We start from the raw sequence: 55,668 nt of genomic DNA, 5'->3' as shown, positions 1-55,668 counted from the left end.
CGCAGTGTGTCGAGCACCTGCCGTACCTCGCCGAGCGCCTCCTTGCTGGCCTCCTTGATGGTGGTGAGCGCCGTGCGCGCCTGTTCCGGGTCGGAGTCGAGGAGCGCGAGGCCGACGCCCGCCTGAACGTTGATCACCGAGATGCTGTGGGCGAGCACGTCGTGCAGTTCGCGGGCGATCCGCAGCCGTTCCTCGGCGGCGCGGCGGGCGGCGGCCCGTTCACGCTCGGCACGGTCACGGGCCCACTGCTCACGGCGCACCCGGGCCAGTTCCGAGACCACCACGATCACCACGGCCCAGGTGACGATGCCGAGCTCCTGGTTCCAGGAGGCGGGCGAGTCCCCCTTCGGTGGCAGCCAGCGGTAGAGCCAGTGGGCCACCAGCAGATGGCCGGCCCACAGCATGCCGACGGCCGTCCAGGCGGCCCTGCGGTGCCCGGCGACGACCGCGCCGAAGCAGCCGACGGCGACGGTCACGAAGACGGGCCCGTACGGATATCCGGCGCCCAGATAGACCAACGCGGCCGCGGCCGTGCCGAAGGCGACGAGCACCGGGTACCGCTGCCGCCACAGCAGCAGGCCCGTGCCGACGATCAGCAGCGCCCTCGCGAAGAAGTCCAGGGGCGCGCGTTCGCCGTCCTGGGCGTGCGCCGCGAGCTGGGAGCCGACGAGCACGAAGACGGTCAGCAGCAGGGTGGACCGCCACGGCCACCGCTCACCGCGCCCGCCGTACTCCGCATCGCCCCAGCCGTGCCACCCCGGCGGCCCGTGCCGCCACCACAGCGGCACACCGTCCCACGCCGGGGGCCTGGGGGTTCGCTGCTCTTCCATGACGGCCACGCTAGACGGCCCGAACCGCCGAGGGCGTCAGCCGGGCGAGGTGATCACACGTACTCCCCACGGAGTATCACAGAGGACCGGGCCCGCGGGGCGTGCGGCGGAGTCGGTCCAGCCGCGGGTGGCCGGCTCCGTCAGGACGTGGTCGAGGCCCGGCCCATGTGCTCACCGCGCCGCTTCGACAGCCGGGCGAGGGCGCGCTGCTTGTGCGCGCGGCGCAGGGCGACGACCGCTGTCTCGATGGCCGCCGCGTCTTCGTCCGGGTCGCCCTGCACGCCCACTCCGTTTCGTACGGGGCTACGGCGCCCGCACCGCCGTCACACAGTCACTCGGTCACGTCACTCCGTCACGTCACTCCGTCGCAAAATCCCTTCCCTACCCGACCGTCCCGTTCGACTGGGTAAACACCAGGCCCACGCCGTGCGCGAGTTGGTCCACCGCGTGCCGGAAGAACGGTTCGCGGTCTTCCACCACCCGGTTGAACTGCCCGAAGAGTTCGAAGCCGATCAGTCCGTAGAGCTGGGCCCAGGCGGCCACGAGCGCCGCGATCACCTCGGGGGGAAGGTCGGGGGCGAGATCGGCGGCCATCCGCTGCGCCTCGGCCTTCAGCTCGGCCGGCAACGGGGTGCGGGCCACCCCCTTGCCCCGGTGCGCGTCACGCACGATGCCGACCAGGAGCAACCCCACGCGGGAGGCGGCCGGGATGGTCGTGTCCGGCGCGGTGTAGCCAGGCACGGGCGAGCCGTAGATGAGCGCGTACTCGTGCGGGTGTTCAAGCGCCCAGCGGCGCGCCGCCAAGCACACCGAAATCCAGCGCTCGCGCGGCCCGGCGCCCGCGCCCGCGACTTCGGCGTGCGCCGACTCCGCACTCTCACCAAGGGAGTCATAGGCGTCGATGATGAGCGCGGTCAGCAGGTCGTCACGGCTGGGAAAGTAGCGGTAGAGCGCGGAGGAGACCATGCCCAGCTCGCGGGCGACGGCCCGTAGCGAAAGCTTGGCGGCGCCCTCCGCGGCGAGCTGTCTGCGCGCCTCGTCCTTGATCGCCGCGGTGACCTCGATCCTGGCTCGGGCACGTGCCCCTCGTGCGGTACTCATGCGGGGAAGTGTGCCACGCATTCAGAGCACTGCACACAAACAAGATCGGTGCACAAAAACGAGAGCAGTGCTCTTGCTTTGGATCACCGATCTCATGCAGACTGCTCTCAAGCGAGAGCAGCGCTCACAAAACGGAGCAACGCTCTCTTCAGAGAGCAACGCTCTCTGAAGCGAATCGATGGGGGTCACCATGTCCACACACGTTCAGAAGCCCGGCTGGTTCACGGTCAACGTCTTCAACCGCTCCGTGGCCTGGATGACCCGCCGCGGCATCAGCATCTGGGGCTCCCGGGTGCTGGCCGTCCGCGGTCGCAAGAGCGGCGAGTGGCGTACCACCCCGGTCAATCTGCTCACCGTGGACGGGCAGCAGTACCTGGTCGCCCCCCGCGGCCACGTCCAGTGGACGCACAACATGCGGGTCGCGGGAGGCGGCGAGCTGCGCCTCGGCAAGAAGGTGGACGTGTTCACCGCGACCGAGATCGTCGACGACGACAAGGTCCCGCTGCTGCGCGCCTACCTCAAGCGCTGGAAGGCCGAGGTCGGTGTGTTCTTCGGTGGCGTCGGCCCCGACTCGTCCCCCGAGGAACTGCGTCGCATCGCCCCCGACCACCCGGTCTTCCGGATCACGGTCAAGAGCTGACCGACGCGTCCTCGCAGAGCGATCGAGCACAGACCCGTCGAGTACAGACCGGTCGAACGCGGGGCATCCCTGGACCCTGGATCACCCCACGACCCCTGGATCACCCCAACACCCCGGGGGTCACCCCTCGACCGCGGATTCCTCGCTCACGGCAGGTCGCTTGTCGAGCGCGCTCAGGGCCCGCCCGGCCATCGGGTGCGAGCGCACGAGCTCGCCCAGCGTGGTCGCACCGCGCGTGATGTCGGCGAACGCCTTCCAGGCGGGCCGGAAGCTGGTGATCACCGCATGGAGCACGCCCGGCCGGCGCTCGAAGGCAGTCAGCATGCGCTTGCCGACGCTCATCTCGACGCCGAGCCCGGCCTTGATGGCGAAGGCGTAGTTGAGCGCCTGACGCCGGGCGTCCACCGCGTCGTGCGCCTCGGCGATCCGTACCGCCCACTCCCCCGCGAGCCGGCCGGAGCGCAGCGCGAAGGAGATGCCCTCGCGGGTCCAGGGTTCGAGCAGACCCGCCGCGTCGCCGCACACCAGCACCCGGCCCCGCGAGAGCGGGGAGTCGTCGGCGCGGCAGCGCGTCAGGTGCCCGGAGGAGATGCTCGGCTCGAACCCGGCGAGCCCCAGCCGGGCGATGAAGTCCTCCAAGTACCGCTTGGTGGCGGCGCCTTCGCCGCGTGCGGAGATCACGCCGACGGTGAGCGTGTCCCCCTTGGGGAACACCCAGCCGTAACTGCCCGGCATGGGACCCCAGTCGATCAGGACCCGCCCCTGCCAGTCCTCGGCGACGGTCTCCGGTACCGGGATCTCCGCCTCCAGGCCGAGGTCGACCTGGTCGAGCTTGACCCCGACGTGCGCCCCTATCCGGCTGGCGCTGCCGTCCGCGCCGACGACCGCCCGCGCCAGCACAGTCTCGCCGCCCTGCAGGACGACGGCGACGGTGCGCCGGTCGGGCACGGCGGACCCGTGCTGTTCGACCCTGGAGACCGTGACGCCCGTACGCAGCTCGGCGCCCGCCTTCTGCGCGTGTTCGACGAGCTGCTGGTCGAATTCGGGCCGGTTGATCAGCCCGAACAACATCTGCCTGGAGCGTCGGGTGCGGGTGAACTTGCCGTCGAGCGAGAACGTGACCGCGTTCACCCGGTCCCGGAGCGGCAGCTCGAAGCCGGGCGGCAGCGCATCGCGCGAGGGACCGATGATGCCGCCGCCGCACGTCTTGTAGCGGGGCAGCTCCGCCTTCTCCAGCAGCAGGACACTGCGTCCCGCGACCGCTGCCGCATAGGCGGCCGACGCGCCTGCCGGCCCCGCGCCGACCACGACGACGTCCCACACCCGCTGTTCGTCGTCCGCCGAAGAGTTCTCGCTGCTCACGATGGTCTACTGCTCCCAGTCCAGCCGTCTGCCGCACCTGTCCCGAGCATCCTACGGCGGGCATCGCCACAGGCCGCTGTGGGAGGATCGGGCGCGTATGCGCCCTGAACGCCAGTACGCGTGTACGCCCACCCGATCACCTGTACACAGAAGTACAACGTCGCACCTACAAGGAGCGTGCCCATGTCGTCGAATCCGGTCGCCGAGACCGTCGCCTCGCTCATGCCCAGGGCGCAGGCGGAGCTCACCGAACTGGTGGCCTTCAAGTCGGTGGCGGACTTCGACCAGTTCCCCAGGAGCGAGAGCGAGGGCGCCGCGAACTGGGTCGCCGACGCGCTGCGCGCCGAGGGTTTCCAGGACGTGGCGCTGCTCGACACCCCGGACGGCACGCAGTCGGTGTACGGCTTCCTGCCCGGGCCCAAGGGCGCCAAGACCGTGCTGCTGTACGCGCACTACGACGTGCAGCCGCCGCTGGACGAAGCGGCCTGGACCACCCCGCCGTTCGAGCTGACGGAGCGCGACGGCCGCTGGTACGGGCGCGGCGCCGCCGACTGCAAGGGCGGCTTCATCATGCACCTGCTCGCGCTGCGCGCGCTGAAGGCGAACGGTGGCGTTCCGGTGAGCGTCAAGGTGATCGTCGAGGGTTCGGAGGAGCAGGGTACGGGCGGTCTGGAGCGGTACGCCGAGGAGCACCCGGAGCTGCTGACCGCCGACACCATCGTCATCGGCGACGTCGGCAACTTCCGGCTGGGCCTGCCCACGGTCACCTCGACCCTGCGCGGGATGACCCTTGTGCGCGTCCGGATCGACACGATGGAAGGCAACCTGCACTCGGGCCAGTTCGGCGGGGCGGCGCCCGACGCGCTGGGCGCGCTGATCCGCGTACTGGACTCGCTGCGCGCCAAGGACGGTTCGACGACGGTCGACGGGCTGACCGGGGATGCGCGGTGGGAGGGGCTGCAGTACGAGGAGGCGGCGTTCCGCAAGGACGCCAAGGTGCTCGACGGGGTCGAACTGATCGGCTCCGGTACGGTCGCCGACCGTATCTGGGCGCGTCCGGCCGTCACCGTGCTCGGCATCGACTGCCCGCCGGTCGTCGGCGCCACCCCGTCCGTGCAGGCGGGCGCACGCGCGCTGGTCAGCCTGCGGGTGCCGCCGGGCGTGGACGCGGCCGAGGCGACCAAGCTCCTTCAGGCCCACCTGGAGGCACACACGCCGTGGGGCGCTCGGGTGAGCACCGAGCAGATCGGCCAGGGCCAGCCGTTCCGCGCCGACACCTCCAGCCCGGCGTACACGGCGATGGCCGAGGCGATGTCGGTCGCCTACCCGGGCCAGGAGATGCAGTCCGCGGGCCAGGGCGGCTCCATCCCGCTGTGCAACACCCTCGCCTCGCTCTACCCGCAGGCGGAGATCCTCCTCATCGGCCTGAGCGAGCCGGAGGCGCAGATCCACGCGGTGAACGAGAGCGTGGCCCCTGAGGAGCTGGAGCGCCTTTCGGTCACGGAGGCGCTGTTCCTCCAGAAGTACGCGGCGAGCTGACCACCCGGCCGGGAGCACGGACCGAGAGGGTCCTCGCCACACGGCGTGGGCCCTCTCCGCGCGCCGGGGCGGTAGCTCGGCCCGGTGAACAGCCCTGAAGCGACAAGCGCGTTACGTGCCGGGACGTACGGCGACGTCTCCACCGCACTCGCCCTGTACGGCGATCACGAGCTGGCGGAGCTCCTCGCCGGCGCGACACCCCTCGGCCGGGGCATCGGGGGGAGATCGGCGCTGCTGGACGTCGACGGGACGCCCGTCTTCGTGAAGCGGGTGCCGCTCACCGAGCGGGAGACGCTGCCGGAGAACCTCCGATCCACGGCGAACCTGTTCGGTCTGCCGATGTTCTGCCACTACGGCATCGGCGGGCCGGGATTCGGCGCCTGGCGCGAGGTGGCCGTGCACACCATGACGACGAACGGGGTGCCGGCCGACCGGTTCGAAGGCTTGCCGCTGATGTACCACTGGCGGATGCTGCCCGACGAGGTACAGCCGCTGCCCGAGAAACTGGCCGATGTGGAGGGAACCGTGGCCTACTGGGACGGCTTCACCATCGATGTCAGCCGAGGGGTGCCCCGGCATCGACGTCAGCCGAGCGGTATCCCTGCCTCCAGATAGAGCGCCGCCCCGCGCTCGCGCGCCCGCAGCGCCCACCGCAGCCGTTCGTAGCGCACGGGCGGCAGCAGGTCCGCCGCCTCCTGCTCGGTGACGAAGCGCCAGGCGCGCAGTTCGGGGCCGGGCAGCAGCAGTCGGCGGGCCTCGGCGGAGTCGAGGCGGCCGCCGTCGAAGAGGAGGCGCAGACCGCCGTAACCGGGGGGTGCGGGCGGCTCCCAGTCCACGACCAGCAGACCGGGTACGTCGTCGAGCCGTATGCCGGTCTCCTCCGCGACCTCACGCATGCCCGCGCGCGCGGGAGCCTCCCCGGCTTCGACGACACCGCCGGGAAACTCCCAGCCCGCCTTGTACGTGGGGTCCACGAGCAGCACCCGGTCCTGCTCGTCGAAGAGGAGCACGCCGGCGGCGACGGTCTCGGAGGTGGGTTCGGGGGTCTGCACGATGTCGCACGCGGACGCGTCACCCGTGCGCACGGCCTCGGCGATCCGCAGCGCGGCGTCGTACGGGGTGAGGGCGCTGGTGTCGACGGGGTGGGCGTCGGCGGTGAGCCAGGCGGCGAGCGCGGCGCGGTAGGGCTCGATGTGGTCGTAGGACCACTGGCGCACCCGTATCTCGCCGTCGGGCAGACCCTCGGGTATCTCCCGGCCGGCTATGCGCTCGCGCAGGATCGTTTCCGCCGGAGCGAGGAGAACATGGCGCACCTCGATCCGGCGCGAGGCGAGGCCGCCGAAGATCTCGTCGCGGTACTCCTGGCGCAGCAGGGTCATGGGAACCACGAGCACACCGCCCAGCTCCGCGAGCATGGCGGCCGCGGTGTCCACCACCAGGCGCCGCCAGATCGGCAGGTCCTGGAAGTCGCCGACCTCGGCGAGGCGTTTGGCGGGCAGCAGGTGCGCGAGTTCGCCGCCGATGACCTCGGGGTCGAAGAGCGTGCTGTTCGGGATCAGGTCGATCAGTTCCCGTGCGGTGGTGGTCTTCCCCGCACCGAACGCACCGTTGATCCAGACGATCACGTTTCCCCCTCTTCCGTTGGCCCCCTGTGGCTTGCCCGCTCCACCCTGCCACGGAAACCAGCCGCTGATGAAGGAGCCGACGACGCGGTGCCGGTGCCCCCGTCCCCTGGGCACCGGCACCGCGCTGTCGAACCTTCCCGCTCAGCCGTTCTGGCCCAGCGCGGCGTCGTCCACCGCCAGGCTGTCGCTGCCGATCGTGTGGTCGACGGTGCTGAGCGTGTCGTTGACGTTCAGGTCATGGAGGGCGTCGCCGTCGAGGGCGTGGGACGGGGTGATCGCCGCGACGACGAACCCGGTGGCGAGGGAGGCGATGGCGAGCATGCTGCGTTTCTTCATGCCCGGTTCAACTCCGAATCGGACAAGGAGTCACGGGTGGATCACGCGACTCCCGGACACGGTATCGGCGCGACTCCCGGCTACGGCATCGGCGGCGGGTGACGTGCTGCACGGCCCCGACCGATCAGCCCTTGGTGGAACCCAGCGTCAGGCCCGCGACGAAGTGCCGTTGCAGGAGGAGGAAGACCAGGATCGTGGGGAGGGCGACCAGGACCGAGCCGGCGGCCAGCAGATTGTAGTCCGTGAAGAACTGGCCGCGGAGGTTGTTGAGGGACGACGTGATGGGCAGCTTGTCGGGGTTGGAGATGAAGATCAGGGCCCAGAGGAAGTCGTTGTAGATCCAGGTGAACTCGAGGGTGCCGAGAGCCGCGAGGGCGGGGCGGCACAGCGGGAGGGTGATGCGCCAGAACTGGGTCCACACGCCCGCGCCGTCGACGATGGCGGCCTCCAGGATCTCCTGCGGCAGCGTCCGCATGAAATTGGCCAGCACGAAGACGCAGAAGCCCAGCTGGAAGCCGATGTTGACGATGATGACGGCCCAGTAGGAGTCGTACATCGTGAGCGAGTCGGACATCCACCAGGGCAGCGGGATCTTGTTGAACAGGACGTACAACGGGGTGACGATGACCTGCTGGGGCAGCAGGTTGCCCGCGGTGAAGAACATCAGCAGGACGAGGCCGCCGCGCAGCTTCAGCCGGGACACGGCGAAGGCGACGAAGGAGGCGAGGAAGAGGGTGACGAGTACGGCGGGCACGGCGATGAGCAGGGTGTTGGTGAAGTACTTGCCCATGCCGGATTCGCTGTAGGCGCGGCGGTAGTACTCGAAGGACAGATGCTTCGGTAAGGAGAAGTAGCCGTTCTGCGCCGTCTCCTCGTACGGGCGCAGCGAGGCGTAGACGGCGAGCAGGAGCGGTGCGAGGAAGGCGAGCGAGACGCCCATCAGGAAGATGTGGACGCCGAAGCGGCCGGGGCGCGGCCGACGGCGGGGAGCGGGCGTCTCTTCCGGAGCGGGAGCCGGGCGCACGGGGGCGCCGGTGCGGATGTCGGCGGTCATCGCTCGCGCGCACCTCGCAGCTCTTGGACCAGGAACGTCACGATGAACCCCAGGGAGACGGTGAGCAGGACGACCGCGATGGCGGAGCCGAATCCGATCCGGCTGGCTTCCCCGATGATGTTGTCGGTGATCAGGACGGAGAGCAGCTCCAGCCCGTTGCGGCCCTTGTTGACCGCGTAGACGATGTCGAACGCGCGCAGCGCCTCGATGACGGTGATGACGCCGACGATGACGTTGACGGGGCGCAGGGTGGGGAAGACGACACGGAAGAAGGTCTGGCGGGCGTTCGCGCCGTCGATCGCGGCGGCTTCCTTCAGCTGCGGGTCGACGGACTTGAGTCCGGCGAGGTAGAGGATCATGACGTAGCCCGTGTGCCGCCAGCTCGCCGCGATCATCATCATCCAGATGTTGAGGTGCGCGTCGCCGAGCCAGTCGACAGGGTTGTCGTGGTTGTTGAGGATCGTGTTGACCACGCCCTGGTCGGTGCCGAGGATCAGCTGGGCGATGAAGCCGACGATGGCGAGCGAGAGCACGACCGGCATGTAGATCACGGACTGGTAGAAGCGGCTGAAGCGCACTCCGCGGTCGATGAGCACCGCGAGGAACAGTCCGAACGGGGTGGCGATCAGGCCGAGGAAGAGCAGCCACATGACGTTGTGGCGGACGGCGGGCCAGAACGCCGGGTAGTTCTCGAAGAGGTTCTTGTAGTTGTCGTCGCCGACCCAGCGGACGTCACCGACGCCGTCCCAGGACGTGAAGGAGAGTCCGATGGAGGCGAGCGTCGGGCCCCAGACGATGACGATGTCGAGCAGGACGGGTATGCCGAGGAGCACGCCGAGGACGACGGCGTCACGGCGGGTGAACCGCCGCAGCCGCCGTCGTCCGGCGCGCCGTGGGATGTTGAGCGCCACGGAACGTCTTCCCCCAGTGATCAGCCGACGGGCGACGAGAAGAGGGTCTTCTTCTGTCGTTCGATGCTGTTGCAGAGACCGTCGACGTCCTTCGGACTGCCGATGAAGTCCTGGATCGCCTTGATCATCACGGTCGAGGCGAAGTCCGGACGGGTGTCGCGGTCCATGAACTGCGAGATCTGCTTGGCACCCGAGACGAGCTGGGCCGATTTCTTCTGCAGGGCGCTGTACTTGGAGGTGTCGGCGCCGTCGTTGACCGCCACGTTGTTGGGGTCGAGGGCGAGATAGGTGTCCTCGGCGGCGGGTGTGCCCAGCCATGTCAGCAGGGCCTTGGCGCCGTCGAGGTTCTTCGACTTCCTGGCGACGAGGAATCCGTCGATGGGCGCTTCCACGGCGTCCTGCGCGTACTGCGGGTCGATCTCGGGGAAGGCGAAGAAGTCGATGTCGTCGCGTTCGTTCTCCGGGAACTGGGTGCCCGGGTGCGGCATTCCGAAGACGGCCATGCCCGTCTTGCGCTGTTGCAGGCTCTGCCCGGCCTCCTCCCAGGTCCGGCCGAGGGCGCCCTTCTGGTAGTACGGCATGACTTCGCGCCAGGTGTCGAAGACCTTCTTGACCTTGGTGTCGGTCCACGACTCCGTGCCGGCCATCAGGGACTTGTGGAAGTCGTATCCGTTCAAGCGCATGTTGATGTAGTCGAAGGTGCCCATCGCGGGCCAGCCGTCCTTGTCGCAGAAGGCGACGGGCGTGCCGTCCTTGGACATCTGCTTGGCGAGCGCGATGAACTCGTCCCAGGTCTTGGGCTGTTGGTACCCCTTGGACTGGAAGAGGCTCTTCCGGTGGAACACGGCCCAGGGGTAGTAGTAGTACGGCACGAAGTACTGCTTGCCGGAGTGGGTGGACTGCTCCTTCAGAGCGTCCGAGAAGCCGGTGAAGCCGCTCCACACCTCACTGATCTCGTGCAGGAGCCCCTTCTCCGCGAAGTACTGCATGCGATATCCCGCGAACCACATGAAGACGTCGTCGGGTGTGCCCTGGAGATAGCGGTTGATGTTCTCCTGGAAGTCGTTGTGGTCCTTGGTGTTGACCTTGACCTTCTTGCCCGACTTCTTCTCGTACGCCGAGAAGGCCGCCGCGTACGCCTTCTTGGGGACCGGGTCCGAGGCGTTGGACCCCACGGTGACTTCGTTCTTGTTTCCGCCGGGTCCCTTACCGCAGGCGGACAGCAGGGCGGGGAGCGTGAGCGCACCGGTCCCGACGGCCGCACCATGCAAGAGATTTCGCCGGGATACACGCTGGGACATCCGATGACCTGCCGCACCTTCGGGCACGACGATCCCCTTCAACGATGACTGTGCCATGTCCCCCTCCTCGGGGTGCCACCCAACACAACCGAACGCGAGGCTTGGATCTCACTCCCATGTCGGAGACCCGTCAAGGGTTCTGACGGGATATCGAACAACCGTTACCACTTCTCCTCCAACAGAGTTGGACAGGTCCTACCGCAAACGCGCACCCTTGTCGCGGACATGCAGTCATCCCATCTTTCGCGAGTTCAGAGGAACGTAACGATGCGTCACCTTCGCACCCGCACAACCCGCCGAAGAATGGTCGGAGCGCTCGCCGCAGGACTGTTGTGTACGGTCGGCCTCGCCGCCCCACCCGGCCCGTACGCTCAGGCCATCGACCCGCGGCTGCGCCTACCGCGCCTACAAACCCCGGCCCGATGGGCCGACCGCCGGCTCGGGCGGCGCTCAGCCCCCGACCCGGGCCGCTGTCGCGCCCGGCTTCCTGCTGAGGGCGGCCGCCGCCGCGCCGACCAGGCCGGCATCCGTGCCCATGAGCGCGGGTGCCACGGTCAGCCGCTGTACGAAGGAGAGGGTGGCGTAGTCGGCCAGCGCCTTGCGCAGTGGCTCGAAAAGCACGTCCCCGGCCTTGCCCACGCCCCCGCCGATGACGGCGATGTCGATCTCGACGAGAGTCGCGGTCGCCGCGATGCCCGCCGCCAGCGCCTTCGCCGCGCGTTCGAACGAGGCCACGGCCACCGGGTCGCCCTCACGGGCGGCGGCGGCCACCGCGGCCGCCGAGGTGTCACCGTCGGGGCCCGGCCGCCAGCCGCCCTCCAGCGCCCGCCGCGCGATGTTCGGACCGCTCGCGATACGCTCGACGCAGCCACGCGAACCGCAGGGGCAGGAGTCGCCGTCCAGGTCCACGCTGATGTGTCCGATGTGGCCCGCGTTGCCCGTGGGGCCAGGGTGGAGCTGCCCGTTCAGGACCAGCCCGCCACCGACACCCGTCGAGACCACCATGCACAGCGCGTTGTCGTGGCCGCGGGCAGCGCCCTGCCAGTGCTCGGCGGCCGTGATGGCCACCCCGTCGCCGATCAGTTCGACGGGCAGGTCCCCGGTCACGGCACGGACCCGCTCGACGAGGGGGTAGTCGCGCCAGCCCGGTACGTTCACCGGGCTCACCGTGCCCGCGGAGGCGTCCACCGGACCCGCGCTGCCGATCCCGACGGCCCCCGCACGGCCCCACAGCGGCGACCCGGTCAGCTCGCCGAGCACCTCCTCGACGGCCCCCATCACGGTGTCACCGTCCTCCTGCGCGGGCGTCGCGTGCTGCGCGCGCAGCACGATGCGGCCGTTGCCGTCCACCAGTGCTCCGGCGATCTTGGTGCCGCCGATGTCGAGCGCGGCCACGAGGTCGGTGTGCATCAGTGTCAGTTCTCCCGGTGAACCTGGCGAAAAGGGCAGACCGGTCTCGCGGTGGGGACGCAGGCCGGAGAATGCGGTGGACAGTGTCTCCCGCATCTGACAACGTTGTCCAGGCTCTATGCTCGACGCCACATCCTCATACAACCCCGTGGACCGACGCATCCCCGTGGACAACAGGACATGCAGACGACGGGAACCGTGGACGACAGGACAGGACAGCGCATCGTGGCAGAGACCGCCCGCCGACCCGAGAACCGCTACGGCAACCGTCCGACCATGAAGGACGTGGCCGCACGAGCCGGGGTAGGTCTCAAGACGGTCTCGCGGGTCGTCAACAGTGAGCCCGGAGTCACCCCGGACACCGAGCGCCGCGTCCAGGAGGCCATCGAAGCGCTGGGCTTCCGCCGCAACGACAGCGCCCGGGTGCTGCGCAAGGGCCGCACCGCGAGCATCGGCCTCGTCCTGGAGGACCTCGCCGACCCCTTCTACGGCCCGCTCAGCCGCGCCGTCGAAGAGGTGGCCCGCGCCCACGGTGCCCTGCTCATCAACGGCTCCAGCGCCGAGGACCCGGACCGCGAGCAGGAGCTGGTCCTCGCCCTGTGCGCGCGCCGGGTGGACGGGCTGGTCATCATCCCGGCCGGTGACGACCATCGCTACCTCGAACCCGAGATCAAGGCGGGCGTCGCCACGGTGTTCGTGGACCGCCCGGCGGGACAGATCGACGCCGACGTCGTCCTGTCCGACAGCTTCGGCGGGGCCCGCGACGGCGTCGCCCACCTGATCGCCCACGGCCACCGCCGGATCGGCTTCATCGGCGACATGCCCCGCATCCACACCGCCGCCGAACGCCTGCGCGGCTACCGGGCGGCCATGGAGGACGTGGGCATACCGGTCGAGGACGCCTGGATGTCCCTGGGCGTCACCGACCCGCAGCGGGTGCGCAAGGCGGCCGAGGACATGCTCTCCGGCCCCTCCCCCGTCACCGCGATCTTCGCCGGCAACAACCGCGTCACCGTCACGGTCGTCCGCGTCATCGCCGAGCGTGGCCGTCCCGTCGCCCTCGTCGGCTTCGACGACATCGAGCTCGCCGACCTCCTGCAGCCCGGCGTCACCGTCGTCGCCCAGGACGCCGCCGCCCTCGGCCGCACCGCCGCCGAGCGCCTCTTCCGCCAGCTGGACGGCACCCTCATCACCCCGGAGCGCATCGAACTCCCCACCCGCCTGATCACCCGCGGCTCGGGGGAACTGCCGCCCGCGGACTGAGCCGTGGCCGACCACCCGAACCCGCGCAACCTCGAAGCCCTCGGCCTCGCCGAGGCACCCCGCGAGCATCCGCTGAGCTACCCGGGCGCCCGGCCCGAGGAGTCCGTACTGCTCGACGGGGACCGGCTGTTGCCGCTCACACGTGGGGTGTACGAGGACCGCGTCCCGGTCCTCGCGGTCGGCTCCAACGCCTGCCCGGCCCAACTCCGGCACAAGATGGCGCGGTCCGGGGTGTCCGGCACGATCCCGATGGTGAAGGCGCGGGTCTTCGGCCTCGGCGGCGGCGTCTCGGCCCATGTGAGTCCGATGGGGTACGTGTCCGCGTCGCCGTTCCACGCACCGGGCGCCGTCGGCGCGTTGTTCCTTACGTGGCTGGACACGGCGCAGCTCGCGGTGGTGGACGCGAGTGAGTGCGTTCCGGTGGCTGAGGAGGCGTAGCTCGATCGTGTGATGGTCGGCTTCCGGGCTTGCGGTGCCCTGGGCCGTCCGGGTTGGCGTGGCTGTGCGATCTGGGACGCCGGGTGCGGTGCCGGCGTGCGGGGCCCCTGCTCCACCAGAGTGATGGGTCAGGGCCTCCCCGTCGCCTCTGGCCGTATCCACATGGCCGGGTCGCGTAGGGAACTGGCCTCCCGGGATCGGACCACGCACAGGATGCGTGTCGCCGCCCCGGGGTCGAGTACGCCGGGGACCTGGGGGTACCTCCCACGCCCTTAAGGCAGTGGGGGAGCGCCCAAGACCGTTCGGGGCGTGCGGCTGATCAGGCTCACACCTGCTCAGTCCATAGGAACGGTTGACCACTGCCCCCGGTCTGGAGAGGTACGCGAAGGCGGGGCACTCCGTCGTCGGAGTGCGGGCCGCAAGTGGCTGGTCGCGCCCACGCGGCGGAGCCGCACAGTGTCACGGCCCCGCGCCTCTTTCGGGGCGCTCTACATCGCGGAGATGGTCAGGTCCCCGCGCCTCGGCGCCGCGAAACCCTCCAGGTCCGCCCGCGTCAGACCCGTCGCCCTCGCCACCTCCGCGATGTCCAGGGCGCCGCAGTCCAGGCCCCGTAGCAGGTAGCCGCTGAGGGCCTTGGCGGTGGCGGGCTCGTCCATGACGTCGCCGGTGGCATGGTTGGCGTAGCGGGCGAGGCGGGTCGCGGCCTGTTCGAAGCCCTCGCGGTAGAAGGCGAAGACGGCGGCGTAACGGGTCGGGATGTGGCCGGGGTGCATGTCCCAGCCCTGGTAGTAGGCGCGGGCCAGGGCGCGGCGGGTGAGGCCGTAGTGGAGGCGCCAGGCGTCGTGCACCTTCTCGGTGGGGCCGACCGGCAGGACGTTGGTGGAGCCGTCCGAGACGCGTACGCCGGTGCCCGCGGCCGCGACCTGCATGATCGCCTTGGCGTGGTCGGCGGCCGGGTGGTCGCCGGCCTGGTAGGCGGCGCTGACGCCGAGGCAGGCGCTGTAGTCGAAGGTGCCGTAGTGCAGACCCGTGGCGCGGCCCTCGGCGGCCTGGATCATCCGGGCGACGGTCGCGGTGCCGTCGGTCGCGAGGATCGACTGGCTGGTCTCGATCTGGATCTCGAAGCCGATCCGGCCGGGCTCCAGTCCGCGCGCCTTCTCGAACTCCGCCAGGAGCCGGACCATCGCCGTGACCTGCTCGGCGTACGTCACCTTCGGCAGCGTCAGCACGAGCCCGTCAGGCAGGCCTCCCGCCTCCGTCAGACCGGTGAGGAAGATGTCGAGCGTACGGATGCCACGGTCGCGTACCGGGGCTTCCATGCACTTCATGCGGATGCCCATGTACGGGGCGGCCGTGCCGTTCTCGTACGCCTCCGCGATCAGCCGGGCCGCGCGCGCCGCCGCCTCGTCCTCCTCGGCGTCCGGGCGCGGGCCGTAGCCGTCCTCGAAGTCGACGCGCAGGTCCTCGATGGGTTCGCGCTCCAGCTTGGCCCGTACACGGTCGTACACGGGCTGGGCGAGGTCGTCGCCGAGGCCGAGGACGGCCGCGAAGGACCCGGCGTCGGGGGCGTGCTCGTCGAGGGCCGCGAGGGCCCGGTCGCCCCAGGAGCGGATGGTGTCGGCGGTGAACACGTCACCGGGGACGTACACGGTGTGGACGGGCTGCCGGGTGCCGGGGTCACCGGGGTAGCGGCGCTCCAGTTCGGCGTCGACCGGGGCGAGGGAGGCACTGATCTCCTCGCTGACGGCGCCCGCGAGGCTCGTCGCCACCTTCTCCTGCTGGCCCTGACCCATCCGACAGCCTCCAGTTTTCCGCTCCACGGAATCAACAATCCGTAGAGCGAAGTTATCCGTGGTGCTTCCCGCTGGTCAACACCTACCCACGGCGTGGTCCGTCGGGTGCACTCCTGCCCCACGCCTTCTTTCGCGTCGCGGTGCACACCCCTCATGCTGGCCATGAGGGGAGGGGATCACACATGTCGAACACCCGAAGAGTGACACGACGCATGGTTCTGCGGACCGTGGTGGCCGCCGCGCTCGCCGTACCCCTGCTCACCACGGCGTCCGCCTCCGCCAGCCGGCGCGGTGGCCGCCGGCTGGCGGTCATGACGTTCAACCTGCGCTTCGCGAGCACCGCCGAGCCCAACAGCTGGGCCGTGCGCCGCCCGGTGATGCGCGAGCTGCTACGCCGGGAGTCGCCCCACGTCATCGGCACCCAGGAGGGTCTCTACCAACAGTTGCGCGACATCGGGTCCGACCTCGGACCGCATTACGACCGGATCGGCACCGGCCACAAGGGCGGCAGCCATGGCGAGTCGGTGGCGATCTTCTACGACACCCGCCGCCTCGCCCCGGTCGAGTACGACCACTTCTGGCTCTCCGACACCCCCGAGCTGATCGGTTCGAACACCTGGGGTGCCGCCTTCCCCCGCCTCGTCACCTGGGTCCGCTTCCGCGATCTGCGCGACGGGCGGGAGTTCTACGCCCTCAACACCCATCTGGACAACGCGAGTCAGTACGCACGCGCGCGTGCCGCGCGTTTGATTTCCGAACGCATCGCGCGTCTCGACGGCGCCCTGCCGCTCGTCGTGACCGGCGACTTCAACGCAGCCGCCCACAAGAACCCGGTGTACGACACCATGCTGGGCGCCGGGCTCGTCGACACCTGGGACACGGCGGCCGAGCGCAGCACGCTCTATGGAACCTTCCACGGCTACAAGCCGTTGGCGCCGAACGGCGACCGTATCGACTGGATCCTGGTCACACCCGGGGCGACCGTGCACCGGGCGGCCGTCAACACCTTCTCGGTGGACGGCCAGTTTCCCAGTGACCATCTGCCCGTACAGGCCTCGCTGAGCCTGACATGAGAGCGAGGCCCCCGCGACCGCTACGGCGGTGACGGGAGCCTCGTACAGCCGGAGCCGGACTCGATCAGCCCTTGCGGGTGTTGATCTCCTCGGTGAGCTGCGGGACGACCTCGAAGAGGTCGCCGACCACGCCGTAGTCGACCAGGTCGAAGATCGGGGCCTCGGCGTCCTTGTTGATCGCCACGATCGTCTTCGACGTCTGCATACCGGCGCGGTGCTGGATCGCGCCGGAGATGCCGGAGGCGATGTACAGCTGCGGCGAGACGGACTTGCCGGTCTGGCCGACCTGGTTGGTGTGCGGGTACCAGCCGGCGTCCACCGCGGCGCGCGAGGCGCCGACGGCCGCGCCGAGGGAGTCGGCGAGCGCCTCGATGATCGAGAAGTTCTCGGCGCCGTTGACACCACGGCCGCCGGAGACCACGATCGCGGCCTCGGTCAGCTCGGGACGGCCGGTCGACTCGCGCGGGGTGCGCGCGGTGACCTTGGTGCCGGTGGCCTTCTCGGAGAAGGAGACCGCGAGGGCCTCGACCGCGCCGGCGGCCGGGGCGGCCTCCACGGCGGCCGAGTTCGGCTTGACCGTGATGACCGGGGTGCCCTTGGAGACACGGGACTTGGTGGTGAAGGAGGCGGCGAACGCGGACTGCGTGGCCACCGGGCCCTCGTCGCCGGCTTCGAGGTCGATCGCGTCGGTGATGATGCCGGAGCCGATGCGGACCGCGAGGCGGGCCGCGATCTCCTTGCCCTCGGCGGAGGACGGGACGAGCACGGCGGCCGGGGAGACGGCCTCGTACGCGGCCTGCAGCGCGTCCACCTTCGGGACGACCAGGTAGTCGGCGTACTCGGCGGCGTCGTGCGTGAGGACCTTGACCGCGCCGTGCTCGGCGAGCGCGGGGGCGGTGGCCTCGGCGCCGGAGCCGAGGGCGACGGCGACGGGCTCACCGATGCGGCGGGCCAGCGTCAGCAGCTCCAGGGTGGGCTTGCGGACGGCGCCGTCCACGTGGTCGACGTAGACGAGAACTTCAGCCATGGGACTTCTTCTCTCCTGCTTACGAAAGATGAGGGGCGGTCAGCGAGTCGGGGGTTCAGCGAGCCTCGAACGGGCCCTAGATGAACTTCTGGCTCGCGAGGAACTCGGCGAGCTGCTTGCCGCCCTCGCCCTCGTCCTTGACGATCGTGCCGGCGGTGCGCGCCGGGCGCTCCGCCGCGGAGTCGACCTTGGTCCATGCACCCTCGAGACCGACCTCGTCCGCCTCGATCTCCAGGTCCTCCAGGTCCCAGGACTCCACCGGCTTCTTCTTGGCGGCCATGATGCCCTTGAAGGACGGGTAGCGCGCCTCACCCGACTGGTCGGTCACCGACACGACCGCCGGGAGGGAGGCCTCCAGCTGCTCGGAGGCGCTGTCGCCGTCACGGCGGCCCTTGACCACGCCGTCCTCGACGGAGACCTCGGAGAGCAGGGTGACCTGCGGGACGCCCAGGCGCTCCGCCAGCAGGGCGGGGACGATACCGGCGGTGCCGTCGGTCGAGGCCATGCCGGAGATGACCAGGTCGAAGCCGGCCTTCTCGATCGCCTTCGCGAGCACCAGCGACGTACCGATCGCGTCGGTGCCGTGCAGGTCGTCGTCCTCGACGTGGATGGCCTTGTCCGCGCCCATGGAAAGCGCCTTGCGCAGCGCGTCCTTGGCGTCCTCGGGGCCGACGGTCAGCACGGTGATCTCGGCGTCGTCGGCTTCGTCGGCGATCTGCAGCGCCTGCTCCACCGCGTATTCGTCGAGCTCCGAGAGCAGACCGTCCACGTCGTCACGGTCCACGGTCAGGTCATCGGCGAAGTGCCGGTCGCCAGTGGCGTCGGGCACGTACTTCACAGTGACAACGATCCTCAAGCTCACGCCGGCTCTCCTACTGCATCGTCATTTCTGGGCTGCCTTCTTTCAGGCAGCATAGGCGCCTGAAGCGGCCGATCCCGGTCGGGGCGGCCCGCGCTCCGAACGAAATATTACTCGCCAGTACACCCAGTTCATGCCCACTAAGCAAGCGCTTTGAACTGTGACCTTGGCAACGCTGCGTAACCGGCGAGTAGGACCCGCCGGTAGGACCGGCGAGTAACTTCAGTCGCGCAGGCCGTTGAAACGCCCCTGGTGGTACAGCAGCGGGCGGCCCCCGCCCGACGGGTCACCGAGGACGACCTCGGCCAGCACGATGCGGTGGTCCCCCGCGGGCACCCGCGCGACGACCCGGCACACCAGCCAGGCCAGCACGTCTTCGAGGACGGGAACACTTTCCGGGCCCTTACGCCAACGGGTGGGCGCGCCGAAGCGGTCGGCGCCGCTGCGGGCGAAGGTGGCGGCAAGCTCCTGCTGGTGCTCGCCGAGTATGTGGATGCCGACGTGGTCGGACTCGGAGATCGCGGGCCAGCTGGAGGCGCCGACGCCGATGCCGAAGGAGACGATCGGCGGCTCGGCGGAGACCGAGCTGAGCGAGGTGGCGGTGAAGCCGACCGGGCCCCCGCCACCCTGGGCCGTGATCACGGCGACACCGGCCGCGTGCTGCCGGAAGGCGGAGCGCAGGAGGTCGGGAGAGGCGAGTTGCACATGGGGAGAGGCGAGCCGAAAAGCGTCCAGGTCGGGCGTGGCCGTCATGGAGTTGTCCTTCTGCGAGTCGTGACGAGCGGGGTCCGTGGCTGCTCAACAGCCGGGACAGCGCGCACTCCCGGTGCGGGCCGGGGCCGCAGTCCGCATGCGTTCGCGCTCGAAGAGAAGGAGTTCCGGGGGCATACGGTCAGGTTGACGATAGGTGGTGCGTGCAGTCAAGTACGTCCCGGCATCTGCGAGATGCCTCACCATGATCGCCACGGGTCAGACAGCCTCCCCCAGCGCGGCGATCACATCCACCTTGCGCGGCTGTCCCGTCGCCCGTCGCACGATCCGTCCGTCCGCGTCCAGCACCAGTACGGTCGGAGTCTTGAGGATGTCGAGTCGGCGCACGAGGTCGAGGTGGTCCTCGGCGTCGATCTCCACATGGGACACGCCGGGAACCATGTCGGCCACCTCGCCGAGTATCCGCCGGGTGGCCCGGCAGGGTGCGCAGAAGGCGCTGGAGAACTGGACGAGCGTGGCCCGCTCGCCGAGCCCCTCCCCCAACTCCGCCGCGCCGAGCAGTTTTCCGCCGTCGCGCCCGCGCACTCTCACCCTCCCGCTCCGCCGCCGATGCAGCACTCCGTAGGCGCTCGCCACCGCGAGCACCACCACGCACACCACAACTCCGGTCATCTCCTGCACAAGCATTCATGAGACCGCAAAGATTCCCGGGTCCATGAATCGCCCCTCATACGGAATGCTTGATTCATGGACATCGATGTGAGGGGGCCGCGGTTCGGTGCGGCTCTGACGACCGTCGTACTGGCGGCCGCTCTGATCACGGGCAGCACCTGGCTACTGGCCTGGCAGGTACTGGCGTTCGCGCTGGGCACGGCGGGCGGCGTGGCGCGTGCTCCCTACGGCTGGCTGTTCCGGAAGGTCGTACGCCCCCGTCTCGGGCCGCCTACGGAGTTCGAGGCGCCCGAACCCCCGCAGTTCGCGCAGGCGGTCGGGCTCGTGTTCGCCGTGGTGGGACTCATCGGCTTCACGGCGGGGCCCCAGTGGCTGGGGCTCGCGGCGACCGGCTGCGCGCTGGCGGCCGCGTTCCTCAACGCGGCGTTCGGGTACTGCCTGGGGTGCGAGTTGTACCTGCTCGTACGCCGGGTGACGGTACGCGCGCAGTGACGCTGGGTGAGAAGTACGAGGTCGATCAGGGGACACGTGACAAGGATCTCGCCGCATCGCGGCACCAGGACTGGCCACCCGTCCGTTCTTGGGGCACGATCTGCGCAATGCCGTAAACCTACGGCTGCGTAACTTTCCCGCCGGGAGACCCCTTCCCGAGCAGAGAGAAGGGTCCACCCCGTCCATGGCAGAGCTTGTCTACCGTCCCGTCGTCGGTCTCGCCCAAACGTTGTTCAAGGCCTGGGACCTCAAGATCGACTGCAAGGGAACGGAGAACATTCCGCGCTCGGGCGGCGCCGTGCTGGTCAGCAATCACATCAGCTATCTGGACTTCATCTTCGACGGTCTGGTCACCCTGCCGCAGAAGCGCCTGGTGCGTTTCATGGCGAAGGAGTCGGTCTTCCGGCACAGGATCTCCGGTCCGCTGATGCGGGGCATGAAGCACATCCCGGTGGACCGCAAGCAGGGCGAGACGGCGTATCAACACGCGCTGGAGGCCCTGCGTTCCGGTGAGATCGTCGGCGTCTTCCCCGAGGCGACCATCTCGCAGTCCTTCACCTTGAAGAGCTTCAAGTCGGGCGCCGCGCGCATGGCCCAGGAGGCCGGCGTCCCGCTGATCCCGATGGCCCTGTGGGGCACCCAGCGGCTGTGGACCAAGGGCCACCCGCGCAACTTCAAGCGCAGCCACACCCCGATCACCATCCGGGTCGGCGAGCCGGTGGAGGCGCCACAGGACCAGTACGCGGGCGCCATCACCCGGCGGCTGCGCGAGCGCGTCCAGGAGCTCCTGGAGGCCGCGCAGCGCGCCTATCCCGTACGGCCCAAGGGTCCGGACGACACATGGTGGATGCCGGCGCACCTCGGCGGCACGGCGCCGACCCCCGAAGAGGTGAAGGCGGCCGAGGCGAGCTGAATCCTCACGCCGGGGCGTGGACGGTGATCCGCGCCCCGGGGCTGAACTTCTCGAGGAGTTCGGCGAGTTCGGTGCCGGCCCGCTCCACGTCGGCCGCCGGCATCGGCGCGAGGCTCTCCAGAAGGAAGATGGCGGAGGTGGACTCCTCCGTGAGCCGGGTGCGCGGGCCCTGGCGCCAGTTCCAGCGTCGGCAGGTCACGCCGGCCTCGTCGCGCCACACGACTTCGCCCGCGTCCGGGTGTTCGACGGCCTCCTCGCCGCCCGCGACGGTCACGAAGTCCTCCTCGCCCGTGGCCCGCACGAGTCGCATCCCACCCCGGACATGGTCGATGTCCTCGCCGCCGACCGGGATCAGATGGGCGACGCTGATCGCGTTGTAGATATCGACGAGTACATTGATCCGCGGCAGTCCGGCGTCCGACAGAGCCCTCTTCGCCAGCGCCTCCGCCGAGTTGCGGGTCCGCGAGGGCTTCGACCCGAACGCCGTGTAGACCTCCCGCCAGGCCGCCATGTGCGGGTCCTCGTGCGGGGCGCGCCCGTCCAGTCGTGCGGCGAGCCGGCGGGCCGCGTCGTCGAGCAGCGCCGAAGTTCCCTCCGTGCTGGGCCCGTTGACGAGTCCGTACGCCTCGATCGCGACGTGGGCGAAACCGGGTGCGAGGGCGCGCACCTCGTCGGACACGGTGAGCGTGAGAGTCATGGCCTGCCTCAGAGTGCGGTGGGGAGCGTCTTCCGGAGGTACGGCCGGTCGGGGGCGGCCTTGAGGACGCTCAGCACGACCGGATGAGGTTCAGCGTACAACACCGGATAGTCCAACTCACTGAACTCCGGGTCGGGCGTGAAGGCCAGCCGCTCACCGTCGAGGGAGAACTGGGCGTCCACACCCGGCTTGTTGCCGCGGGGGTCCTGCCGATGCCAGGCGCCGTTGAACCGTACGGCGACGAGCCCGTGCACCTCGTCGAACTTCTGGTAGCAGAACGCCGTCGGGATGTCCTCGGCCCGCAGCAGCGCGGCCAGGGCGTGGGCCTTGGCGTAGCAGATGCCGGTGCGCTGCTCCAGGACGTCGGAGGCGCGCCAGGTGACCCGCAGATCGCCGGAGTCCTGTGAGTGCGGGATGGTGTCGCGCACGAATTCGAAGGCCGACCGCGCATAGCCATACGAGTCCTCGGCTCCCCTGGCGAGCCGTGCGGCCGTCTCCCGTACGAGCGGATGGTGATGGTCGACAACCTCGTCGGCGGCCAAATATGCGAACAGGTCGGTGGTGTTCTGGGTCAGCTCCATGCCCGTAGAGCATAGGAATGCGATCACCCGAGAGTCAATGACTTTTCAGGTGACCGCATATCTATGCATCGCGACCTATGGATCGCTTGGCCTCGGGTTACCGGTGGGCCATCTCCTCCTTGAGCGCCGCCACGAACCCGTCGACGTCGTCCTCGGTGGTGTCGAAGGAGCACATCCAGCGGACATCGCCCGCCGTCTCGTCCCAGAAGTAGAAGCGGTAGCGCTTCTGCAGCCGCTCGCTCACGTCGTGCGGGAGGCGCGCGAAGACCGCGTTGGCCTGGACCGGATAAAGGATCTCCACGCCGTGCACCGCGCGCACGCCCTCGGCCAGCCGCTGGGCCATGTCGTTGGAGTGCCGGGCGTTGCGCAGCCACAGATCCTTGGCGAGCAGTGCCTCCAACTGCACGGAGACGAAGCGCATCTTGGAGGCGAGCTGCATGGACAGCTTGCGCAGGTGCTTCATGTGGCTGACGGCGTCCGGGTCGAGGACGACGACGGCCTCGCCGAACAGCGCGCCGTTCTTCGTTCCGCCGAGGCTCAGGATGTCGACGCCGACCGCGTTGGTGAACGTCCGCATCGGGACGTTCAGGGAGGCGGCCGCGTTGGCTATCCGGGACCCGTCCAGGTGCACCTTCATGCCGTGCGCGTGGGCGTGGTCGCAGATCGCGCGGATCTCGTCGGGCGTGTAGAGGGTGCCGAGTTCGGTGCTCTGGGTGATCGAGACGACCTGCGGCATCGCGCGGTGCTCGTCGTCCCAGCCGTACGCCTGCCGGTCGATCAGCTCGGGGGTGAGCTTGCCGTCGGGTGTGGGCACGCTGAGCAGCTTGAGGCCGCCCATGCGCTCGGGGGCGCCGCCCTCGTCGACGTTGATGTGCGCGCTCTCCGCGCAGATCACCGCCCCCCAGCGGTCGGTGACCGCCTGGAGCGCGACCACGTTCGCGCCGGTGCCGTTGAAGACCGGGAAGGCCTCGGCGGTGGCACCGAAGTGGCTGCGGATGATCCGCTGGAGGTTTTCCGTGTAGTCGTCCTCGCCGTACGCGACCTGATGCCCGCCGTTGGCCAGGGCCAGGGCGGCGAGCACCTCGGGGTGGGCCCCCGCGTAGTTGTCGCTGGCGAACCCCCGGACCCCCGGGTCGTGGTGCCGCCTGGCGTCGGTCTTCGGAGGGTTCACGGCTTCTCGGTCAGCCACAGACGCTTTCCGTTCACTTCAGCGGCGGGCTTCGCCCAGACGCCGACGATCTCCTCGGCGAGGTCATCGACGTCCGTGAAGCCCGCGAACTTCGCGTTCGGGCGCTCGGCGCGCATCGCGTCGTGCACCAGTGCCTTGACCACCAGGATGGCAGCCGCGGAGGTCGGGCCCTGCTCGCCCCCGGCCTTGCGGAAGTAGTCGGCCATGGCCAGCGTCCACGCCTCGGCGGCGGCCTTGGCGGCGGAGTAGGCGGCGTTGCCCGCGGTGGGCTTGCTCGCACCGGCGGCGCTGATCAGGAGGTAGCGGCCACGGTCGCTGCGCTGCAACGCCTCGTGGAACGCCAGGGAGGTGTTCTGCACCGTGCGGATGAGCAGCAGCTCGAGGAAGTCCCAGTCGTCGAGGCTCGTCCTGGTGAAGGTCTCGCTGCCCCGCCAGCCGCCGACCAGGTGAACCAGACCGTCGACGTGGCCGAAGTCCTTCTCGACATGGGCGGCCCAGTCGCGGGTCGACTGCAGGTCGAGCAGGTCGACCGTGTCGCCGACCACGGTGGCGCCGCCGGACGCGTAGCGGGCCGCGTCCACGGCCTCCGCCAGCCGCTCGGGGTCGTTGTCGGAGCCGACGACGGTGGCCCCCGCCGCGGCGAGCCGCTGCAGGGTGGCCCTGCCCGCGGGTCCGCCCGCTCCGGCAACCGCGATCACCGCTCCGCTGAGAGGTCCGTTGCCGTTCCTGTTCGACATCGCCTTCGCCTCCTGAGCAGTGCTCTTGACACGGGCGCTCATGCGGCGGCCCGCTCGGCGCTCGCCGCGGTGATGCCCTTGGTGGAGGCGATCACGTTCTTCAGCTTCTTGGAGAGTGCCTCATAGAACATGCTCAGCGGAAACTCGTCCGGAAGCACGTCGTCCACGAGTTTGCGCGGGGGCTGGGTCAGGTCGAGGGCGTCCGGACCCTTGGCCCAGCGGGAGCCTGGGTGCGGAGCGAGATAGGTGGAGACCAGCTCGTACGCCTTGAACCAGTGGACGAGCTTGGGGCGGTCGATGCCGGCCCGGTAGAGCTCCTCGATCTCGGCGCACAGCTGGTTGGTGATCTGCGGGGCGCGCTGCCAGTCGATGTGCAGCTTGTTGTCGGTCCAGCGGATGACGTCGTGCTGGTGCAGGTAGGCGAAGAGGAGCTGGCCGCCGAGGCCGTCGTAGTTGCGCACGCGCTCGCCGGTGACGGGGAAACGGAACATCCGGTCGAAGAGCACCGCGTACTGCACGTCACGGCCCTGCGTGAAACCGTCGGCCTCCAGCTTCACCGCCTCCTTGAAGGCGGTGAGGTCGCAGCGCAGCTCTTCCAGGCCGTACATCCAGAACGGCTGGCGCTGCTTGATCATGAACGGGTCGAAGGGCAGGTCGCCGTGGCTGTGGGTGCGGTCGTGGACCATGTCCCACAGCACGAAGGCCTGCTCGCAGCGCTCCTGGTCGTGGACCATCGCGGCGATGTCCGCGGGCAGCTGGAGGCCCAGGACGTCCACGGCGGCATCGGTGACCGCGCGAAAGCGGGCGGCCTCGCGGTCGCAGAAGATGCCACCCCAGGAGAAGCGCTCGGGGGCCTCGCGCACGGCGATGGTCTCCGGGAAGAGAACGGCCGAGTTGGTGTCGTACCCGGCCGTGAAGTCCTCGAAGGTGATGCCGCAGAACAGCGGGTTGTCGTAGCGGGTGCGCTCCAGCTCCGCCAGCCATTCCGGCCAGACCATGCGCAGCACGACCGCCTCGAAGTTGCGGTCCGGGTTGCCGTTCTGCGTGTACATCGGGAAGACGACCAGGTGCTGGAGGCCGTCCTCGCGGTGCGCGGCGGGCTGGAAGGCCAGCAGCGAGTCCAGGAAGTCGGGCACCTGGAAACCCCCGTCCGCCCAGCGGCGCAGGTCCTTCACGAGCGCCTCGTGGTACTCGGCGCCGTGCGGCAGCAGCGGGGCGAGCAGCTCGATGGCGTCTATGGCACGGCGTACGGCCAGATCGGCATCGGCGGCGTCCGGGGCGCCCTCGGCCTCGAAGTCGATCGACCCGTCCTTGGACTGCCAGGGCCGGATCTCCTCCACGGCATCCTTGAGCACAGGCCAAGCCGGGTGCTCCACCACCCTGCCCACGGGAGGAACCCGCTCCTCCGTACCCACCTGCACAAGAATTTCCGTCATGTCCCATCCTCCACTGGAGAACCTCGCGTATGGACACCGTATGTATCCGAGGTTCCTCCCCGCAAGGGGAGACTCAAGAGATTATCCTGCGCCACCCCCACCTTCACCGCTCTTTTTCCTGCCAGATACTGTGAAGACGATTACTTCCGCTATACGACCTAGGAGCACGGGCATCCGCGAGAAGCTCGGCCACGACGGGGCAGCGCGCGGGTGCGCCCGAGGAGAGGGCTCGTGGTCAACCGCCGGGAGACTCGCCCACTCCCGGGTGACGCGGACCGGCGGCACCTGGCCGGTATCCCGTGCGGCAGACACGCCCTGCTCGGCGTACGAGCGGGTACATCGCGCGGCGGGGCGATTAGGCTGCGGCCTTGCCGCGTGGGTGCCGCCACAACCACGCGTGCGCCGAGCCGCCGTCGACGGAAGCGAGTCGAATCTTGAACTTCCTCACCATCGGTCATCGCGGAGTGATGGGTGTCGAACCCGAGAACACCCTCCGTTCTTTCGTCGCCGCCCAGAACGCGGGCCTCGACCTGATCGAACTCGATCTGCATCTGAGCAAGGACGGCGCGCTCGTCGTCATGCACGACGCGGACGTGGACCGTACGACCGACGGTTCGGGGCCGATCGCCGAGATGACGCTCGCGGAGCTGCGCACGCTGAACGCCGGTAACGGTGAGCGTGTGCCCGTCTTCGAGGAGGTCCTGGACGCTGTCAGCGCGCCGTTGCAGGCCGAGATCAAGGACACCGCGGCGGCGCGGGCGCTGGCCGAGGTGATGCACCGGCGCGACCTGGTGGGGCGGGTCGAGGTGTCGTCGTTCCACGACGAGGCGATCGTCGAGATCGCCCGGCTCGTGCCGGGGGTCCGCACCGCGCTCATCGCGAGCCGCTACGGCATCGATGTCGTGGACCGCGCCCTGGAGGCCGGCGCCGCGACCGTCTGTCTCAACATCCGCCGGCTGACCCTGGAGGTCGTCGAGCGCGCCCGCCAGGCCGACCTGAGGATCATCGGCTGGGTGGTGAACACCCAGGACCAGCTGCGGCTGGTGCGCGCCCTGGAGCTGGACGGCGCGACCACCGACCACCCCGAGATCAAACGCACCGGCCGCTTCACCGCGTGACGCTCGCGCGAGGCGCTTACGCCAGCGGCTTGACCAGCAGCTCGAACTGCAGGTCGTCGCGCTGCGGAACGCCGAAGCGCTCGTCGCCGTACGGGAAGGGGGTCATCTTTCCCGTACGGCGGTAGCCTCGCCGCTCGTACCAGGCGATGAGGTCGTCGCGTACGGAGATCACGGTCATGTGCATCTCCTGGACCCCCCAGGTCTCGCGGGCGTGGCGCTCCGCCTCGGCGATGATCACCTTGCCGAGGCCGCCGCCCTGGAGTGCGGGGCTGACCGCGAACATGCCGAAGTAGGCGTGGTCGCCACGGTGTTCGAGCTGGCAGCAGGCGATGACGGCGCCATCCCGCTCGACGGTCAGCAGCCGGCTGTCCGGCGACTTGATGACGGCGAGCACGCCCTCGGGGTCGGTGCGCTGCCCTTCGAGGATGTCCGCCTCCGTGGTCCAGCCGGTCCGGCTGGAGTCCCCGCGGTAGGCCGATTCGATCAGCGCGACGAGGGTGTCCACATCGGCGTCGGTGGCATCGCGGAAGGTCGGTCCGGTGGCGGCGGCGGTGTCCATGGAACGGTTCTCCGAAATCTCTGGCGCGGCTCGGGCACCGCCGAGCGTAACGTCCCCGCTAGGCTCCGGGTGCATGGTGCACGTACTGAGTAGCCGGACCCTGCTGCGCCCGACCGACCCGGAGCGCTCCCGCGCCTTCTACGGCGAGCGGCTGGGCCTGGCCGTCTACCGCGAGTTCGGGACGGGCCCCGAGCGCGGCACGGTGTACTTCCTCGGCGGTGGCTTCCTGGAGGTAGCGGGCCGCTCGCAGACTCCACCCTCGCCCGCGATCAAGCTGTGGCTCCAGGTGGCCGACGCGAACGCGGCGTACGAGGAACTGTCGGCCGCCGGTGTCGATGTCCTGCGTCCGCCCGTGAAGGAACCGTGGGGGCTGATCGAGATGTGGATCGCGGATCCTGACGGTGTCGAGATCGTGCTCGTGGAGATCCCGGCGGACCATCCGCTGCGCTACCGCCCCGGGATCTGAGGGCGGCCCCCGCCCCTCGCCGGATGGCCGGGGCTCCGGCCCGGGCATAGCGTGCTGGAGGGGGCCCCTGGCGGAAGGGCGGAGGAAACGTCATGAAGCTGGACAAGCCGATGACCGGTGGACCGTGCTGGACCGAGCTCGGGACCAGTGATCTGGAGGCGGCCAAGCGCTTCTACGCCGAACTGTTCGGCTGGCGCCCGGAGACGGACCCGCGTCAGGAGGCGGGCGGCTACACGGTCGCGCACCTCGGCGACGCGGCGGTCGCCGCGCTCTCCCCGCTGTACCAGGAGTCGCAGCCCGTCGCCTGGAGCGTGTCGTTCGCGGTGGCCGACGCCGACGCCGCCGTGGACACGGTGCAGGCCGCGGGCGGCACAGTCGTGTTGGGCCCGATGGACGTGTTCGACGTAGGCCGTTTCGCCGTGGCGTTCGACCCGACCGGCGCCGCCTTCCAGCTGTGGCAGGCGCGCGCCTTCCCCGGCGCGGGACTGTTCAACGCGCCCGGCACGCTCGGCTGGGTGGAACTGCTGACGCGCTCCCCGGACCGGGCCGTCGAGTTCTACACGACGGTGTTCGGCTGGAGTGTGAACGCGTCGGAGCGCTACACGCAGTGGGGCCTCGGCGGAGCCGACTTCGGCGGCATGGTGGCGATGGACGACGACTTCCCGCACGAGGTGCCGCCGCACTGGCTGCCGTACTTCGCCGTCGAGGACGTGGACGCCGCCGCGAACGCCGCCATCGGGGCGGGCGGCAGCATCCTCATGGAGCCCACGTCCGTGCCGGAGGGCCCCCGGATCGCCGTCCTGCGCGACCCGCAGGGGGCGATGTTCGGGGTCCATGTGGCGGGCGAGGAAGGGTCTTCAACTGCTGGGTGTTTGGCTTGAGCAGGCTGGTTGATGCTACTTCGCGTCATCGGTGCGGATCCTCAGGATCCGCCACTGCTTTCATCCTGTGAGAGATGCGGGTGTTCCCGGTCTCGTCCTCGTCGGATGCCGACGATCGTGGTCTTCCCGTACTTTTCCCGGCCTTCCCGGACCCTGAGGGTGCGGGAAGGCCGTGTCTTTGTGTGATGGTCGGTCGTTAGGCCGATCGGAGTGCCGGGATGCGGCCGCTGCTGAAGATGACCGGACATGTGCGGGAAAGCGGGGTGGCGGGCATGGCCAGGCTGATGGCGACGGCCACGTGCAGCGCCTTCTCCGGTGTGCTGGAGGGCAGTGGTGAGCGGGTCGGGCAGCGGGTCCTGCTGGAACGGGTGGGTTTTCTCGCGGAGTTGAGCCAGACGCTGGCCGGTGCTCTGGTGGCCGCCCGGTGGGATGAGGATTCCCTGGATGTGCTGGCCGCCGGGGTGGACGAGCGGGGCGAGGCGCTGCCGTCCAAGGGGTGGATGGCGCTGCGCCGCCTGGACTGGCCGCAGACTGTCACGCCCCCGGCGGGGGTGTATGTCTCGGACCGGGTGCGTCGGGGCGTGGAGGAGTACGCGGCGCGCACGCTGCGGCTGGCCCTGCACCGGCGCAGTATCGTGGCCGCGGTCCTGGCCACCTGGCCGGATGATCCGCGGCGGCGCACGGAGGCGGAGTGGACAGCACTGCGTGCGCTGTTGCCCGCCCACGTGAGCGGTGCGGAAATCCGCAACCGCACCCGGCAGATCCGCACCTATGTAACCGAGCACAGGCTGTTGCCCGCCGGGCTGTGCGCCCTGGAGGGCCCGCCCCGGGTGGCCGGGCAGGTGTTGCTGGCGGCGATGGACCGCCAGCAGGTCACCCTGGCCCGGGTGGACGAGGCCACCGCCCGGCTGCGGGTCAAACTCCCCCTGCGCGCCGCCCCCGCCACGGGGCGGGACTGGGCCTGGCACGTGATCGACATCCGGCTGCCCGGCACCATCACACCCGACGCGGTGCTGCACACCCCGACCCTGCGCACCACCCGCACGGGCCGGATCGCCGTCGACCTGCCGCACTCCCGGCCCGCCCCGGCCACCAGGGCGAGCGGGCATACCGTGGCACTCGGTTTCGACTGGGGTGTCAACACCCTGCTCACCGGCGTCCTGGGCCGCCTGACCGGAAGAGGGCAGACCCGCCGGGTGGTCACCGACGGGCGGTCCCTGGTCTTCGACGCCACCACGGTCAGTGCCGCCCTGCACCGGCTGCGCGGCGTGCGCGAGCACCTCGCCGCCAAGCGTGACCACTACCGGGCCCTCGCGGACGGGCTCGGCTCCCCGCACCCGGCCTGGGGCGAACACCTCGACCGGGCCCGGGTGCTGGAGGTCGAGCACGGGCGGGTGTGTGCCCGGATCCGGCACCTGAATGATGCGCTGGCCTGGGCTGCGGCCCGCTGGGCCGTCGACCAGGCGGCAGCGCTCGGCGCGAGCGTCATCTACCTCGAAGACCTCGCCACCCTGGAAGCCCGCGGCCACCGCAAGGGCAACGCCCGGCTGTCCGGGCAGGTCCGCGGCACGGTGGCCGAGGCGATCCGGCACCTGGGAGCGAAGGCGGGGATCGCGGTGGTCACCGTCCCGGCCCGGGGCACCTCCACACTGTGCCCCGGCTGCCTGAACACCCTCACCCACCATCCGGCCCCCGACCGGCTCGCCGAACGCGGCTGGAAGTGGGCACACTGCGCGGGCTGCGGGCTGTCGACGGACCGGGATCACGCCGCCGCCCGCCGGATCGTCTCCCGCGGCCTGCTCGCCCAGGCCCACACCGTCACCGACCGCGCTGCCGGGGTCCGGACCATCCGCACCACCATCGAGGGCACCGTGTGCCTGGTGAGGCGTCCGAAGAAGACCACCCGCCGCCTGCGCCGACTGCGCCGCGCCGAGACGGCCCCACGCCGCCCGGCCGGGCCGAAGACCACCCCGGGCAAGGGGCACCCGACGCCCAGCAGGCCCACCGGCCCCCGGTACCAGCCCGCCCGGCGTGCTGCCCCGGCACAGGCACCGGGCCCGAAGACTTCCCGCCGTGCGCCCGATGTGCGTACGGTCCCCGCCACCACCCCCACCTCGGGGGCAGTCCAGCGTCCGGCGGGGCATGACACACAGGCACCAGCCGTATCCGGGCCGGTGCCAGGTCATGGAGTACCCGCACCCCACCGGCCCGAAGACCTTCTTCCGGCCGGCCGGATGCGGCTCTCGAACAGAACCTGTCGACGGCGCACCCGCGCCGCCGAGCGGACCGGCTTCCACCACCTGCACGCCACCGAGGTCCACCCCCTCACCCCGAGGTTCGGACCCCACAACGGCGACCGCACACGGCCACGCCGCGCCCGAAAAGCCTGGAAACCACAGGCACACACAGAGTTCTAGAGACGCTAGCGGGGCTTGCTCTCCCGGCTGCTTCAGGCCGGCGGTGTCACCGCCACCCGGTCGATGACCGGTGCGTAGGCGGAGCGCTGCCGGTAGGCGTTGGTGGTGGCGCCGTCGAAGTCGGGCTGTTCGTCGGCGGTGAAGGTGAGGGTGTTGGCCCCCTCCCTCAACGTGACGGGGACGGGGGCGACGTTCGTACGGATCGCCGCCGGCGTCGACAGCTCGTGCCAGGTGATCACGTCCGGGAGTACGTCGTGCGCCTTGGCGAAGGCGAGGAAGTCTCGCACCTCCTCGTACAGGATGCTGGTGTTGGGGCCCGCGATGCGCGCGTCCGGGTCGAGGCCCCTGATGAGGTGGTGGAGGTCCTTCCAGGCGGCGAAGTAGGGCCGCGGGTCGGTGCGCGAGGAGATCGTGTCGTAGCTCCACTCCCCCGTGCCGAACATGTTCCCTTCGGGTTCGTTGAACGGCACGTACACGACGTGGGACTTGTACGCGCCCATCGTCAGGACCTGTCCGACCTGCTTCTCCACCCTGGCCCGGTAGTCGGCGAGGCGCTCCTCGCCGGTGGCGCCGGGCCACTGGTAGGGGAAGCCGCGGTAGATGTCGGTCATATAGAGGTAGACGTCCCGGCCGCCGCGGTCCACGAAGGAGGGCAGGATTTCGAGGGCGTCGGCTCCTGGGTGCTGTGTGCCGTCCTGGGCCTTGGTCGACACCGTGCGGACGTACATGCCCTCGACGACGTTGCGGCTGGGCACGCCGTCGCCGTACAGGCCGTAGAGCGTGCCGCTCGCCCCGCCATGGAAGGCGCCGGTGTCGGCGGCGAGGTCGATGGTGAGCGTCTCGCTGTCTGCTGCCACTGCGGCGGCTCCCTTCGTCGACGTCGTGCGCAAGCCGCCGTGAAGACTTCCAGTCGTTCGAGATCTCGTACATCAGCCGGATTACCGAACCGGGCGAGCCCGAACGTAGAAGCGGGCGCTTCTCGTGTCAACGGCGGGTGACCGCGGAGTTTCCGACCTGCCCGGCCGGCCTCAGGCGCGCGGGACCCCCAGACGGCCTTCCAGCTGACCGAGCAACTCACCGAGCAGTGCGGCGAGTTCGCGCTGACGGGCGAGGTTGATCCCGGACAGCGCCGTTGCCTCATAGGCGAGTTGCCGGGGCAGGATGCCGTCGACGAGGTCGCGCCCCGCATCGGTCAGCCGGACGTGCGCGACCCGGCGGTCGCGCGTGTCCCCGCGGCGCTCGACCAGACCGCGCTCGGTCAGTTGCTTGAGGCGCTTGGTGACGGCGGCACCGGAGGAGAACGTCTCGCGGGCGATCTCACTGGGGGTCAGCTCGTGACCGGTGCGGCGCAGGGTCCCGAGGACGTCGAACTCCGGGCGGGTGAGCCCGGCGCGGCGCAACGGGGCGTCCTCCGCCTGCTGGAGCAGCGCGGCGGAACGGTTGATCCGGCCGATGATCTCCATCGGCCCGGTGTCGATCTCCGGGTGCACGGCCTGCCACTGGCGCACCACGTCGGCCATGGTGTCGACCGGGGCCGTGGTGCCCGTGGGATCCGTGGGAACGCCCGGGGTGTCCGCCGAAGCCGCCGGGGCAGCCGAGCCACCCACTGATTCCACTCCACCGGCCCGAGCCTCCGTCGGCTTCGGTGAGGTGGTCGGAGTGCCGCCCTGGCCGAGTGCCGCGTCCGTCGCGCGCCCATCCGCTGCCGTCATGCCTGTGCGCCCTCCAAGGAGTGCAGTCCCTGCCGTCGTACCGTCGCCGCGAGCGTACGGTGTCCGGACTGCTCGGCCCGCATCACCCGCTCCTCCGGCAGGGCGCGTTGCCACCATTCGCCGGCCGCGGCGTCGGCGGTGGCGCGCAGTTCGACGACGGCGGCGGCCAGCCCGCGACGGGCGGACTCCAGGGCGGTGGGCCCGGGGTGCGCGGAGGCCGGCAGGGACGCGGCGTGCCCCTCTGCCCGTTCGACGGCGTCGAGGGCGTGCTCGATGCGGTCGCCGGCCCGCCGGTTGGTGACGGCGACCGCGCCCACCTGCGGTGCACTCCCGCACGCTCCCCCGCGTACACCCTTGCGCTCGCTTGCGCACCGCCCGGCCCGGGCATGCCCTGACCGACTGTCCGACATCAACGACTGTCCGACTCCGTCGAGTGGGGGAGGTACGCGGTGCACGGACCGGCTTCACCCGGCTGGCTGCTCGTCGCGCTGTGCGCGGCGACCGGGGCCTACTGCCTGTTGCGGATGCGCAGCGCCGTCGAGGAACAGCGCCGCACCGCGGGCGCCGAGGCGCTCATGGGATTCGGTATGGCGGCGATGGCCGTGCCCGCGGCGGTGGCCACGCCGCCGCGCTGGGCCTGGCTCGCCTACGCCGCACTGTTCGGCGCCGCCGCCCTGCGCGCGCTGTGGGCGGCCCGCAGACGCCCGCACCATCTGCACCATCTGCACCATCTGGTCGGCGCCTTCGCCATGGTCTACATGGCGGGCGTGATGGCCGCCTCCCCCGGACACCACGGGCACGTCGGCGGTTCCGGGATTCCGCTGGTGACCGGGGTGCTCCTGCTCTACTTCGCCGGGTACGTGCTGCGGTCCGGGGCCCGGCTGCTGCCGGTCACGGCCGTGGCCGGGGGCACCGGGACTCCCACCGGCACCACCCGGACCCTCGGCTGGGGTGATCGCCCCGAGCTGTCGCAGGCGTGCCGGCTGTCCATGGGGATCGCGATGCTCGCCATGCTGGTCACGCTCTGAAACCCACGCCGGTCACACTCCGAAGCCCACCTGGGCCACGCTCGAAAAACCGCACCGCGCACGGCTGTACGAAACCGTGGCGTACGTCACTTTGCCGTCGCAGCCCGTATCCCCCGGCGACGCTCCGCTCATAGGCTTCACCCCATGATGGTCCCCGCGGCACTGTTGCTGCTCGGCGCCCTGGCCGCCGTGGTCGCTCCACGCCTGCTCGCCCGGGCGGACTGGAAGGACCGCGAACCGGTGGTCGCCCTGTGGGTGTGGCAGTGCGTGGTGGCCGCCGTTCTGCTGTGCTGTGTGCTGTCGATGACGCTCAGCGCGGCCGCCGCGTGGGTGGCGGTGCGCGGCCACGTGTTCGGCCCCGCCCCGCACTCCGTCGTGGACGCCTACGCGCTGAGCAAGGGAAGCCCGTGGGCCGCGACAACGGCCGTGGCGCTCGCGTGCGGCGGCGCCTGGACCGCGGCGATGCTGGTCCGCGAGGTGCTGGGAGCCCGGTCCCGCCGTCGGCAGAGCCGTGCCGAACTCCTCGTGCGGGCCCCGCTGTTGCCCGGTGAGGAGCCGGGCAGCGAACGGCTGGTGGTGCTGGAGGGCGAGCGTCCGGATGCCTGGTGGCTGCCCGGCGCGGCGCCCCGACTGGTCATCACCACGGCCGCGTTGCGCCGTCTCAAGGGGCGCCAACTGGATGCGGTGCTCGCCCATGAGCAGGGGCACGCGCGGGCCCGGCACGACTGGCTGCTGCACTGCTCGGCCGCGCTGGCCGTCGGCTTTCCGCAGGTGCCCGTGTTCGCCGCGTTCCGCGACGAGATGCACCGCCTGGTCGAACTCGCCGCCGACGACATGGCCTCCCGCCGCTTCGGCCGCATCACGATCGCCCTCGCCCTGGTGGAACTGAACGAGGACCGGGGCGTGTTCGGCCCCTGCCCGACCCCGCAGGCCCAAGTCCCGGAGCGGGTGCACCGGCTCCTGACTCCCCCGGACCGACTGACGCCGTCGCGGCGGCTGCGGCTGACGGCGGCGGCCACGCTGGTGCCGGTGATCCCGTTGCTGGTGACGTTCATACCGGGCCTGCGGGCGCTCGGCTAGCCGGCACAACAACCGCCCGGCGCCCCTGGGCTCGGGACGTGCTTGACCGACCGGGCCGCGCCCCGAAGGATCTCCCTCATGACGATCAAAGGCGTGCTCTTCGACTTCTCCGGGACCCTCTTCCGTATCGAGTCCACCGAGTCATGGCTGCGCGCGGTGCTGGCGGAAGCCGAACTCGGCCTCCCCGAAAACGAGTTGATCAGTGCGGCGCAGGCGCTGGAATCCGCGGGCGCGCTGGCGGGCGGCGCCTTTCCGTCGCAGCCGCTGCCGGCGGACCTCGCCGAACTGTGGGCGGTCCGCGACCAGAGTGCCGAGGCGCACCGGGCCGCGTACACCGGCGTCTCCCGCCAGGTACCACTGCCCGACCCCCGACTGCACGACGCGCTGTACGACCGTCATATGGTCCCGGACGCCTGGCAGCCCTACCCCGACGCGGCCGAGGTGCTCGGCTCGTTGCGCGAGCGCGGGGTCGCGGTCGGGGTGGTCAGCAACATCGGCTGGGACCTTCGGCCCGTCTTCCGCGGGCACGGTCTCGACCCGTTCGTGGGCACGTACGTCCTGTCGTACGAGCACGGCATCCAGAAGCCGGACACCCGGCTGTTCGCGACCGCCTGTGACGCACTGGGCATCGCCCCCGAGGACACCCTGATGGTGGGGGACGACCGCCGGGCGGACGGGGGTGCGGCGGCGCTGGGGTGTGCCGTGCACTTCGTGGACCATCTGCCGGTGACACACCGCCCGGACGGGCTGCGGCCGGTGCTGGACCTGATCGGCTGATCCGCGCCCCACCCCCCGCAGCCCCCCGTCGGCCCTGTCAGGACCGCGTCGACCTCCAGGACCGCGTCAGCTTCGGTAGCCCTCGACCTGCGAAGACGGCCGTACGCGCGCCTCTTCCGGATTCTCCCCGAACTCGGACTTCGCGCGCCGCTGGCGCAGCAGGTCCCAGCACTGGTCGAGTTCGCGCTCCAGCTGTCCGAGCCGCTCGTGTTCCGTGGTGCTGTCGATCTGTCCGGACGCCAGGGCGTCGCGCAGTCGTCGCTCGTCGTCCACCATGGCCGTGATTCTGGCCAGGATCTGCTCCTGGTTCATGGCACCCGCCTCCTCGACACTCCAGCCCACTCTAGGGAGGCCACGGCGGCTGTGCGACTTACTTGGGATCAGTTGCCCGAGATCTGTTGCCCGAGATCTGTTGCCCGGGACCTGTTGCCCGGGACCTGTGCGTCTGCCTCGGATGTTCCCCCGCGCCACCCGAGGCAGACGGCAGGCCGGCGCTGACCCGTGGAGGGTCCGGCCCCGACGCGTTGAGTATAGTTGGCTGGCAGCCAGTCAACGCAGGAGTTACAGCATGTCCCCGCGCAGCCCGTCGGTCAATGAAGAGTTGCGGCGGCGTTCCCGGGAGCGGCTGCTACAGGCCGCGGTGGAGCTGGTGAACGAGCGCGGCTACGAGGCGACGACGCTCGGGGACATCGCGGATCGCGCGGGATCGGCGCGCGGACTGGTGTCGTACTACTTCCCGGGCAAACGCCAGCTCCTGCAGTCCGCCGTACACCGGCTGATGCACCGCACTCTGGAGGAGGGGCTGGAGCGCGAGCCGCGTACCGAGGACGGCCGGGAGCGGATGGCGCGGGCCATCGACGCGATTCTGGGCCTGGCCCGGGACCGGCCCGTGCTGATGCGTCAGCACATGGCGGGCATCCTGCTGGGCGAGGGGTTCGTGCAGTGTCCGGAGCAGCAGCGCCTGGCGCAGTTGCTGCGGGAGACCGTCGCCCGGCACTGCTCGGCGGACGCCGCCACCGACTACCCGATGCTGCGGGCACTGCTCATGGGCTCGGTGTACGCGGCCCTGGTGCCGGGCGTGCCGATGCCGATCCCGACGCTGCGGGCCGAGTTGTTCGAGCGCTACCACCTCGACTGGGAGATGGGCGTCCCACCGGACACCGAGGCGCCCGGCGGGACGTACGGAACGGATCTGTCACGGTTCTTCGCGACCGACCGACGGTCGGACGAGCAACCGTCGGACGAGCAACGGTCGGACGATCAGTCGAAGTAGTCCGGCTGAGCCGCCGCCCCGGAGCGCGTTGTCGGCCAGCGGGCCGCGCTCGAAGTACGCGATGCCCTTGGGGTTCGCGGAGTCCGTGAAGTCCCGGACGGAGACGCCGCCCCGGTACCAGGCCTGGACCATGAAGTCCTTGCCCTTGACGGGGAAGTGACCTGTTCAGCGGCGGGCGTGACGAGGAGTCAGAAATCCCTCGTCGCGTGCCCCGGCGATCAGCCGCAGCGCTCTGCGCCGGCTGTGGCCGGTCGCACACATCACCGCGAGCACCGGATCCACCCCCTCCTCCTGGGCCGAGCGGTACTCCTCGGCGACGAGCCGCCGCCCCTCGGTGCCGCCGGGCCACGCGGGCCGGGCACGGCTCGGCACCCGTTCCGCCGGGGTGCCGCACACCGCGAACAGCGGCCCCTCGATCCAGTCGGCGAGCGCCGCCAGATCGTCCAGGGACAGCGGCGGCCTGGCGCGTACGTCCTCGATGGAGACGCCGTCGCCGGTCAGCACGGCGAGTGCGTCGACGTGGGCGCCGTCGCCGAAGGCGAGCCGGACGGAGAACCACCTCGTGACGCGGTCGTGCTCCCGCACTTCCCACGCGGGCCACACGGACACCGCACCGTCCGCACGACAGCGATCGGACAGATGAAGAAAGGATGCTTCTAGCACATACGGAACGTAACCGCATCATCACATCCGATACGGACGGACACGCACACATGTGCCGCGCGCGGCACCCTGTCAGCGGAGCTTCGGTGGTGCAATGCTGGAGCCATCAGCGATCTCCTCGAGCTGTTCAGGTTTCGGATTGGGAGTTCCGCCGTGCTGCATGTCGCCGTCGTCGGCTCAGGGCCCAGCGGGGTCTACACCGCCCAGAGCCTCGTCCAGAGCGGGCTGCCCGAGCTCCGGGTGGACGTCCTGGACCGGCTGCCGTGCCCGTACGGCCTGGTGCGCTACGGGGTGGCGCCCGACCACGAGAAGATCAAGTCGCTGCAGAACAATCTGCGCGCGGTCCTGGAGGACGAGCGGGTCCGGTTCCTGGGCGGTGTCCAGGTCGGACCCGACGGGCTGCCGACGGCGCGGCTGCGGGAGCTCTATCACGCGGTCGTCTACTGCGTGGGCGCCGCCACCGACCGCCACCTCGGAGTGCCGGGCGAGGAGCTGTCCGGCAGCTGGTCGGCGACCGAGTTCGTGTCCTGGTACAGCGCGCACCCCGACTCCGTCACCGACGGTTTCGTGCTCGGCGCGCGCTCGGCCGTGGTCATCGGCGTCGGGAACGTCGCCGTCGACGTCACCCGGATGCTGGCCCGCGGGGCCGCCGAGCTCAGCCCCACCGACATGCCGCAGACGGCGCTCACCGCGCTGGCCGCGAGCAAGGTGACGGAGATCAGCATGGTCGGGCGGCGCGGTCCGTCGCAGGCCCGCTTCACCACCAAGGAACTGCGCGAGCTGGGCTCACTACCGGACACCGAAGTCGTGGTGGACCCCGAGGAGTTGACGCTCGATCCGGAGTACGTCGACCCGTCGGCCCTGCCCGCCGCGCAGCGCCGCAATGTGGAGGTGCTGCGGGGGTGGGCCGCCGCACCGCCGCAGGACCGGGCCCGCCGGATCCGGCTGCGCTTCTTCCTGCGCCCCGTCGAGTTGCTCGCCGATGACGATGCCTGTGGCAGCGGCAGCGAAGGCGCGGCCGTGGGCGCGGTGCGTTTCGAGCGAACGGTGCCGGACGGTCGCGGCGGAGTGACGGGCACCGGGCGGTACGAGGACATCGAGGCGCAGTTGGTGCTGCGCTCGGTCGGCTATCGCGGAGTCCCCCTCGAAGGGCTGCCGTTCGACGCGGAGCACGGCACGGTGCCGCATCTCGCGGGCCGGGTGCTGCGGGAGGGCGTGGTCGCGCCGGGCGAGTATGTGGCGGGCTGGATCAAGCGCGGCCCGACGGGTGTCATCGGCACCAACCGGCCGTGCGCCAAGGAGACGGTGGCCTCGCTGCTCGAGGACGCCCCCGAGCTCGTACGACGGGAGGTGCCCGCCGACCCGCTCGCGGCACTGCGGGCGGCCGGGGTGGCGCCGGTGGAGTGGGCCGGGTGGGAGGCGATCGAGCGGGCGGAGGCGGAGCTCGGGGCCTCGCTCGGGCGGGGTGTGGTCAAGCTGCCCGACTGGACATCACTGCTGGCGGCGGCGCGGGCGGGCGGCTGCTCAGTAGCGGCGTCGGTTTCGGTTTCGCGACGGAGCGGGGCTTCGCCTTCGTAGCAGAGGTTCGTAGCAGAATCGCGTCGGCTTCCGTGGGCATGACACATAGCGGCAACGGGCCGGAAATCAACAAACTGTTCAAGCCCTTTACGGTCTCGTGCTGTTCGGACGTTCCCCGCGCCGTCCGGCCGTCCCCGCTCCTCCGCCGCTCCTGGAGTGCCCATGGCAACCACCGCACCCGTGCATCCCGTCGACGAGGTCCCACCCGTACGCCAACTGGCCGCCTTCGGGCTGCAGCACGTGCTCGCGATGTACGCGGGGGCGGTGGCCGTTCCGCTGATCGTGGGCGGGGCGATGAAGCTGTCGCCCGCCGATCTGGCGTATCTGATCACCGCGGACCTGCTGGTCTGCGGGATCGCGACGCTCATCCAGTGCGTGGGTTTCTGGCGTTTCGGTGTACGCCTGCCGATCATGCAGGGCTGCACCTTCGCGGCGGTCTCGCCGATGGTGCTCATCGGGACGACCGGCGGCGGACTGCCCGCGATCTACGGCTCGGTGATCGTCGCGGGACTCGCGATCGTCTTGCTGGCACCGGTCTTCGGGAGGCTGCTGCGCTTCTTCCCGCCGCTGGTCACGGGCACCGTCATCCTGATCATCGGGGTCTCGCTGCTGCCGGTGGCGGGCAACTGGGCGGCCGGCGGTGTGGGTGCGAAGGACTTCGGCGAGCCGAAGAACCTGGCGCTCGCGGGCTTCGTGCTGGCCGTGGTGCTGGGCGTGCAGCGGTTCGCGCCGGCCTTCCTGAGCCGGATCGCGGTGCTGATCGGTATCGCGGTGGGCCTCGCGGTCGCGGTGCCGTTCGGGTTCACGGACTTCGGCGGGGTCGGGGACGCCGACTGGGTCGGGATCAGCACGCCGTTCCACTTCGGCGCGCCGTCGTTCCATGCCTCCGCGATCGTCTCGATGCTGGTCGTGGCGCTGGTGACGATGACCGAGACGACGGGTGACCTCATCGCGGTGGGCGAGATGACCGGCCGGAAGGTCGAGCCGCGCACGCTGGCCGACGGTCTGCGCGCCGACGGCCTCTCGACCGTCCTCGGCGGCGTGTTCAACACCTTCCCCTACACGGCGTTCGCGCAGAACGTGGGACTGGTCGGCATGACCCGGGTGCGCAGCCGCTGGGTGGTCGCGACCGCGGGCGGCATCCTCGTCCTGCTCGGTCTGCTGCCCAAGCTGGGCGCGGTGGTCGCCGCGGTGCCGGCGCCGGTGCTGGGCGGCGCGGGCCTGGTGATGTTCGGGACGGTCGCCGCGAGCGGGCTGCGCACGCTGGCCGAGGTGGACTTCAAGGGCAACGACAATCTGACGGTCGTGGCCGTCTCGGTCGCCGTGGGCATGCTGCCGGTCGGGGTGCCGACGGTCTACGAGAAGTTCCCGGACTGGTTCCAGACGGTGATGAACAGCGGGATCAGCGCGGGATGCCTGACGGCGATCGTGTTGAACCTGCTCTTCAACCACCTGCCCGGCACGGCGCGTTCAGCCGAGGCGGACGGCCTGGCGGGTGGCGGCCGTGAGGACGCCGTCGAGAAGCCCAGGGAAGAGGCGGTCTAGATCGTCCTTGCGCAGGGCGTTCATCTTGGCCGTGCCCCGGTAGACCTGCCGGATCACCCCGCTCTCGCGGAGCACCCGGAAGTGGTGCGTGGTGGTGGACTTGGTGACCGGCAGGTCGAAGTGCGAACAGGAGAGCTCGTCGCCGACGGCGGCGAGCTCTCGCACGATCCGCAGCCGCATGGGGTCGGAGAGCGCATGCAGCACCGACTCCAGCCGGATCTCCTCACGCACGGGGTGCGGCAGGTCACGGCTACCGCCGGCGGGGGCTGCGGTCGTCACGGTGGCTCCACTTCGTCCGGGAACCTCATTGTAGGAGAATTGTACGAGATCTCTCGTAGTTTGACAGTTCCCGTACTACGACGCTTACCGTACGAGACGTACCCCGGCCCCGCGACGAATGGAGACCGCCGTGAGTGCGCTCTTCGAGCCCTTCACCCTGCGCGACCTGACCATCCCGAACCGGGTGTGGATGCCCCCGATGTGCCAGTACTCGGCCGCGCCGGAGGGACCTTCGACGGGCGCCCCGAACGACTGGCACTTCGCCCACTACGCCGCCCGCGCCACCGGCGGCACCGGGCTGATCGTCGTCGAGGCCACCGCCGTCTCCCCCGAGGGCCGGATCAGCCCGTACGACCTGGGTATCTGGAACGACACCCAGGTCGAGGCGTTCCGCCGTATCACCCGCTTCCTGACGGGCCAGGGCACCGTTCCCGCGATCCAGCTCGCGCACAGCGGCCGCAAGGCCTCGACCGAGCGCCCCTGGAAGGGCGGCGCGCCGGTCGGCGAGGACACGTACGGGTGGCGGCCGCTCGCCCCGAGCGCGCTGGCCTTCGACGAGAAGCACCCGGTGCCGGCCGAGCTGACCGCGTCCGAGATCCGGGAGATCGTCGGCCAGTTCGCGGACGCGGCGCGGCGCGCCCTGGACGCCGGCTTCGAGATCGTCGAGATCCACGGCGCCCACGGCTACCTCGTCAACGAGTTCCTCTCCCCGCACTCCAACCACCGCACCGACCAGTACGGCGGCTCGTTCACCAACCGCGTCCGCTTCGCCCTCGAGGTCGTCGACGCCGTACGGGAGGCATGGCCGGACGACAAGCCGCTCTTCTTCCGCGTCTCCGCCACCGACTGGCTGGACGAGGGGGGCTGGAGCGCCGACGACACCGTCCGACTGGCCGGGCTGCTCAAGGAGCACGGGGTGGATCTGCTGGACGTGTCGACGGGCGGCAACGCCTCGGGGGTACGCATTCCGGTCGGGCCCGGCTACCAAGTCCCCTTCGCCGCACGGGTGAAGGCGGAGACCGCGCTGCCCGTCGCCGCCGTCGGGCTCATCACCGACGCCGAGCAGGCCGCGAAGATCCTCGCCAACCACGAGGCCGACGCCGTGCTGCTGGGGCGCGAACTGCTGCGCAATCCGTCGTTCGCGCGCCTCGCGGCCCGCGAGCTGGGGGCGGAGGTGCGCGTACCCGAGCAGTACCACCGCTCCGTGTAGGCCGTCCTGGGAACGCGCGCCAGAGGGACGCGTTCCTGTGCAACCGTCGCAGGACCAGGGCAAGTTGGAGCCGTAGTCGGCCGTCCACCGGGGGCCGCCCGCGGGTCCGGTCGAGCACCACCCGGGCGGCGGCCGCGGCGCGCTCCAGCACCATCGCGTGAACTCCGTCGGGGGGTCCCGTGCGCTCCAGCCAGACGGCCGGAGGGCCGCCGGGCGTCAGCGGGGCCGAGGGCCAGGCCGGGTCGAGGGGTTCGCCGTCGTCGTGGCGCATCCCGTCGGCCTCGACGCGGACCCGCACCGCGCGCTCCTCGTCGACGAGCCGGGCGGGGCAGCCGGAGAGCACGGCCGCGCCGCGTACCGCGGTTGTCGCCGATCACCATGCCGCCGCCGTGCACGTTGTGGACGACGGGCACGGCCACGGCGGCCCGGGTCGGCCGGCAGATGAGCAGGGAGATGTCCGGGGCGCCCTGCGGCCCGGGCACGATGCACTCCCGGCCGGCGGCGGCGCCACCATGAGCGAGCGCATCCGTGGCCTTCGCACGCCGTCCGCCGCGGTCACCGGCGGCGCGCCCGGAAGGGCGAGTACGGCGACGGGGGTGAGGACGGCCCAAGGGGCGCGCTCGGCGGGCTGCACGACGGCGACGAGCAGGGTGTGCCGTACGGGGGCGAGGTAGGCGCCGCCCGGGTCGAGGATGTCGCCGTGCCGACGCGGGACGTGTCCCGTGCCGAAGTCCCGGCGGCGACCGGAGGGTGACACGGGGGTGCTCCGAGAGGTGAGGCAAACCCTACATACTGTAGGGTTTGCCTCATCGTGAGCCTCTTACGTCTCGGGGGACCCCCATGAAGGAACGTGACGCCGATCCGGCCGCGCCGAGTGACGGCACCTTCGAGCGGCTCCTGGACCGGGCTCTGCACTCCCCCGAGATCATCGCAGCGATGGAGCACGTCGGCGTGGTGGACACGCGACGCGCGGAACTGCGCGCCGAAGCCCTGGACGCACGCGGCTCGCTGTCCGGGACCGCCAAGGCCGAGTACGAGCGCTATCTCCGGCTGCGAGCCTGCCGACGACGAAGTGATGGTGCCTCAAAGGTCTCCCTGCGGGTGGGAGATGGATCCGTTTCGGTCTCGGCGCTGCTCGTGCCGAGTCTCGGTGTCGTCGCCGCGGGGGTGTACGTCCTGAGCGGGTTCGACCTGCACGCCCTCGACGTACGTCCGCATCTCAACGACGGACTGATCATGGTGGTGGTGATTCTGGCTGCCGTGACGGCGGGGGCGGCGCTCGGTGACCTTCTCTGGTCGCTGGCGACCCGCGACCGCCCCGCCTCGGACGACCGCGATCCAGAGGTGAGGCATGCCTTTGAGGCCTGGCAACTGGCCTTGCTGGAGCGGGGCGTGATGCCGTTTCTGCTCGGTCGTCTCGACGGGGTGGCCGCGCTCCATCCCCCGAATCAACCTTCGCTTCAGGCCCCGCTTCAGCCCTCGATGAGCGAGCGGCCCAGCCAGTCCGACTGGTCCTTCACGCCGGGCAGCGCGAAGAAGTAGCCGCCCCCGGTGGGGCTGATGTAGTCGACGAGCGGTTCGTCGATCAACCGCTCCTGGGTCGCCTCGAACTGGCGGACCACGTCCTGCTGGTAGGAGCAGAAGGCCAGGCCCATGTCGAGGTTGCCGGCCTTGTCGACACCCCGGTCGTAGTTGTAGCCGCGGCGCAGGATCCGGGTGGCGTCGGTCTTCGCCGTCCGGGGGTTGGCGCGCCGGATGTGGGCGTCGAGCGGGATCGCCTCGCCCTTGGGGTCCTTGGCGTAGCGCGGGATGTCGGTCTCCTGGGCGCCGTCCAGCGGGGCGCCGGTGTCGCGGCGGCGGCCGATCATCTTCTCCTGCTCGGTCAGCGAGACCCGGTCCCAGAACTCGACCAGCATGCGGATGACGCGGATGACCTGGTAGCTGCCGCCGACCGCCCAGGACGGTTCGCCGTCGGCCGCGGTGACCCAGACCAGCTTGTCCATCTCGCGGCCGGAGGTCGTGTCGGGGTTGGCGATGCCGTCCTTGAAGCCGAGGAAGTTGCGCTGCGCGCCGGTCGGGCGGGACGGGTTCTGGAAGCCGTCGATGCGCCATTTGATCTGCATGGCGCCGCGCGTGTGACGGGTGATGTCGCGCAGGGCGTGCAGCACGGTGTCGGAGTTGGCGGCGCACAGCTGCAACGACAGGTCGCCGTGGCACTCGGCGGCGTCGAGGTTGTCGTTGGGGAAGGTGCGCATGGGCTTGAGGCGGCGCGGTATGCGGTCGGCGAGGCCGTAGCGGTCGTCGAACAGGGAGGCGCCGACGCCCACGGTGACGGTGAGGTCGTCGGCGGGCAGGTCCGGTCCCAGCAGGCCGCTGTCCGAGGGCGGCGCGCCGACGCCGAGGTCGACGGGGGTGCCGCCGGTGGTCAGGAAACGGGCGCGTTCGGTGATCGTGCGCAGCAGGGCGGCGAGTTCGGCCCGGCCGTCGGCGATGACGTCGAAGGAGACGAAGACCGCGGTCTTGGGCGCGGGGGTGGTGACACCGGCCTGGTGGACGCCGTGGAAGACCACCTTGCCGCTGCCCGAGTCGGCCGCCGCGGCGGGGGTGCTGCCCGCGGCCACCTGGGCCCCGACGAGCCCGGCGCCCGCGAGGGCGGCCCCGGCCGCGCCGACGCCGAGAGCGGTCTTGGTGAACGTACGGCGGCCGAAGGGGCAGCCGCCCAGCGCGGCCTGGTCGTCGTGGCTCGGGGTCGTCATCGGGGGAGGTCCTCTCCTGCGGGCACGTGGTCCCGGTACTGCGGGGGCGGTGGTTCTGCGCGGGTGGGCCGGCGCGTCGGGGTCGGCGCCGGTGGGCTGCTCACGCGGCCTTGCGGATCTCCAGGAGGTCCGGGATCGGGGCGAGCTCTTCCAGCAGTTGGCTGAGCGTGCCGTTGAGGCGCTGCCTGTCGATGTCGGACAGCTTGTCCAGCGGCGTCCAGGTGCCGTCCTTGGCCCGCTGGGCGAGCACCAGTTGCTCGGTGCGCCGCATCCAGGTGTCGACGGCCGGGATGACCGTGGCGTCGCGCTTGTCGATCAGCGGGCGGAGCAGGGTGAGCAGTTCGCGGGTGCCGTTGAGGTTGGCCTCGGTGGTAGCGAGCTCGGTGCCGCTGCCGTAGTCGGCGTTGCCGCTCAGTTCGCGGTGCAGGGTGTTCTCGAGGATCTCGTGGGTGCGCAGCGGGAGGTCGCCCGGGTCGAAGTCCTGCTTCGGGAAGTCCGTGCGCAGGGCGTCCACGTCGGAGCTGAGCTGCTTGGCGTACGGCGCGAGGGTGGCGGCGGACTGGCCGTGCCACAGGCCGTATTCGATGCGGTGGAAGCCGGTGAAGGCCGGGTCGTCGACCCCGCCCGTGAGTCCGGCCGTACGGCCGTTGATCTTCGCGTCGAAGTCGTCGAAGGTGCCGTAGGCGGCGCCGAGCGAGGCGTACTGCGTGTGCGCGGGTACCCAGTCCTTGCGGGCCTGGTCGAGCTTGTCCGCGTCGATGTCGCTCTGCAGGGTGCGTGTCTTGGTCAGCAGGTCGGCCAGGCCCCGGTCGACGTACGTCCGGTAGGCGGCCAGCGGGGCGGCGAGGTCCTTCTCGGAGACCGGCAGCACGGCCCGCACGGAGCCGCCGCCCGCGCTCACGCGTACGGCCGCCGAGGTGACGGCCTTCCCGCCGTTGGGCACACAGCGCCAGGCGTACGAGCCCGTGCCGACGGTGGCGATCAGGGCCCGGGTGGTGCCCGGGGCGATTCCTTCCACCTCGCCGTAGACGGCGTCGCTGACCGGGTCGATGAGATAGATCTCGGAGGTGCGGGAGCCGGTGTTGCGCACCTGGAACGTCTGCCGGCCCGGCTTGGGTGCGGTGAAACCCTTGCCGCAGTCGGCCGCCGACACCTCGACGACGGGCGTACCGGAGGCGGGCTTTCCGCTGCCGGCGGCGATGGCGATCCCCGCGATCAGCGCGGGCACGCAGAGGAGGGCGGCGGGGACCGTCCAGCGGGGGAAGCGACGGGGGGTGGATGGCGTCGCCGCCGGGGGCTCCGCACCTTCGGCGGGAGCGGACGCCCTCGGCTTCTCGCTGTCGGCGGGAGCGGGGGCGGCGGACTTCTCTGCGCCGGGAGCGGCAGGCGTGGCGGACTTCTCGCCGTCGGCGGACGCCGGGGTGGCGGACCTCTCGGCCTCGACGGCAGTCGACTCGACGGACTTCTCTGCGCCGAGGGCAAGGGGTGATGCGGCCTGCTCCGCCTCGGCGGCGGCCGACAACGCGGGAACGGGCTCGGCTGCCCTCTCGACGTCCGTCGCGACCAGCGCTGCGGGCTTCGTGCCCTCGGTGAGCGCGGACGCCCTGGACGTCGGCCCGGCGGGCTTGTCGGCCTCCGCGGCAGCGGGCGCTGCGGACCTCCCCGTCTCCCCGGCAGGGGACGCCTCCGGCACGGCACCGGCCGACGTCTCGGCCACCGCTGCGGCGGACGCCACGGGCACCGGTTCGCCATGCGTCGCGGGCCTGGTCACCGGAGCCGGCTTCGCCGGGGTCACCCCGCGGACGCCACGCACGAAGAGCGTCATCACGATCGCCAGGTACGCGGCGTAGACGGCGACCTGGAGCCAGGTCATCTGCGGGGTGAGGTTGAGCGTGCCCTGGACGACGGTGACGTACCAGGAGGCCGGGTCGAGGTGCGCCGTCAGGTCGAATGCGTACGCCGTGCCGCCCGGGATCACGGTGGCTTCCTGCAGGTCACGCATCCCGTAGCCGAGGACGCCCGCCGCGATGACGATGAGCACGGCACCGGTGATCGTGAAGAACCGCGTCAGATTGATGTGCAGGACACGCCGGTACAGGCCCCAGCACAGCGCCGCCGCGATCAGCAGCCCGGCCGCGGCGCCGGCCAGCGGTCCCGAGGAGCTCCCCGCGGCCTGCGCCGTGGTCCACAGGAACAGAGCGGTCTCCAGGCCCTCACGGCCCACGGCGAGGAAGGACGTGGTGATCAGTACGCCCGCGCCCATGCCCAGCGCCGCGGTGACCTTCTGCTTGATCTCGCCGGAGAACGTACGGGCCGAGCGGCGCATCCAGAACACCATCGCGGTGACGAACACGACCGCGACCAGACTGAGCGTGCCACCGAACGCCTCCTGCGACTTCCCGGGCAGGCTCGCCGCGGTGAACGTCAGGATCGCGCCGAAGCTCATGGACAGCCCGACGGCGGCGGCAACTCCCGTCCACACATGGGGAAGTCGGGCACGCTGGTCGGAGCGTACGAGCGTGGCGACCAGGACCGAGACGATCAGCCCCGCTTCCAGCCCCTCACGCAGACCGATCAGAAAGCTGGGAAACGCGTCGTCCCACACCTCGGGCCTCTCTCCGATGCAGCAAACACCAGGCCGGACGGCCACAGGCGGGACTTAGTGTAGGCATACCTAACTAGCGGTCAAGAGAGCGCGCAAATACCGACAGAGCGGACGCGGGCAACCCGCCCGAACCGTGAGGGCCACCGGACGGGCAGACCGGCCGCCCCAACGGCGCAGCCACCGCACAAACCTGGCGCCACGGCTGCGGCCTGCAGGAATGCAACAATCAGGCCCCGACACGCCCAGCGCCCACGCCGACCGGCCGGGGCGCATCGTGGCGACATGGCGGCACCACCGGGCGCGCGCTACGGACAGTCCGTCCACGCTTCGATTCTTACCATTCCCTTACCCCGCAATACCGCGCGGACCAGGCAGTCTTTCCCCGCAACGCCACCGACGGCCGCTCGTTAAGCCCCTCGGCGGCAATGCTCACCACGGACAAAACCCGCCTCGTACCTACAACATGTAGGGTTCCCTCGCCCTGTCGTTCTCAGCAAACACACAGGGTTCGCCGCCCAGGTCCCTGCCGCTCCCCCCACCCCCCTCTCCCCAAGGTGATGTTCCACGGTGTCTGCACAACAGCCGGTACTCGTCCCGGAACAGCGGAACTCGAAGTCCCGCCGGTCCGACCCGGCCGGGCGGCCGGGCTTCGGCGCCCGGCTGCGGCCGCGGGCGGCCTCGGCCACGGTCTGGTACCTGCGGCTGCTCGCGCTGCTCAACCTGGTGGCGGTCGTGTCGCTGCCGTTCCGCGAAGAGGTGCACGAGCACAACGGAGGTGAGTTCTTCACCCCCTACCTGGCCACCGCCGGGCTGGTCTCGGCGGCGCTAGCACTCTTCCTCGCCCTGGTGATGCGGCGCCGCAAACGGGCCGCGTGGATCTTCAACATGCTGCTGGCGGGACCGCTCTTCGGGCTGTACGTCCTGGCCCTGACGCAGGAGCAGTACCGACGGCACGGCTTCAACTGGTTCTCGGCGCTGTTCACCGGCCTCTTCGTCGCCGCGCTGCTGCTGGGGCGCAGGGAGTTCCAGGCGGTCGGGGACCGCTCCAACCCCCGGCTGGCGCTGGCCGTCGGCGCGGGTGGCGTCCTGGTCTGCGGCACCCTCGGGACGCTGCTGGTGAGCGCCACCAACAAGGTGTCAGGCGCGCCCCTGACCGACCGGATCGCGTACACCCTGCTGCGCGGGGTCAGCGTCGGCCCGCTCGCCGACCGCCTCGACACCGTGGTCGCGCCCCGCTGGGTGGACGTGCTGATCAACGTCCTGATCGCCGCGACCTTCCTCCTCGTCCTGTACGCCTGCTTCCGCGCGCCACGCGGCAGCGAACTGCTCGGCGAGGACGACGAGGAGCGGCTGCGCGCGCTGCTGGCCCGGCACGGCGACCGGGACTCGCTGGGCTACTTCGCGCTGCGCCGCGACAAGGCCGTCATGTGGTCCCCGAGCGGCAAGGCCGCGATCGCCTACCGGGTGGTCGGCGGGGTGACCCTGGCCTCCGGCGACCCGATCGGCGACCCCGAGGCCTGGCCCGGCGCGATCGAGGCATGGCTGCACGAGGCGCGCCGGCACGCCTGGACGCCGGCCGTGATGGGCGCGAGCGAAGAGGCCGGCACCATCTACGCCCGGCACGGCCTCGACGCCCTCGAACTCGGCGACGAAGCCATCGTGGACCGAGCCGACTTCACCCTCGAAGGGCGTGCGATGCGCGGAGTGCGCCAGGCGCACAAGCGCATCCGCCGGGCCGGGTACACCGTCGGCATCCGCCGCCACGAGGACATTCCCGAGGCCGACATGGCCACCCTGATCGACAAGGCGGACCACTGGCGGGACGGCGAGACCGAGCGCGGCTTCTCGATGGCGCTGGGCCGGCTCGGCGACCCGGGCGACGGCCGCTGCGTCATGCTGGAGTGCCGCGACAGCAAGAGCGACCCGCGGGCCGTGCTCAGCTTCGTACCGTGGGGTGAGAAGGGCCTGTCGCTCGATCTGATGCGCCGGGACCGGAACTCCGAGAACGGGCTCATGGAGTTCATGGTCATCGAACTGCTGCTGCGCGCCGAGGAGATCGGGGTGCAGCGGGTGTCGCTGAACTTCGCGATGTTCCGGTCCGTCTTCGAACGCGGCTCCCGGCTGGGCGCCGGACCCGTGCTGCGGCTGTGGTTCACCGTGCTGACCTTCCTCTCCCGTTGGTGGCAGCTCGAGTCCCTCTACCGGGCCAACGCGAAGTACCGGCCGGTGTGGGAACCCCGCTACCTCCTGTTCGAGAAGAGCAGCGACCTCCCCCGTATCGGCATCGCGGCCGCCCGCGCGGAGGGCTTCCTCACCCCGCCCGCCCTGCCTCCGCTGGGCCGCCGCCGACGCCTTCGGACGCCAGGGGGACGGGCCCAACCGCCGTACGGTAGCGGGCATGTCCCCGGTCAGCAGCGGGTGACGCGCACGGACGGCGGCACGGCGTCGGACGCTTGTCCCGACACACAGGCGAACACCTCGTCAACCGGCTGATCCAGCAGGCCCGTTCACCACGGAGGGGGCGCGGCGGGCCGCCATTTCATGGTCATGCGGTGTTCACGTCGTCCGGAAACGATGCGGCCGTTCAACCCGAGCCCGGCCGCGCTCGTCGGCGGGCGTGCAGTCACGGCTGCGGGCGGGTCGGTCGGCGGTGGCGACCGCGAGCAGCCGCAGCCCGTCGGCCGCCACGCGCGCGGCGAGCCCGAGCAGCCGCTCCCGTTCGGCCTCCCCCAGTGCACACCGCTCCAGTGCGTCTTCGACGGCCCCCTTGGCCACGAGCTCGTGCACGCCGAGCCGCCGAGGGTGGCGTACGACGACGGTGGCGAGGCGGCCTACCGGATCGAAGGGCAGCGCCGCCACCCCGTCGTACGCCGTCCCTTCCGCGTCAGCCGCTTCCAGGACGGCCCCGTCGAGGGCGTCCGGCGCGGGCAGCTCGGCGAGTTGGAGGGTCCACCAGGCGTTGACGGCGGCGAGATCCAACACCTCGGGGTCGTCGTGGCCGTCCGCGTCGAGGGCTCGGTGGACGATCGGCCGGTCCTGGGTGAGGGTGCCGGTCTTGTCCAGGCACAGCACATCGACCGCGCCCAGGTCGTGCAGCGCGGGCAGCCGCTTCACGATCACCCCGTGGGTGCGGGCCAGCCCCGACGCGCCCCGCGCCAGGCTCGTCGTGACGATGACCGGCAGCATCTCGGGCGTCAGCCCGACCGCCACCGCGACGGCGAACGGCAGGGTCTCCACACCCCGCCCGCGCAGTGTCGCGTTCGCCATCAGCACCAGCGGCGGTGTGAGCAGCATGAACCGGATGAGCACCAAGGAGATGCCCGCCACGGACCGGTCGAAGGTGCTCGCGGCACGGCCGCGGAACGCGCCACCGTGCGCCGCAGCGAACCTCGTCCGCGCCCCCGTCGCCAGCACCACCGCCGTCCCGCTGCCCCTCTCCACGCTGCTGCCCTGGAAGCAGAGTTGCCGCTGCTCGAAGACCCCCTCGTACGAGCCGTACGAGGGATCCGGCGCATCGAGGGCTGCCTTGGCGACCGCCGCCGACTCCCCCGTCAGCGCCGCCTGCCGCACACTCAGCCCGCTCGCCCGCAGCAGCCGTACGTCGGCCGGGACGAGATCGCCCGGACCCAGCCGCACCGCACCACATCCCCGGGCACCAACTCGTCGACCGGAACGTCCCTGGCCAGCGGGGGGCCGTCCGCGTCCGCCCGCCGCACCACGGTCGCGGTCTCGGCGACGAGTTCGCGCAGCCCGGCCATGGAACGGTCGGCCCGGTACTCACCGGACGAGCGCAGGACACAACTGACCAGGACGAGCGCGAGGATGACACAGGCGGTGCCCCAGGCGGCCACCGCGGCCGACACCAGCCCCAGGCACAGCAGCACCGCCGTGAAGGGGTCCCGCAGGCTCCGTACGAACGGGCGCGGCCAGGACTCCGTACGCCAGGCCGGGACCGTGTTCGCGCCGAAGCGGCCCAGTCGTTCCCCGGCCTCCGCCTCGGTCAGGCCGCGCGGGCCGCTGTCCAGCTGCCGCAGCGTCTGCAGGAAGGTCAGCCCGGCGAGGTCCGGGGGTCCGTCGCCGAGGAGATCTCCCTCGCGCGGCCACCGCCGCCGGGCCGCGCGCACGGCGGACTCGGCAGCCCCGGCGGAGTCGGTGGCCGCGGCGCCCTCAGGCACCGAAGCCGCCCAGGCGCCGCACCGCCCCCTGCGCCGACCGGTCCCCGCGATCGGCCCGATCAGCCCGGTCGGCCCGGTCCATCAGCTGTCCGACCATGAGCCGTACGACGGTCACCACGTCCGGGTCGTCCACGAAGTAGACCTGCCGCCGCCCTTCGCGACGGGACCGTACGAGACCGGCCAGCTTCAGCTTGGTCAGGTGCTGGCTCACCGCCGGCAGCGCCCCGCCGACCCGCTCGGCGAGCCCGGTCACGTCGCTCTCGCCCTGCGCCAGCGCCCACACGATGTGCAGCCGCGCCGACGAAGCGAGCAGCCCGAAGGCCGCGGCCGCCTCCGCCAGCACCTCGGCGGACGGGTCCTCGAAGCCGCCGACCTCTGACGCCACCGTCCGCCCTCCCATCCGTCCCTGACCGTCTCGCGCGAGCCGCCCCAGTCTAGGGAGGCGCCGGTTCCGCGCAGTGGGCCAGGGGTACGCCTCGGGTCTTTCCGGTACCGCCTCCGACTTCGGCGTCCGACACACCCCCGGGCGCCGGACTCGTTCGGAACGGCATCGGGCACGTTCCGGCGGATACGGCAGCCATGACATCGTCGAGGACGAGCGGCTGCTGCACGCCTGCCGCGCCACCCTGGACGCCAGGTAGACACCGCAGGTCACAGCCGGTTTCGCAGGCGGCGGTGGGGGCACGGTCCGTTCCGCCCCGCAGGGGTGGGGGAGGCCGACCGTCCCGACGCCCCCGCGTCTCTACACCCCCCTTCCCCCCTTCCCCTCCGCGCCCCCGATCCCCGATCCCCTCCGCTCAGCCGGTTTTCCGTCCCCACAGGGGACCTATCCGCTGCCACTCCTCGTCCCACTGCGCCATGCGTCGCCGTTCCATGCGGCCGCGTATGAGCCGCCCGCCGACGAACGGCAAGCCCCCTACACTCACGCCCGCCAGGACGCCCACCAGAGAGGCGCGCAGCTGAGCCTGGGACGGGGTGGCGGGCTTGGTGACGAGGCGGCCTTCGGCGTCCGTCCACACGGTCACCGAGGTGCCCGCGGGGCTGCCGACGGACACCCGGGCCTGGCCCGCGCGGGGCGAGCCGTCCGCCGCGGTCCAGTGGACCTTCGCCCAGACCATGTCGGCACCGGTCGCCGACGCGGTCGACTTCGGCACGTCGTCGTCGAGCAACGCCAGGACGGAGTGCCACTCGGCCCGCTGCCGGGCGAGGCCGTCCTCCACGGACTGCGTCGCCAGCAGGCCGGTGAGCACCCCGCCGAGCACGGTGAGCGTCCAGGCGACGAGGACGATCCAGGCCTCCAGGGCATCACTGCGGCGCCGCAGCGGATTGCGCCGCCATCGCCACAGCCACACCTTCACAACCTTCGGACCACGGAATGCCGTCATCAATGGCATCCTCCTCACGACCGCACGGACATGCCACATCGCCCTCCCATACGGGATCGGTCCCTCTGATACTCACAACGAGTCCGACGACTCGTGCGTTCCAGGAATCCCGCCACCCCCGCACCGCTGCTCGCGCCGACCGCGGACAGACGCCGTCGGCGCTCGACGCCACCGCCCTGACCTGCGGTGATGCCGCGTTCAGGGAAGACTGTCAGTGCCGCGGTGCAGACTGGCCGGTGGTTGGGACAACGACGTCTCGGAGGAGGTCGCAATGGCCGACGTACTGCTCACCGTAGGTACACGCAAGGGGCTCTTCATCGGGAGGCGGCGCGGCGGCGCCTGGGAGTTCGACGAGAGTCCGTACTTCAACGCGCAGGCCGTGTACTCGGTCGCGATCGACATCCGCGGCGAGACACCCCGGCTGCTGGCCGGAGGGGACAGCGCGCACTGGGGTCCGTCCGTCTTCCACTCCGACGACCTGGGGCGGACGTGGACCGAACCGGCGCAGCCGGCCGTCAAGTTCCCCAAGGACACGGGGGCTTCACTGGAGCGGGTGTGGCAGTTGCACCCGACGGCCGCCGAGCCGGACGTGGTGTACGCGGGCACGGAGCCTGCCGCGCTGTACCGCTCCGAGGACCGCGGCGAGTCCTTCGAACTGGTGCGCCCGCTGTGGGAGCACCCCACCCGGTCGCAGTGGGTGCCGGGCGGCGGCGGGGAAGGGCTGCACACCGTCCTCACCGACGAGCGCGACCCGCGGGCCGTGACGGTCGCCGTGTCCACGGCAGGGGTGTTCCGCACGCAGGACGGGGGCGCGAGCTGGGCGCCGTCCAACTCGGGTGTCTCCGCGGTGTTCCTGCCGGATCCGAATCCGGAGTTCGGCCAGTGCGTGCACAAGATCGCACGGGACGCGGCGACTCCGGACCGGCTCTATCTGCAGAATCACTGGGGTGTGTACCGCAGCGACGACGCCGGCGGCCGGTGGACCGACATCGGCGCGGACCTGCCCTCCACGTTCGGGTTCGCGGTGGCCGCGCATCCGCACCGCGGCGACACGGCGTACGTGTTCCCGATCAACGCCGACGCGGACCGCGTCCCGGCCGACCGGCGCTGTCGTGTCTTCCGCACGGCGGACGCGGGCAAGAGCTGGGAGCCGCTGACGGCGGGGCTGCCCACGCAGGACCACTACGGCACGGTGCTGCGCGACGCGCTTTGTACAGACAACGCGGACCCGGCGGGCGTGTACTTCGGCAATCGCAACGGCGAGGTGTACGCGTCGGCGGACGACGGGGACAGCTGGCGGCAGTTGGTCTCGCACCTCCCGGACGTGCTGTGCGTGCGCGCCGCGGTCGTCGGCTGAGCCTCCGTAGTCACCTCATTCGTCAACGGAACGGTCATGATCGGTCGCTCTTCGGCCACTGGTTGATCTCCGTCGCGTGTACGGCAGTAGGGTGACGCCCGTGGCACCACGACCGTTGCATGAAATCGTCGAACCGGGCTGGGCGAAAGCCCTGGAACCCGTGGCCGGGCGGATCGCCGAGATGGGGGACTTCCTGCGCGCGGAGATCGCCGCGGGACGCACCTATCTCCCGGCCGGGCCGAATGTCCTGCGGGCCTTTCAACAACCCTTCGACGAGGTACGCGTCCTCATCGTCGGGCAGGACCCGTATCCGACTCCGGGACACGCGGTGGGGCTGTCGTTCTCGGTCGCGCCGGACGTACGTCCGCTGCCGGGCAGCCTGATCAACATTTTCCGGGAGCTCAACACCGACCTGGGACTGTCCCAGCCGTCCAACGGCGATCTGACGCCTTGGACCCAGCAGGGTGTGCTGTTGCTCAACAGGGCGCTCACCACTGCCCCGCGCAGTCCCGCGGCGCACCGTGGCAAGGGCTGGGAGGAGGTCACCGAGCAGGCGATACGCGCGCTGGCCGCCCGTGGGCGCCCGCTGGTGTCGATCCTGTGGGGCCGCGACGCCCGCAACCTGCGCCCTCTCCTCGGCAGCCTGCCCGCCGTGGAGTCCGCGCACCCCTCGCCCATGTCGGCGGACCGAGGCTTCTTCGGCTCCCGCCCGTTCAGCCGCGCCAATGACCTGCTGGCCGGTCAGGGAGCCGAGCCGGTGGACTGGCGCCTGCCGTGACGCACTCCGGGGTGCTGGGCGTGGACTCGGGGGGTT

53 protein-coding genes and 5 pseudogenes (2 of these 58 only partly in view) are annotated in these 55,668 nt (G+C 70.8%); 25 read left to right on the top strand and 33 right to left on the bottom strand.

From position 1 onward, the window contains the following. The 3 genes from OG747_RS43105 to OG747_RS43095 form a co-directional block, all read right to left on the bottom strand. Positions 1-830: the 5' portion of a sensor histidine kinase gene (locus tag OG747_RS43105; protein ID WP_405884783.1), read on the bottom strand. The gene continues 418 nt to the left of window position 1, outside the view; only the first 830 of its 1,248 coding nucleotides appear in the window; its start codon is at positions 828-830; its stop codon lies off the left edge, out of view. Positions 831-970: 140 nt separating this feature from the next. Further along, entirely contained in the window at positions 971-1,111 is a 141-nt protein-coding gene (locus tag OG747_RS43100; RefSeq protein WP_405884782.1) for a hypothetical protein, read from the bottom strand. A 100-nt stretch (positions 1,112-1,211) separates the two neighbouring features. After that, the gene (locus tag OG747_RS43095; protein ID WP_405884781.1) at positions 1,212-1,931 is read right to left on the bottom strand and encodes a TetR/AcrR family transcriptional regulator; all 720 of its coding nucleotides are present in this window, start codon (positions 1,929-1,931) and stop codon (positions 1,212-1,214) included. A gap of 190 nt (positions 1,932-2,121) precedes the next feature. On the opposite strand from OG747_RS43095, the gene OG747_RS43090 reads away from it, so the two are divergent. Then, positions 2,122-2,571, top strand: a complete 450-nt coding sequence (locus OG747_RS43090; RefSeq protein WP_405884780.1) for a nitroreductase family deazaflavin-dependent oxidoreductase — start codon at positions 2,122-2,124, stop codon at positions 2,569-2,571. A 120-nt stretch (positions 2,572-2,691) separates the two neighbouring features. Here OG747_RS43090 and OG747_RS43085 read toward each other — a convergent pair whose 3' ends face one another. Further along, positions 2,692-3,933, bottom strand: a complete 1,242-nt coding sequence (locus OG747_RS43085; protein ID WP_405884779.1) for a geranylgeranyl reductase family protein — start codon at positions 3,931-3,933, stop codon at positions 2,692-2,694. Between the two features lie 183 nt (positions 3,934-4,116). Between OG747_RS43085 and OG747_RS43080 the strand changes: the two genes are divergently transcribed. Both OG747_RS43080 and OG747_RS43075 read left to right on the top strand, forming a co-directional pair. Continuing rightward, positions 4,117-5,472: a dipeptidase gene (locus tag OG747_RS43080; protein WP_405884777.1), complete on the top strand. Its 1,356-nt coding sequence runs from the start codon at positions 4,117-4,119 to the stop codon at positions 5,470-5,472. An 84-nt stretch (positions 5,473-5,556) separates the two neighbouring features. After that, the gene (locus OG747_RS43075) at positions 5,557-6,087 is read left to right on the top strand and encodes a hypothetical protein (RefSeq protein WP_405884775.1); all 531 of its coding nucleotides are present in this window, start codon (positions 5,557-5,559) and stop codon (positions 6,085-6,087) included. Here the strand turns inward: OG747_RS43075 and OG747_RS43070 are convergent. From OG747_RS43070 to OG747_RS43045, 6 genes are all read right to left on the bottom strand, one after another. Further along, positions 6,057-7,097 carry an NUDIX domain-containing protein gene (locus tag OG747_RS43070; protein WP_405884774.1) on the bottom strand — a complete coding sequence of 347 codons (1,041 nt, stop codon included), beginning with the start codon at positions 7,095-7,097 and terminating at the stop codon, positions 6,057-6,059. The genes OG747_RS43075 and OG747_RS43070 overlap by 31 nt on opposite strands. Before the next feature lie 141 nt (positions 7,098-7,238). Continuing rightward, on the bottom strand, positions 7,239-7,433 hold the full coding sequence (locus OG747_RS43065) for a hypothetical protein (RefSeq protein ID WP_405884773.1): 195 nt from the start codon (positions 7,431-7,433) through the stop codon (positions 7,239-7,241). Positions 7,434-7,557: 124 nt separating this feature from the next. Continuing rightward, positions 7,558-8,487: a carbohydrate ABC transporter permease gene (locus tag OG747_RS43060; RefSeq protein ID WP_405884772.1), complete on the bottom strand. Its 930-nt coding sequence runs from the start codon at positions 8,485-8,487 to the stop codon at positions 7,558-7,560. Then, the gene (locus OG747_RS43055; RefSeq protein WP_405884771.1) at positions 8,484-9,398 is read right to left on the bottom strand and encodes a carbohydrate ABC transporter permease; all 915 of its coding nucleotides are present in this window, start codon (positions 9,396-9,398) and stop codon (positions 8,484-8,486) included. The genes OG747_RS43060 and OG747_RS43055 overlap by 4 nt, the downstream gene beginning before the upstream one ends. Before the next feature lie 20 nt (positions 9,399-9,418). Then, positions 9,419-10,699, bottom strand: coding sequence for an ABC transporter substrate-binding protein (locus OG747_RS43050; RefSeq protein WP_405884770.1), 1,281 nt, complete (start codon positions 10,697-10,699; stop codon positions 9,419-9,421). Positions 10,700-11,149: 450 nt separating this feature from the next. Next, positions 11,150-12,109 (bottom strand): ROK family protein, encoded by a 960-nt coding sequence (locus OG747_RS43045; protein WP_405884769.1) that lies wholly within the window; start codon positions 12,107-12,109, stop codon positions 11,150-11,152. Between the two features lie 180 nt (positions 12,110-12,289). Between OG747_RS43045 and OG747_RS43040 the strand changes: the two genes are divergently transcribed. Continuing rightward, positions 12,290-13,372, top strand: a complete 1,083-nt coding sequence (locus OG747_RS43040; protein WP_405884768.1) for a LacI family DNA-binding transcriptional regulator — start codon at positions 12,290-12,292, stop codon at positions 13,370-13,372. A 3-nt stretch (positions 13,373-13,375) separates the two neighbouring features. Then, positions 13,376-13,792 (top strand): annotated as a pseudogene (locus OG747_RS43035) (hypothetical protein); the annotation flags it as partial. Positions 13,793-14,298: 506 nt separating this feature from the next. Here OG747_RS43035 and OG747_RS43030 read toward each other — a convergent pair. Further along, complete coding sequence (locus OG747_RS43030; protein WP_405884767.1) at positions 14,299-15,603, bottom strand: DUF6986 family protein; 1,305 nt, start codon at positions 15,601-15,603, stop codon at positions 14,299-14,301. A 212-nt stretch (positions 15,604-15,815) separates the two neighbouring features. Between OG747_RS43030 and OG747_RS43025 the strand changes: the two genes are divergently transcribed. Continuing rightward, positions 15,816-16,676 (top strand): endonuclease/exonuclease/phosphatase family protein, encoded by an 861-nt coding sequence (locus tag OG747_RS43025; RefSeq protein WP_405884766.1) that lies wholly within the window; start codon positions 15,816-15,818, stop codon positions 16,674-16,676. Positions 16,677-16,740: 64 nt separating this feature from the next. On the opposite strand, the gene OG747_RS43020 is transcribed toward OG747_RS43025, so the two are convergent. The 4 genes from OG747_RS43020 to OG747_RS43005 all read right to left on the bottom strand — a co-directional run bounded on the left by OG747_RS43020 (position 16,741) and on the right by OG747_RS43005 (position 19,945). After that, positions 16,741-17,703, bottom strand: coding sequence for an electron transfer flavoprotein subunit alpha/FixB family protein (locus OG747_RS43020; protein ID WP_405884765.1), 963 nt, complete (start codon positions 17,701-17,703; stop codon positions 16,741-16,743). A gap of 76 nt (positions 17,704-17,779) precedes the next feature. Then, positions 17,780-18,565, bottom strand: a complete 786-nt coding sequence (locus OG747_RS43015) for an electron transfer flavoprotein subunit beta/FixA family protein (protein WP_405884764.1) — start codon at positions 18,563-18,565, stop codon at positions 17,780-17,782. A 219-nt stretch (positions 18,566-18,784) separates the two neighbouring features. Next, complete coding sequence (locus tag OG747_RS43010) at positions 18,785-19,315, bottom strand: flavin reductase family protein (protein ID WP_405884763.1); 531 nt, start codon at positions 19,313-19,315, stop codon at positions 18,785-18,787. Between the two features lie 216 nt (positions 19,316-19,531). After that, positions 19,532-19,945, bottom strand: coding sequence for a TlpA family protein disulfide reductase (locus OG747_RS43005; RefSeq protein WP_405884762.1), 414 nt, complete (start codon positions 19,943-19,945; stop codon positions 19,532-19,534). A 75-nt stretch (positions 19,946-20,020) separates the two neighbouring features. Here OG747_RS43005 and OG747_RS43000 point away from each other — a divergent pair, with 75 nt between their 5' ends. Beyond that, positions 20,021-20,437, top strand: coding sequence for a DUF4395 domain-containing protein (locus OG747_RS43000; RefSeq protein WP_405884761.1), 417 nt, complete (start codon positions 20,021-20,023; stop codon positions 20,435-20,437). Positions 20,438-20,621: 184 nt separating this feature from the next. Continuing rightward, positions 20,622-21,350 carry a lysophospholipid acyltransferase family protein gene (locus tag OG747_RS42995; RefSeq protein ID WP_405884760.1) on the top strand — a complete coding sequence of 243 codons (729 nt, stop codon included), beginning with the start codon at positions 20,622-20,624 and terminating at the stop codon, positions 21,348-21,350. Between the two features lie 4 nt (positions 21,351-21,354). Here the strand turns inward: OG747_RS42995 and OG747_RS42990 are convergent, their stop codons facing one another. The 5 genes from OG747_RS42990 to OG747_RS42970 all read right to left on the bottom strand — a co-directional run bounded on the left by OG747_RS42990 (position 21,355) and on the right by OG747_RS42970 (position 25,990). Next, positions 21,355-22,047, bottom strand: coding sequence for a B3/4 domain-containing protein (locus tag OG747_RS42990; RefSeq protein WP_405884759.1), 693 nt, complete (start codon positions 22,045-22,047; stop codon positions 21,355-21,357). An 8-nt stretch (positions 22,048-22,055) separates the two neighbouring features. Beyond that, positions 22,056-22,628, bottom strand: coding sequence for a transglutaminase domain-containing protein (locus tag OG747_RS42985; protein ID WP_405884758.1), 573 nt, complete (start codon positions 22,626-22,628; stop codon positions 22,056-22,058). 97 nt (positions 22,629-22,725) lie between these two features. Continuing rightward, positions 22,726-23,799 (bottom strand): threonine aldolase family protein, encoded by a 1,074-nt coding sequence (locus OG747_RS42980; protein ID WP_405884757.1) that lies wholly within the window; start codon positions 23,797-23,799, stop codon positions 22,726-22,728. Continuing rightward, positions 23,796-24,596, bottom strand: coding sequence for an SDR family NAD(P)-dependent oxidoreductase (locus tag OG747_RS42975; RefSeq protein WP_405884756.1), 801 nt, complete (start codon positions 24,594-24,596; stop codon positions 23,796-23,798). The genes OG747_RS42980 and OG747_RS42975 overlap by 4 nt, the downstream gene beginning before the upstream one ends. Then, a complete protein-coding gene (locus OG747_RS42970; protein ID WP_405884755.1) occupies positions 24,593-25,990 on the bottom strand; it encodes a DUF6421 family protein in 1,398 nt (465 codons plus the stop codon). The genes OG747_RS42975 and OG747_RS42970 overlap by 4 nt, the downstream gene beginning before the upstream one ends. 434 nt (positions 25,991-26,424) lie before the next feature. On the opposite strand from OG747_RS42970, the gene OG747_RS42965 reads away from it, so the two are divergent. Next, the gene (locus OG747_RS42965) at positions 26,425-27,108 is read left to right on the top strand and encodes a glycerophosphodiester phosphodiesterase (protein WP_405884754.1); all 684 of its coding nucleotides are present in this window, start codon (positions 26,425-26,427) and stop codon (positions 27,106-27,108) included. 16 nt (positions 27,109-27,124) lie between these two features. Here OG747_RS42965 and OG747_RS42960 read toward each other — a convergent pair whose 3' ends face one another. After that, the gene (locus tag OG747_RS42960; RefSeq protein WP_405884753.1) at positions 27,125-27,667 is read right to left on the bottom strand and encodes a GNAT family N-acetyltransferase; all 543 of its coding nucleotides are present in this window, start codon (positions 27,665-27,667) and stop codon (positions 27,125-27,127) included. A 73-nt stretch (positions 27,668-27,740) separates the two neighbouring features. Between OG747_RS42960 and OG747_RS42955 the strand changes: the two genes are divergently transcribed. The 3 genes from OG747_RS42955 (at position 27,741) to OG747_RS42945 (ending at position 31,431) form a co-directional block, all read left to right on the top strand. Next, entirely contained in the window at positions 27,741-28,133 is a 393-nt protein-coding gene (locus tag OG747_RS42955) for a VOC family protein (protein ID WP_405884752.1), read from the top strand. Positions 28,134-28,225: 92 nt separating this feature from the next. Next, the gene (locus tag OG747_RS42950) at positions 28,226-29,014 is read left to right on the top strand and encodes a VOC family protein (RefSeq protein ID WP_405884751.1); all 789 of its coding nucleotides are present in this window, start codon (positions 28,226-28,228) and stop codon (positions 29,012-29,014) included. Between the two features lie 218 nt (positions 29,015-29,232). Then, positions 29,233-31,431, top strand: coding sequence for a zinc ribbon domain-containing protein (locus OG747_RS42945; RefSeq protein WP_405884750.1), 2,199 nt, complete (start codon positions 29,233-29,235; stop codon positions 31,429-31,431). 152 nt (positions 31,432-31,583) lie between these two features. Here the strand turns inward: OG747_RS42945 and OG747_RS42940 are convergent. The 3 genes and pseudogenes from OG747_RS42940 to OG747_RS42930 all read right to left on the bottom strand — a co-directional run. Then, positions 31,584-32,321, bottom strand: a pseudogene (locus tag OG747_RS42940) (cellulosome protein); the annotation flags it as partial. A 138-nt stretch (positions 32,322-32,459) separates the two neighbouring features. After that, a complete protein-coding gene (locus tag OG747_RS42935) occupies positions 32,460-32,951 on the bottom strand; it encodes a MarR family winged helix-turn-helix transcriptional regulator (RefSeq protein WP_405885987.1) in 492 nt (163 codons plus the stop codon). Between the two features lie 188 nt (positions 32,952-33,139). Next, a pseudogene (locus OG747_RS42930) lies at positions 33,140-33,460 on the bottom strand (FUSC family protein); the annotation flags it as partial. A gap of 132 nt (positions 33,461-33,592) precedes the next feature. Here OG747_RS42930 and OG747_RS42925 point away from each other — a divergent pair. The 3 genes from OG747_RS42925 (at position 33,593) to OG747_RS42915 (ending at position 36,028) form a co-directional block, all read left to right on the top strand. Beyond that, the gene (locus OG747_RS42925; protein WP_405884749.1) at positions 33,593-34,171 is read left to right on the top strand and encodes a DUF5134 domain-containing protein; all 579 of its coding nucleotides are present in this window, start codon (positions 33,593-33,595) and stop codon (positions 34,169-34,171) included. 144 nt (positions 34,172-34,315) lie between these two features. Continuing rightward, complete coding sequence (locus tag OG747_RS42920) at positions 34,316-35,251, top strand: M56 family metallopeptidase (RefSeq protein ID WP_405884748.1); 936 nt, start codon at positions 34,316-34,318, stop codon at positions 35,249-35,251. Positions 35,252-35,329: 78 nt separating this feature from the next. Then, complete coding sequence (locus OG747_RS42915; protein ID WP_405884747.1) at positions 35,330-36,028, top strand: HAD family hydrolase; 699 nt, start codon at positions 35,330-35,332, stop codon at positions 36,026-36,028. 66 nt (positions 36,029-36,094) lie between these two features. Here OG747_RS42915 and OG747_RS42910 read toward each other — a convergent pair whose 3' ends face one another. Further along, positions 36,095-36,340, bottom strand: coding sequence for a DUF2630 family protein (locus tag OG747_RS42910; protein WP_405884746.1), 246 nt, complete (start codon positions 36,338-36,340; stop codon positions 36,095-36,097). Between the two features lie 256 nt (positions 36,341-36,596). On the opposite strand from OG747_RS42910, the gene OG747_RS42905 reads away from it, so the two are divergent. Next, a complete protein-coding gene (locus tag OG747_RS42905; protein WP_405884745.1) occupies positions 36,597-37,301 on the top strand; it encodes a TetR/AcrR family transcriptional regulator in 705 nt (234 codons plus the stop codon). A gap of 165 nt (positions 37,302-37,466) precedes the next feature. Here OG747_RS42905 and OG747_RS42900 read toward each other — a convergent pair whose 3' ends face one another. Continuing rightward, the gene (locus OG747_RS42900) at positions 37,467-37,910 is read right to left on the bottom strand and encodes a DUF6214 family protein (protein ID WP_405884744.1); all 444 of its coding nucleotides are present in this window, start codon (positions 37,908-37,910) and stop codon (positions 37,467-37,469) included. Between the two features lie 207 nt (positions 37,911-38,117). Here OG747_RS42900 and OG747_RS42895 point away from each other — a divergent pair, with 207 nt between their 5' ends. Together OG747_RS42895 and OG747_RS42890 are read left to right on the top strand one after the other, a co-directional pair. Continuing rightward, positions 38,118-39,542, top strand: coding sequence for an FAD-dependent oxidoreductase (locus OG747_RS42895; protein ID WP_405884743.1), 1,425 nt, complete (start codon positions 38,118-38,120; stop codon positions 39,540-39,542). A 162-nt stretch (positions 39,543-39,704) separates the two neighbouring features. Beyond that, complete coding sequence (locus tag OG747_RS42890; RefSeq protein ID WP_405884742.1) at positions 39,705-41,087, top strand: nucleobase:cation symporter-2 family protein; 1,383 nt, start codon at positions 39,705-39,707, stop codon at positions 41,085-41,087. On the opposite strand, the gene OG747_RS42885 is transcribed toward OG747_RS42890, so the two are convergent. Continuing rightward, on the bottom strand, positions 41,013-41,366 hold the full coding sequence (locus OG747_RS42885) for an ArsR/SmtB family transcription factor (RefSeq protein ID WP_405884741.1): 354 nt from the start codon (positions 41,364-41,366) through the stop codon (positions 41,013-41,015). The two genes, OG747_RS42890 and OG747_RS42885, sit on opposite strands and share 75 nt — an antisense overlap. A 130-nt stretch (positions 41,367-41,496) precedes the next feature. Between OG747_RS42885 and OG747_RS42880 the strand changes: the two genes are divergently transcribed. Next, positions 41,497-42,576 (top strand): NADH:flavin oxidoreductase/NADH oxidase, encoded by a 1,080-nt coding sequence (locus OG747_RS42880; protein WP_405884740.1) that lies wholly within the window; start codon positions 41,497-41,499, stop codon positions 42,574-42,576. A 373-nt stretch (positions 42,577-42,949) separates the two neighbouring features. Here the strand turns inward: OG747_RS42880 and OG747_RS42875 are convergent, their stop codons facing one another. Beyond that, positions 42,950-43,333 carry a hypothetical protein gene (locus OG747_RS42875; RefSeq protein WP_405884739.1) on the bottom strand — a complete coding sequence of 128 codons (384 nt, stop codon included), beginning with the start codon at positions 43,331-43,333 and terminating at the stop codon, positions 42,950-42,952. Between the two features lie 83 nt (positions 43,334-43,416). On the opposite strand from OG747_RS42875, the gene OG747_RS42870 reads away from it, so the two are divergent. Continuing rightward, positions 43,417-44,118, top strand: a complete 702-nt coding sequence (locus tag OG747_RS42870) for a hypothetical protein (protein WP_405884738.1) — start codon at positions 43,417-43,419, stop codon at positions 44,116-44,118. Here OG747_RS42870 and efeB read toward each other — a convergent pair. Together efeB and efeU are read right to left on the bottom strand one after the other, a co-directional pair. Beyond that, positions 44,049-45,332 (bottom strand): iron uptake transporter deferrochelatase/peroxidase subunit, encoded by a 1,284-nt coding sequence (gene efeB / locus OG747_RS42865; RefSeq protein WP_405884737.1) that lies wholly within the window; start codon positions 45,330-45,332, stop codon positions 44,049-44,051. The two genes, OG747_RS42870 and efeB, sit on opposite strands and share 70 nt — an antisense overlap. A 100-nt stretch (positions 45,333-45,432) precedes the next feature. After that, complete coding sequence (gene efeU / locus OG747_RS42860; protein WP_405884736.1) at positions 45,433-47,937, bottom strand: iron uptake transporter permease EfeU; 2,505 nt, start codon at positions 47,935-47,937, stop codon at positions 45,433-45,435. Positions 47,938-48,504: 567 nt separating this feature from the next. Between efeU and OG747_RS42855 the strand changes: the two genes are divergently transcribed. Next, complete coding sequence (locus OG747_RS42855) at positions 48,505-50,430, top strand: phosphatidylglycerol lysyltransferase domain-containing protein (protein ID WP_405884735.1); 1,926 nt, start codon at positions 48,505-48,507, stop codon at positions 50,428-50,430. A gap of 105 nt (positions 50,431-50,535) precedes the next feature. Here the strand turns inward: OG747_RS42855 and OG747_RS42850 are convergent. Together OG747_RS42850 and OG747_RS42845 are read right to left on the bottom strand one after the other, a co-directional pair. Continuing rightward, a pseudogene (locus OG747_RS42850) lies at positions 50,536-52,061 on the bottom strand (HAD-IC family P-type ATPase); the annotation flags it as partial. A gap of 43 nt (positions 52,062-52,104) precedes the next feature. Next, the gene (locus tag OG747_RS42845) at positions 52,105-52,512 is read right to left on the bottom strand and encodes an ArsR/SmtB family transcription factor (RefSeq protein WP_405884734.1); all 408 of its coding nucleotides are present in this window, start codon (positions 52,510-52,512) and stop codon (positions 52,105-52,107) included. A gap of 37 nt (positions 52,513-52,549) precedes the next feature. Here OG747_RS42845 and OG747_RS42840 point away from each other — a divergent pair. Further along, positions 52,550-52,753: pseudogene (locus OG747_RS42840) on the top strand (hypothetical protein); the annotation flags it as partial. A 156-nt stretch (positions 52,754-52,909) separates the two neighbouring features. Here OG747_RS42840 and OG747_RS42835 read toward each other — a convergent pair. Next, positions 52,910-53,497 (bottom strand): hypothetical protein, encoded by a 588-nt coding sequence (locus OG747_RS42835; RefSeq protein WP_405884733.1) that lies wholly within the window; start codon positions 53,495-53,497, stop codon positions 52,910-52,912. A gap of 271 nt (positions 53,498-53,768) precedes the next feature. Here OG747_RS42835 and OG747_RS42830 point away from each other — a divergent pair, with 271 nt between their 5' ends. The 3 genes from OG747_RS42830 to OG747_RS42820 all read left to right on the top strand — a co-directional run. Further along, positions 53,769-54,854: a WD40/YVTN/BNR-like repeat-containing protein gene (locus OG747_RS42830; RefSeq protein ID WP_405884732.1), complete on the top strand. Its 1,086-nt coding sequence runs from the start codon at positions 53,769-53,771 to the stop codon at positions 54,852-54,854. Positions 54,855-54,954: 100 nt separating this feature from the next. Next, entirely contained in the window at positions 54,955-55,632 is a 678-nt protein-coding gene (locus OG747_RS42825; RefSeq protein ID WP_405884731.1) for a uracil-DNA glycosylase, read from the top strand. Next, positions 55,629-55,668: the start of an N-acetylglucosamine kinase gene (locus OG747_RS42820; RefSeq protein ID WP_405884730.1), read on the top strand. It continues 1,016 nt past the right edge of the window; 40 of the gene's 1,056 nt are visible here — the first part of the coding sequence; the start codon lies at positions 55,629-55,631; its stop codon lies beyond the right edge, outside the window. The genes OG747_RS42825 and OG747_RS42820 overlap by 4 nt, the downstream gene beginning before the upstream one ends.

Origin of the sequence: Streptomyces sp. NBC_01384, assembly GCF_045040035.1 — a bacterium.
Lineage (GTDB): Bacteria > Actinomycetota > Actinomycetes > Streptomycetales > Streptomycetaceae > Streptomyces.
Note: the sequence above shows the minus strand (reverse complement) of the source record. Positions and strands in the feature narration are given on the sequence as shown.

Coding starts and splice junctions, on each gene's coding strand:
- OG747_RS43095 (WP_405884781.1), bottom strand. CDS start 1,931: ATGAGTACCGCACGAGGGGCACGTGCCCGAGCCAGGATCGAGGTCACC.
- OG747_RS43090 (WP_405884780.1), top strand. CDS start 2,122: ATGTCCACACACGTTCAGAAGCCCGGCTGGTTCACGGTCAACGTCTTC.
- OG747_RS43080 (WP_405884777.1), top strand. CDS start 4,117: ATGTCGTCGAATCCGGTCGCCGAGACCGTCGCCTCGCTCATGCCCAGG.
- OG747_RS43065 (WP_405884773.1), bottom strand. CDS start 7,433: ATGAAGAAACGCAGCATGCTCGCCATCGCCTCCCTCGCCACCGGGTTC.
- OG747_RS43060 (WP_405884772.1), bottom strand. CDS start 8,487: ATGACCGCCGACATCCGCACCGGCGCCCCCGTGCGCCCGGCTCCCGCT.
- OG747_RS43050 (WP_405884770.1), bottom strand. CDS start 10,699: ATGTCCCAGCGTGTATCCCGGCGAAATCTCTTGCATGGTGCGGCCGTC.
- OG747_RS43045 (WP_405884769.1), bottom strand. CDS start 12,109: ATGCACACCGACCTCGTGGCCGCGCTCGACATCGGCGGCACCAAGATC.
- OG747_RS43040 (WP_405884768.1), top strand. CDS start 12,290: ATGCAGACGACGGGAACCGTGGACGACAGGACAGGACAGCGCATCGTG.
- OG747_RS43030 (WP_405884767.1), bottom strand. CDS start 15,603: ATGGGTCAGGGCCAGCAGGAGAAGGTGGCGACGAGCCTCGCGGGCGCC.
- OG747_RS43025 (WP_405884766.1), top strand. CDS start 15,816: ATGGTTCTGCGGACCGTGGTGGCCGCCGCGCTCGCCGTACCCCTGCTC.
- OG747_RS43020 (WP_405884765.1), bottom strand. CDS start 17,703: ATGGCTGAAGTTCTCGTCTACGTCGACCACGTGGACGGCGCCGTCCGC.
- OG747_RS43010 (WP_405884763.1), bottom strand. CDS start 19,315: ATGACGGCCACGCCCGACCTGGACGCTTTTCGGCTCGCCTCTCCCCAT.
- OG747_RS43005 (WP_405884762.1), bottom strand. CDS start 19,945: ATGACCGGAGTTGTGGTGTGCGTGGTGGTGCTCGCGGTGGCGAGCGCC.
- OG747_RS43000 (WP_405884761.1), top strand. CDS start 20,021: ATGGACATCGATGTGAGGGGGCCGCGGTTCGGTGCGGCTCTGACGACC.
- OG747_RS42995 (WP_405884760.1), top strand. CDS start 20,622: ATGGCAGAGCTTGTCTACCGTCCCGTCGTCGGTCTCGCCCAAACGTTG.
- OG747_RS42990 (WP_405884759.1), bottom strand. CDS start 22,047: ATGACTCTCACGCTCACCGTGTCCGACGAGGTGCGCGCCCTCGCACCC.
- OG747_RS42985 (WP_405884758.1), bottom strand. CDS start 22,628: ATGGAGCTGACCCAGAACACCACCGACCTGTTCGCATATTTGGCCGCC.
- OG747_RS42975 (WP_405884756.1), bottom strand. CDS start 24,596: ATGAGCGCCCGTGTCAAGAGCACTGCTCAGGAGGCGAAGGCGATGTCG.
- OG747_RS42970 (WP_405884755.1), bottom strand. CDS start 25,990: ATGACGGAAATTCTTGTGCAGGTGGGTACGGAGGAGCGGGTTCCTCCC.
- OG747_RS42960 (WP_405884753.1), bottom strand. CDS start 27,667: ATGGACACCGCCGCCGCCACCGGACCGACCTTCCGCGATGCCACCGAC.
- OG747_RS42955 (WP_405884752.1), top strand. CDS start 27,741: ATGGTGCACGTACTGAGTAGCCGGACCCTGCTGCGCCCGACCGACCCG.
- OG747_RS42950 (WP_405884751.1), top strand. CDS start 28,226: ATGAAGCTGGACAAGCCGATGACCGGTGGACCGTGCTGGACCGAGCTC.
- OG747_RS42945 (WP_405884750.1), top strand. CDS start 29,233: ATGCGGCCGCTGCTGAAGATGACCGGACATGTGCGGGAAAGCGGGGTG.
- OG747_RS42935 (WP_405885987.1), bottom strand. CDS start 32,951: ATGGCCGACGTGGTGCGCCAGTGGCAGGCCGTGCACCCGGAGATCGAC.
- OG747_RS42920 (WP_405884748.1), top strand. CDS start 34,316: ATGATGGTCCCCGCGGCACTGTTGCTGCTCGGCGCCCTGGCCGCCGTG.
- OG747_RS42915 (WP_405884747.1), top strand. CDS start 35,330: ATGACGATCAAAGGCGTGCTCTTCGACTTCTCCGGGACCCTCTTCCGT.
- OG747_RS42910 (WP_405884746.1), bottom strand. CDS start 36,340: ATGAACCAGGAGCAGATCCTGGCCAGAATCACGGCCATGGTGGACGAC.
- OG747_RS42905 (WP_405884745.1), top strand. CDS start 36,597: ATGTCCCCGCGCAGCCCGTCGGTCAATGAAGAGTTGCGGCGGCGTTCC.
- OG747_RS42890 (WP_405884742.1), top strand. CDS start 39,705: ATGGCAACCACCGCACCCGTGCATCCCGTCGACGAGGTCCCACCCGTA.
- OG747_RS42870 (WP_405884738.1), top strand. CDS start 43,417: ATGAAGGAACGTGACGCCGATCCGGCCGCGCCGAGTGACGGCACCTTC.
- efeB (WP_405884737.1), bottom strand. CDS start 45,332: ATGACGACCCCGAGCCACGACGACCAGGCCGCGCTGGGCGGCTGCCCC.
- OG747_RS42845 (WP_405884734.1), bottom strand. CDS start 52,512: ATGGGAGGGCGGACGGTGGCGTCAGAGGTCGGCGGCTTCGAGGACCCG.
- OG747_RS42835 (WP_405884733.1), bottom strand. CDS start 53,497: ATGACGGCATTCCGTGGTCCGAAGGTTGTGAAGGTGTGGCTGTGGCGA.
- OG747_RS42830 (WP_405884732.1), top strand. CDS start 53,769: ATGGCCGACGTACTGCTCACCGTAGGTACACGCAAGGGGCTCTTCATC.